We start from the raw sequence: 57282 nt of genomic DNA, 5'->3' as shown, positions 1-57282 counted from the left end.
CAGTAGGCATGTTCGCAGAAGAAAGAAAACCGCCAAGAATTCTAGCTAAAAAAAGCATCCAAAGGTGATGAGAGATAGCCATAAGGAAAAAGGACAACGCTAATCCTAATATTCCGATCATGATCACTGGTTTACGACCGATCCGATCAGAAATTCGTCCCCACATCGGTGCAAAGAGAAACTGCATAATTGAATAAACAGCCATTAATAACCCTAACTCAGTAGGGGATGCCCCGATATTTTCAGCATAAAAAGGAAGTACGGGAATAATAATGCCAAAACCGACCATCACTAGAAACATAACGATAAATAAGATAGGTAACGCTTTCTTTGATTCCAAAAATTTTCACTCCGAGCATTCTTAAATGATGTTTAGATGATACATTTTTCTACAATATTGAAATGGTGCAAACATAATTTCTAATAAATTATACCATTGTGAAGGTGGAAAAAAGAAATTCAATTATGAACACTTTTCTTGAGTAAGGAAAAGGTCATAAAGGTGCATAGGAAGAAGGTAACGTTTTCCATCCTGTTCGGTAGGATGTTAGAGCATCTGCTAACATTTTTAAGAATGTTTCTAATATGAAATAGCTCTCACTAGTTGAAGCTTGAATATCCGGAATATTCATGAAATATCCGATTTGTTTGACACTTGCTTTTCCCCTAGACTGGTTATATGCCGCCTTTTTACACTTGCTTTTCCTCAGCTTAACTTCGATCGTTGCCTTATTTAATTCTTATTGAAACAGATTCTACCAATCTAAAATATTTGAACATTCTTAGGGGGTTTGATCATTGAAGAAATTTTATACAGGAATAGTCATATGTCTTTTGATGCTGAGCGTAGTGGCTTGTTCATCAACGTCATCAGGATCTGAAGGAGATATGTCTACACTGGAAAAGGTGAAAGAAGAAGGTAAAATCACAGTGGGATTTTCTGGAGAAGTCCCGTACGCATATGAAGATGAAAACGGCAATTTAACAGGGCAATCGGTTGAAGTGGCAAGAGCGGTTTTTGAAAAGCTAGGCATTGAGGAAATGGACGGGAAGTTAACGAAGTTTGGCTCTCTCATACCAGGATTGCAGTCAGGAAACTTTGATATTATTACGGCTGGCATGTACATAACACCTGATCGTTGTAAGCAAATTGATTTTGGAGAACCTGAGTATAGTATTGGAGAGGCTCTAGCTGTTCAAAAGGGCAACCCACATAATCTACATAGCTATGAAGATATTGCTAATAATCCAGAGGTAAAAATATCTGTGATGAACGGAGCGATTGAAATTGATTATCTAAAAGCGGCAGGTGTATCAGAGGATCAAATGGAAATCGTTCAGGACATTCCTTCCAATATTGCTGCGCTTGAATCAGGACGAGTGGATGCAATCACGATGACAGGACCGACATTGGAATCAGCTCTTGAAACGGCGAATGCAAAAAATATTGATCGAGTTGAGGAGTTTTCACAACCAATAGTAGACGGTGAGAGTGTTCGTGGCTATGGTGCGGCAGGCTTTGCAATTGAAGATGATGAGCTGAGAGAAGCTTATAATGAAGCGCTTCAAGAATTAAAGGATTCAGGAGAACTACTAGATATTATAAGTGAATTCGGCTTTACAGAAGCGGACCTACCAGGAGATATGACAGCACAACAACTTTGTGAAAGCTAAGATTAGATCCATTGGCAGGCGCTCGAAGTGAGTGCCTGTTTTTGGATAACAGGCTTTTAGAGTAGATAATCGAAAGGATGTGAGGATGAATGAGTGCATATTTAGACATCGTCCCGAAAATTCTCCCCGGAGTGATTGTCACCATTGAAATTTTACTAGCTGCTTCATGCCTTGCCATTGTTGTGGCGTTTATTGCAGGGCTAGGAAGAATTTCAAGGTTTGCGTTTATTAGAAGAATCACCGCAGTATATGTGGAATTGTTTAGAGGTACATCGTTACTTGTACAACTCTTTTGGATTTTCTTTGCTTTACCAGCTTTCGGATTTCAATTTACACCATTTTTAGCAGGAGTGGTGGCCCTTGGTCTTAACTATGGTGCCTATGGATCGGAAATTGTAAGGGGAGCGATCATGGCCATTCCGCAAGGTCAAACGGAGGCATCAATCGCTCTAAATATGACCCGCTGGCAAAGACTGAGATTAGTCATCTTGCCACAGGCCATTCGAATGATGCTCCCTGGATTTGGAAATACCTTAATTGAACTTTTAAAAGGAACTTCCTTAGTGTCACTTATTACACTGACTGATTTAACCTACAAAGGGCTAATCCTACAGAATACCAACCTTAGCTATACATTCCCTGTTTTTATTGTTCTATTAGTCTTGTACTTTATTATTGCCTTACCGCTCATTATTGGCGTGCGTAAATTGGAAAAGAATGCATCGAGAGGAGTGGTTAGAGCATGACCTGGGATTGGGATTTTGCCATTCAAGTATTCCCCGAAATTGCTTCTGCGGTATGGCTTGTCATTGGCATTACATTTGGTGCCTATATCTTTTCTCTTATATTTGGCTTGGTCTTAACATTTGCGAGAAGATCAAGATTTAAGCTACTGTCGCTTACTACCTATGGATTTATTGAATTTATAAGAAGTACTCCGCCGTTAGTGCAATTATTTTTCGTATTCTTTGCTCTTCCTGCGCTTGGTATTTCCTTTGATAAATATACAGCGGGCATTCTGACTCTAGGAATCCACTATAGTACATATTTATCAGAGGTATATCGTTCAGGGATTGAGGCGGTGCCTAAGGGACAATGGGAGGCAGCAAAGGCAATGAACTTCACGAAGACGCAAACGTGGTTCAAAGTCATTCTTCCACAAGCGATCCCACCCGTTATTCCGATGATGGGGAACTATTTGCTCGTGCTCTTTAAAGAAACGCCTATTTTGATGGCGATCGGTGTTGGCGAATTTTTGCAAGAGGCACAGTTAATTGGCGCAGCCCATTTTAAATATTTAGAACCGATTACCATTGTTGGACTCTTGTTCTTATTGCTAAGTTACCCTTCTGCCTTATTAATTAATAAGCTTGAAAAGAAGGCGAAACTGGGCTTCGGTGCAAGAAAAGAATTGAAAGGATGATGGGAAATGAGTGCGATTGAAAAAGAGTTAATGATAGAGGAACCGATAAGTGAAACGGCAGAAGTGTTGGTTCAGTATGAACATGTAACGAAAAGCTTTGGAAACATAGAAGTACTAAAAGGGGTCGATTTACAAATCAGCCCTGGGGAAAAAGTGGCCCTTATTGGTCCAAGTGGGTCGGGAAAAACGACGATCATTCGAATGTTAATGACATTAGAAAAACCAACAACTGGGATCATTAAATTGAATGGTGAGCCATTATGGCATAAGGAAGGAAGCGATGGCAAGCTGATCCCTGCAGATGAAAAACATTTGCGGAAAATGCGCTCTGATATTGGAATGGTTTTTCAGCATTTTAATCTATTTCCTCATATGACGATTTTACGAAATGTAACAGAAGCGCCCATTCACGTCCTTGGTCTATCCAAAGAGGAGGCAAGAGAACGAGCCATTGATATGCTTGAAAAGGTGGGGTTAGGCGATAAACTAGATGCGTATCCGGAGCAACTCTCAGGAGGGCAAAAACAACGGGTGGCGATCGCCCGTGCAGTCGTTATGCACCCAAAGGTGATGTTATTTGATGAGGTCACATCTGCTCTTGACCCAGAATTAGTCGGCGAAGTTCTTCAGGTCATTAAAGATTTAGCACAGGAGACAGATATGGCCATGATTCTCGTAACACATGAGATGGATTTTGCGAGAGATGTAGCGGATCGGATTGTGTTTCTTCACGATGGGCAAATAGAAGAGCAAGGAAGCCCAAAAGAAATTCTTGAACATCCAAAAAGCGAAAGACTACAAGCATTCTTGCAGAGATTTCGGAGTACAGGGTTTTAACATAATAAAAGGCCGCCAGAAATAGCAGGGCGGCCCTTTATCATTTTTAGAGGGAATCTCAATCTCAATGCTCCCATATTCCTTCTTTCAAACTACACCACCTTCTGGCTATTCTGTACTTTGCGAAGCAGTTCGTCGGCGCGCTCTCCTGCAGCTTCCGCAAAGTTTTCCCAAATTTGGTCTCTTAATATATCTAATTCAACAATTTTTTTGGCTAAATCGATGACATCTTCTTTATTGACCATTTTTTATTACTCCCTTCTTTGTATTTGCTAATTTTTTATATTCAACTTCAAGCTCTGTTAATGTTAATGTTTGGACTTCCTCTTGTTTGAAAACCCCTGTATTCATCAATACTGAAATGACATGCTCCCTTCTTTTTTGTACCGCATTTCTCAGTACTGGCATGCGCTCTCACCCTTTTTTTTGTTTTTCCCCTAGACTTGATATGTTGAAAGTCAGTTTGACTTTTTTCATCCTCTTTTTCTAAGTGTTTTCTTGTATATGTAAACATTGTATGGAGGTTTGCGCATTTAATCACCTGTTTTGTTATAAAATCTTACGTTGTTTTTTATTTTGTGTAAGAAAATCTAACAAAAGACTAAAGATTTTTCGGAATTCGATATATAATTAGAATAAACAAACAACTCGTGGGGTGAAGAGATGAAAGAAGACCCTTTATATAAGAATAGAAAAGTAATCACAATTGGTGTAGTTAGTGAGTTAACAGGTTTATCAGAAAGGCAAATAAGATATTATGAAGAAAGGAAACTAATTTTTCCAGAAAGAACGGAACGAGGAAATCGAAAATACTCATTCTCAGATGTAGAACGTTTAATTGATATCGCTAACAAAAGGGATGAAGGGGTTCGGACCTATGAAATCAGGCAGGAAATGTTGAAAAATAAAAAGAAAGAGGATGATGCGAAGATTCGCAACCAGATGCTTCGAGGGCAAATCAACGCCAGATTCGGGGTGCAAAATCCGAAAGGGAAAAATTAAATACTCTATCAGAATGAAAAGGATCTAGCTAGTTTGCTAGGTGCTTTTTTTTATTGACGATGGATTTACAAATGCCCTCAACTTGTAGATGAAATATTCGTATAAGGAACGGTATGAAAAAATAACAGGAAAATTTCCGCTTAATGAGCAAGAATCATGAAAAAGAGCTGAAATAACAGGAAAAATTCCTGCTATTCCCTGAAAAAAAGCCAAAATAAACGATTTTGCCCTCCATAAGCGGAAAATCTTCCGTTATTTCTCCTAAAAGGGACTCCACCGAGGAGATAACAGGAAAAATTCCGCTTAAGGGTGAGAGATGTTTGGATACCGGAAGCTTCCTACATTTTGTAGGTACTTTTTTTATTTGAAAAAATTTAGGGAGACGAAGGGTATCGAAAATAATGAATTTTTGGTAAAATTGGTAAATCAAATATGCTAAATCGGATGCATGATTGTTGGTACGAGGGTGTCCATTACAGCAGAGATTTGCGGGGGAAGATGGATGAAATTACTGTTTAGATTTGTTCAACCATACAAATTAGCAATGTGGATTGCTTTGTTTTTTACAGTGTTGGAGCTGGCAGTCGAACTGTATCAGCCCGTAATTATGGCTACCATCATTGACGAAGGAATTGTTGCAGGCAATCTTAATGTAGTTTACGTATGGGGAAGTGTATTGTTAGGCTCCTCTCTAATTGCTTTTGCAGGCGGGATTGTCAATTCCTTTTATGCTGCTCAAGTAAGTCAAGGAGCGGGTTATGGAATACGCAAGGAGTTATTTCATAAGGTTCAAGAATTTGCGTTTCATCAATTTCAAAAGTTTCCAACCTCATCCCTTATTACGCGATTAACGAATGATGTTACGCAAATTCAAAACTTCATTTTTATGGGGTTAAGGATTGCCTTAAGAGCGCCTTTATTTATTGTTGGAGGCATCATTATGGCCTATATGGTGAACGTGAAACTTGCTCATATTCTACTCATAACAGTACCTGTTTTACTGTTAATCACCCTTTGGCTTTTAAAGAAGGGGGTCATATTGTTTCAGCGAGTTCAACAAAAATTAGATTCATTGAATCGGGTTATTCGCGAGAATTTGCTAGGGATTCGTCTAGTGAAAGCATTCACGAGAGAATCGTTTGAAGAAAAGCGCTTTACGAAGGTGAATTCTTCTTTAATGGGCGACAATAAAAAAGCGTTAAGAATTATGGAATTGACGATGCCGATTTTGATGTTGGGAATGAACGGGGCGATTATTCTTATCCTTTGGCTAGGTCATAAGGAGCTTGGAGTGGGTGCAGCCCAAGCAGGGGAAATTGTTGCTGTCATTAATTATGCCACACGGATTATGTTTTCCTTTACCGTTTTCTCCTTTTTAATGATGAATTATTCTAGAGCAAAAGCTTCTTCATCAAGGATCACGGATGTGCTTGAAGAAGAAACAGATGAATGGAAGCAACAACGTCGGATAACGGGAGAGATGGCAGGTCATATCGAGTTTGAGCAAGTCTCTTTTCGCTATAAGAATGACTACGTTTTAAAGGATCTTTCTTTTTCGATCGAAGCAGGTGAAACAGTTGGGATTTTAGGGGAGACTGGTTCAGGGAAATCGTCGTTGTTTCAATTAATTCCAAGATTGTATGAGGCGACAGCTGGAACGATCTACATAGATAAGAAGAATACGAGATCGATGGACGTAGAAAGTCTGCGTCAACAAATCGGTTTAGTTCCTCAAGAGGCCCATCTATTTTCTGGGACGATACAAGATAATATTCGTTGGGGGAAAGAGGATGCGAGTTTAGAAGAAGTAATGGAGGCGGCCAAGCAGGCGGAAATCCATGATTTTATTATGAAATTACCAAATGGTTATGATACGCTGATTGGTCAACGAGGGATTAATTTTTCCGGTGGGCAAAAACAAAGACTGTCAATTGCGAGAGCGCTTGTTAGAAAACCTAGCATACTCTTGTTAGATGATAGTACAAGTGCACTAGATGCGCGCACGGAAACGAGCATTCTTGGTACATTAAAAAAACAGTCATGTACGATTTTGTTAATTGCGCAAAAAATTAGTTCTGTGAAGGAAGCTGATTCGATTCTCCTCCTCCATGAAGGGAAGCTTGTTGCAAAAGGAACTCACCGCAACCTGCTAAAGGAAAGTAGTTATTACCAAAAAATCTACTCATCTCAGTCAGAAGAGAAGGAGGCTGGTTGTGTTGGCTAAAAAAGCTCAAAATATGAACGGTACTTTGCGAAGAATGTGGAGTTATATGGCTAAGGAAAAAGGTCTCTTTCTGCTTGTGATCGCCATGATTATCATCAGCTCTGTTCTTTCTTTAATCGGTCCGTATTTAATGGGCCTTGCTGTAGATGGAGTGCTTGCGGGGTGGGTTGGTCGTGAATTGCTACTGATGCTTATCTGGCTTATCCTTATCTATTTTCTCCAGTCAGGGGCCGTCTTTTTTCAAAATTATTGGATGATTGGAATTGCCCAAAATGTCGTCTTCTATATGAGAAATCAATTATTCTCCCATCTGCAAAAGCTACCGATTTCTTTCTTTCAAAAGCGTCAACATGGGGAACTGATGAGTCGTTTAACAAATGATATGGAAAATGTCAGCAGGACCCTTAATGGAGCGGTTATCCAAGTGGTCACAAGTACATTAACATTAATTGGAACGATCGTGATGATGTTATGGTTGAGCCCATTATTGACGGTGCTAACATTGTTAATAGTGCCGGTATTGTTTGCTGGAATGAAGTGGATTACTAATCGCACCGGGACTTACTTTAAGGAACAACAAAAAAACCTCGGAGATATGAATGGATATATTGAAGAAACGATCTCTGGTCAAAAAATCATTAAAATGTACTCGCAGGAAAAACGGGTCATTGATGAGTTTGAGATTAAAAACGAAGCGCTTCGAACCTCTAGTTATTGGGCTCAAGCTTATTCAGGCTTTATTCCGAAATTGATGAATATGTTAAATAATATTAGCTTTACGATCATTGTCGGGATAGGCGGGATTTTAGCGCTTAAGGGCGCTGTTTCGATTGGAGTGATCGTCACCTTCACCACGTATTCAAGACAGTTTACCCGTCCTTTAAATGATTTGGCGAATCAATTTAATATGATTCTTTCTGCTGTTGCCGGAGCAGAACGTGTTTTTCAAATCATAGATGAAAAAGCAGAAGGAAAGGATGAAAACGAGGCCAAAACAATTTCTTCTTTAAAAGGAGATATCGTTTTTGATCAGGTTTCGTTCTCCTATGAGGAAGAAGTGGCCACCCTCCAACAGGTTTCCTTCCATGCCCCGCCAGGAAAAACGGTCGCTCTTGTTGGTCCAACGGGTGCAGGGAAAACGACGGTGATTTCCCTCTTGTCCCGTTTTTATGATGCGGATGAGGGAGCCATTTATGTCGACGGGATCGACATCAAAAGCATTACAAGGCAAAGCTTGAGAAGACAAATGGCCTTTGTTCTTCAAGATTCCGTCCTCTTTCGAACGACAGTAAGAGAAAATATTCGCTATGGTAAACTCGAAGCAGCAAATGATGAGGTAGTGGAGGCTGCTAAAAACGCCAATGCTCATGATTTTATCATGAAACTACCAGATGGCTATGATACCGTTTTGACATCAGAAGGAAGTGATTTGAGTCAAGGGCAAAGACAGCTTCTGTCGATTGCGAGAGCGATGCTTGCTGACCCCAGTCTCCTTATTCTTGATGAAGCGACGAGTAGCATCGATACGATAACGGAAATGAAAATTTCAGAAGCATTGAATAAGCTGATGGAGGGAAGAACGACATTTGTCATTGCTCATCGCTTAAATACGATTCAGCATGCGGATTTAATCCTTGTTCTAAAGGATGGAAAGGTGATCGAAAAAGGGACGGACAAAGAACTCATGGAGCGAAAGGGCTTCTATGCTGATTTAGTGCGGACGCAGCGCCAAAAAGGTGCAGTTTAAATATAGACATATTCAATCTCCTCTCGGGAAACTATAAAGGTACCTTGTTCGAAAGGAGATTTTTTCTTGATTTATGATTGTGTCATTATCGGTGGGGGCATTGCCGGTTTACAAGCAGCGATACAATTAGGGAGATATCAGCATCAGGTACTGGTCCTTGATGCTGGAGTGGGCCGTTCAACATTGTGTAGGAGCTACCATAATGTATTAGGTTACCCAGATGGTGTGAGCGGGAAATATTTGCGAACGATTGGAAGAAAGCAAGCTGAAAAATTAGGCGTTGAGTTTTTATTCGGAAAAGTGGAGTCGGTGGAAAAACAAGGTGAAATCTTTTTTCTCCACACTCAAAGTGGTGAGTTTTATCAAGGAAAGCGACTTTTGCTGGCAACAGGAGTCATGGATCGGTTGCCTGATTTCCCTTCTCTCATACCGTGCCTTGGCTCTAGTGTATATGTGTGCCCTGACTGTGATGGGTATGAAATAAAGGACCAGAAGACCCTTGTTTTAGGTTCAGGAAATGTAGGGGCAAACATGGCCTTGACGTTGTCTTATTGGACCGAGCAATTAATCTATATTAATCATGAACAAAAGCCTGTTGACGCTGAACTTATAAAAAAGCTTCATGAAAAACAAATTGCTTACTATGCTAGCCCTATTGTTGAATGTTTAGCAAAAGGGGAACAATTTCAAGGGGTAGCTTTGCAAAATGGAGAGAAGCTTGCTGCACATCATGGATTCGTTGCTTTTGGTGCGAATGAAGTGAAGTCACAACTAGCGAAACAACTTGGTGTGGAGCTTTTGGAGAATAAGCATATTGTCGTTGATCCGCGATCGAAAATGACCAATATCAAGCATGTGTGGGCGGCAGGAGATGTAGTTGCGCATTCTGAACAAGTCACGATCGCTTTAGGAGATGGCTCTCAAGCAGCGATTTGGATTCACAAATCGTTAATCGAATAAATAGAGAAAAGAAGGTATTGTGGGTGAAGGTGAGCAAAACGAATGCCATGCGAATATTAGATAAGAAAAAGATTGGGTATGAGCTTTTGACCTATGAAAATAAAGATGGAAAGATTGATGGCCTTTCTGTTGCTGAAAAGATCGGGAAAGATCCGGCGAAGGTTTTCAAAACATTGGTTGCACAAGGGGCAAGTAAGGAACTCTATGTTTTTATTATTCCTGTAGCAGATGAGCTTGATCTGAAAAAGGGAGCAAAGGCAGCAGGGGAAAAAAAGATCGAGATGATTCCTGTGAAGGAAATTCAAAAATGGACAGGGTATATAAGAGGTGGCTGCTCACCGGTCGGCATGAAAAAAGGATACCCTACTTTTATCCACGATGGTGCTCGCCAGTTAGAAACCATTATTGTAAGTGGAGGGAAAATCGGTTTACAGATGGAGCTTAAGGTAAGTGATTTAAAAGACGTTACTGAAGCTAAGTTGGTTAATCTAAAAAAAGAATAGCGCTTTCAAATAGGCACTCACCCAAGATTTTGATTTTGCATATACATAATCTGAAGAAATCAAAAGGATGTGTTTATGTGGCTGGGAAGATCAAACATTACTTCGCAGGTGGAAATACTGCTCGAGGGTTTTTCAGCTTATATGATGAGTGCTTGGAAGGGTTAGAGCGGATATTTATTTTAAAAGGTGGACCAGGTACAGGCAAATCAACATTAATGAAAAATATTGGCTCAAAATGGGTTGAAGAGGGGTATGATTTAGAATTTTTACATTGCTCTTCTGATAACAATTCGATTGATGGAGTCATTATTCCGGCGCTTAAAGTAGGGGTTGTAGATGGAACGTCTCCGCATGTAATTGAACCTAAGGTTCCAGGAGTAGTTGAGGAGTATGTCAATCTTGGAGAAGCTTGGGATTCAGAAAAGTTAGCTTTGAAGAAAGAGAGAATTACCGACTTAAATAGTAGGGTGCTGTCGGCATTTCAATTTGCCTATGCCACTTTTGCTCAAGCGTTGGAGATCCATGATGAATGGGAGAAAATTTATATAAACAGCATGGATTTTGAAAAAGCGGATAAATTGACGGAAAAGCTTATTCATTCATTTTTTGGCAATATGACGCTAAACAAGCCCGCTGAAATAAAGCATCGTTTCTTAGGTGCGGCGACACCAGAAGGTGCAGTAGATTTTGTACCCAATCTGACTGAAGACGTTGCCCACCGGTATTTTATAAAAGGGAGACCTGGTTCTGGAAAATCAACGATGTTAAAAAAACTAGCAGCTGAAGCTGAATCCAGAGGGATAGATGTGGAAATTTATCATTGTGGATTTGATCCGCACAGCCTTGACATGCTTATCTTCCGCGAGCTTGGAGTTGCTATTTTTGATAGTACAGCACCTCATGAATATTTTCCATCCCGTGAAGGGGACGAAATTATTGATTTATATGGAACAATTATTGAAATAGGGACAGATGAAATCTTTGCAGATAAAATCGAGGTCTATGCAAAAAAGTATAAAGAAAAAATGAAAGAGGCCATTGCCTATTTAGCTCAAGCAAAAGGGTTAAGGGATGAACTAGAGAGCCTCTATATTGAAGCGATGGACTTTGCGGTAGTAGATTCCTATAAAGACATGATTGATGGAGAAATTGAAAAGCTTGCTAAATAAAAGGAATTCCTGAATGGCTATCTTGTGTGGATAGCCATTTTTGTTATGAATGTGATAGAATATGGAATAGTCTTAAAAATCAAAATTGTTCTTGAGGTGCGAAGAATGGGTCATTGGAGCAAGTATTGGACATTTACAAAAAAAGCTTTTCTCCGCTCATCTGTCTATCGTTTTGAAGTTTGGTCGCGAACGGGATCCAATATCATTTTTCTTTTAATGTGGGGTTCGATTTGGACCGCTCTTTATGCCGGACGAGATGAAGCTGGTGGAGTTACTTTTACGGCGATGCTGACTTACATAGTCGTGAGTCGCTTTTTAGATGGAGTGAATGAAGCAGGAACTCCATTATGGGAGATACAAGAGAAGGTGCGAACAGGGGATATTTCTCTTGAATTAATGAGGCCGTTTGATGTGCCATTACGCTATTTGTTTGCCGATTTTGGGAGCGTTGCCTTTTATATGATGACAGCACTTTTGCCTCTTTATATCATCCTCTTTTTCTTTTTAGACCTAGCATTGCCAAGTGATTGGGTGACATGGGTTTGCTTTATTATTTCGGCTTTTATGGGGTTTTTGATTCGCTATTGTGTCGAAATGACATTCGGATTACTGACCTTCTTCTTGGTGGAGACAGGAGGAATTGAGGATGTTTTTTACTTTGCGATGTCCTTACTTTCCGGTTCAGTCATTCCGCTCTGGTTTTTCCCAAGCTGGCTTGAAACGATCGCTGTTTATTTACCCTTTCAAGCTATCTTTTTTATGCCGATTTCGATTTTTATTGGGGAGACGACAGGGAGTCAAGTATTAGCTACATTAGGGCTTCAGTTCTTTTGGTTAGTCGTATGTTACCTCATTTTAAGAATCGTTTGGAACCGTGCATCTCATAAAGTGGTTGTACAAGGGGGATAGGAAGATGCCGATCGTAAAATACATAGGATTATATTTTACTCTTGTTGCCGCTGGAATTAGAGCGCAGCTTCAATATCGCTTTGCATTTGTAATGAGAATCATTGGCATGATGACGGCCTATACAGGAACAGCTGTGACGATGTGGGTGATGCTTTACGAGTTTCAAACTTTAGGAGATTGGAATTTTTTCGAAATGCTTTTTCTCTTTGCCTTATCGATTCTTTCATGGGGGTTTTGCATTATCCTCTTTTTCCATTTCCGAAGTCTTGATACGTATATTTTAAATGGAACATTTGACCGTTTCCTGGTCCGACCACTTAACCCGTTTTTTCACTTTATGGCCATGAAGTTTGACATCGCATCGTTCGGGCAATTTCTTTTTAGTATCATCGTGTTTGTCATTGTTAGCTTTCAATTGCAGCTCGATTGGACTTTTGGGAAAATGCTATTTCTCTTAGGGGCGATCGTTGGAGGTGTATTGATTCAAGGGGGGCTTCTTGTTATGATTTCAGCTCTTGCCTTTTGGACGACGAAATCGGAGCAATTTTACTGGGTTGCAATGTTCCCTGCTCGCAATTTAACTTACTACCCGCTTGCAATTTATCCTAAATTCATTCAATGGATTACCGCCTTTGTCATTCCATTTGGCTTTGTTAATTATTTTCCGACGACGGTTATTTTAAATAAAGAAACGCCCAATTTCCCAAATTATATAGGTTATTTTTCCCCAATTGTCGGGGTGGTGTTTTTCACCATCGCCTATTTTATTTGGATGTTAGGATTAAGCAAATATAAAAGTACCGGATCGTAAGAAGGACGTGAGAAGATGTCGATTATTGAAGTAAACAACTTACAAAAAGAATTTATGATTGCTAAGCGTGAAACAGGAATAATCGGAGCAATGAAAAGCTTGATTAAAAGGGAATTCATTAAAAAAGAAGCAGTGAAAGATATTAGCTTTTCGATTGAAAAAGGGGAAATGGTTGGCTATATCGGTCCTAATGGAGCAGGGAAATCTACAACGATAAAAATGCTCACAGGAATTTTAGTTCCGTCAGCTGGTCAAGTCATGGTCAACGGGATGGTTCCATATGAAAATCGTCAGGAAAATGCGAAAAACATCGGAGTGGTTTTTGGACAACGGACTCAGCTATGGTGGGATCTACCGACAATCGAATCATTTGAGTTATTGAAGGCAATTTACCGTGTTTCCGATCAGCGCTACAAGGAAAATATGAATACCTTTCAAGAAATTCTCGGTCTTGATGAATTTCTAAATACACCAGTAAGGCAGCTCTCTCTTGGTCAAAGGATGAGAGCCGATATTGCAGCATCTTTGCTCCATGATCCGCCGATACTGTTTTTAGATGAACCAACAATTGGCCTCGATGTGGTTGCGAAAGAGAAGATGCGGACTTTTATTCAAGAGATTAATAAAGAAAAGCAAGTGACCGTCATTTTAACGACCCATGATATGGAGGACATTGAAAAACTATGTAAACGAATGGTTCTCATTGATCACGGTCAAAAGGTCTACGATGGAGAAATTCTTGCGGTGAAGGAACGCTTTGGGAAAATGCGGACCCTCGTCGTGGATTTGGAGGATGCCGATCAATCTCTTATAGTAAGGGGGGGAGAACTTAGTAAACAAGAGGGAAATCGTTATTGGCTGCGCTTTAATCGCAATGAGGTATCTGCCTCTGACTTGATTACGCAAATCTCACAAACTCATAATATAAAAGATTTGACGGTGGAAGAACCGGATATTGAATCGATTATTAGTCGGATTTACCAAGAGGGATTTCATGAGAAACAAACTGTGCAAGTGTAGAAGATTGGTAAAGCGCCTTAACCACTTTTACTTTCCTTAAACGAGGAACCGACCGCCATAAAATTAAGCGGAAAATTTCCGGTTATATGCCTTAATGGAGTTCGTTTCAGAGAAATAAGCGGAGTTTTTCCGCTAATGAAGACCAGAATGGCTTATTTTTATGTTTTTGGAATTGATAAGCGGAATTTCTCCTGTTATTTTGGTACTTTTTACTGATATTTTCTACGTAAGCGGAAAATCTTCCGTTATTGGTCAAGGAACTAACAACCGTAAAATTATTTGCCACCTGTTTTTGAGAAGACCAAAAAAACTCCCAGCATTTAGTGTGGGAGTCGTGAATTTGGGACATCCTCATGATGATTGGTGGTTCAGTTCATTTTTGAGCTGTTGTTCTGCTAATCTTTTATACAAGCTATGCTTTTGAAGGAGCTCACGATGTGTACCAATGCCAGTTACTTCTCCGTGCTCTAATACAATGATTTGATCCGCATCCACAACGGTTGAAAGGCGATGAGCGATAACGAGAGTGGTTCTACCTTCCATCAAAAGATTCAGTGCTTTTTGCACAAGTTCTTCTGATGCACTATCAAGATTGGAAGTAGCTTCGTCAAGGAGAAGAATCTTTGGATCCTTAATTAAGGCTCGTGCAATTGCAATTCGCTGTCTTTGACCACCCGATAATTTAATTCCTCTTTCGCCAACTTCCGTCTCGAACTTTTGAGGAAGGCGTTCAATGAATTCTGCCGCATTTGCTTGTTTTGCCGCATCGAGAACCTCTTGATCAGACACTTTGCGATCAAGTCCGTACGTAATATTATCTCGTATCGTACCAGACATAATGGGACTTTCTTGAGAGACATAGCCAATTTGTCCTCGCCATGAAGATAGGTCAAATACTTCAATGGAATCGTCGCCTAATTGGATTTCCCCTGCTGTTGCTTGATAAAAACGTTCTAATAAAGCAAATAAAGTCGTTTTTCCACTTCCACTTGGCCCGACAAAGGCGGTTGTTTTCCCAGACGGAGCGACAAAAGAAACATTTTTTATAATCGGATCATGTTCTTTATAGGAAAAAGAAACATCATGGAAAATAAGAGGTTTAGTCGCATTTTTAACCGAAACACCATTGGCTGATGGTTCTTGGGGAATGGACAAAATCCCTTGAATGCGTTCGGTTGCCCCCATAGCTTTTTGGAAGGCAGTAAAAAAGGTAGCCATTTGGCTAAAGGGAACAACAATTTGAAACATGTAAATAATAATTGCCACAAGTGAACCAGCAGATAAGGCACCAGAAGCGACACGCACACCCCCGTAGCCAATAAGGACAATGAGAACAAGCATGATAATAAACGTCATAAAGGGAGAAATCACGGCGAGAATACGTGCTTCCTTTAATCCATATTGAAACAAATGGCGAATCCCTTTCGCTCCTTTTTCTTTTTCGGCATCCTCGGCATGGTAGGCTTTAACGAGCCGAATATCGGCAAGAACCCGACCTAAATTGGCAGTGAAATGGGCCATCTCGTCTTGTGTGGCCTTGGAGATTTTGTACATTTTTTGCCCGAGTGGCATAATGACAACAATAGCAATAGGGACAGAAGTAATCATGATCAGTGTCATTCTCCAGTCGATAATTAATAGAATGGCGACTGCTCCAATAATAGAAATAATCCCAGTGACAAATGTGATTAGGTGTTGGGTGATCAACGTTTTCACTGTGTTTGTATCCTGTGAGACACGACTCATTGTTTCTCCTGATTGATGCTCATCAAAATAGGGAATGGGCAAGTGGATAATATGATCCCAAAGTCGTTTTCGAATGGAAGCAACAATCGATTCGCCGATATAGGTCATGAAATAATAGGAAAATCCAGATGAAATCGTTTGGACGACAAATGCCAGCCCGAGTAAAACTATCAAAGAGATTTCAAGGGCGGATTGAGCGAGCTGATCGACTAATGATCGGGTGAACAAAGGGAGAACAAGCCCTGCAGCTGTTTCCAGTAGAGCTAATGTAATGGCAAGAACAAAAATTCCTTTTGGTGGATGGGTGCTCTTAAGTAGCGCCCAAAAAGATTTCACATGATTAGTGCTCATTTTTTCTTCCATTAATCGTAATCCCTCTTTTCTGCAAATTAATTTCCATGCCTTTGAAAATCCATTCCTCCACTTCTTTTGAAAAAGGAAGTGGAACTAGCCACTCTTCGTCATCTATTTCGACATCTTTAATCTCTTCTAGAAAATGAAGGTCACCGCCTGTTAATTCAATGATTAAGTCAACTTGCTGTTCGATTAATGATTGCACCTTACTAGATTCAGGATCAGTTCCATACAGTTCTTTCAATTCCGATAATATTCTAACTGTTTCTTTCTCAATTTCCTGTTGTTTTTGATCCGAACTACTATAAATTTGCTCAACTTTTTCCTCATCAATCAATTCGGATAGTAACTTTTTATGCTCTTTTTCCATTTGAATTCCGTTAATTAATGTAATAAAGATCGAAGCTTCGACTTCCTCATGGTGATCAACCACATATAAAGCATGATCCAATGCTTTAATGACCTGTTCAAGCTGCTTTTTTTGCTCGACCATCGCTTGTTTTTGTAAAGAAAGAGATTCCCTCAAATCCCACTTTTCTGAGCGGAGAAAGACCTTTATTTCTTCAAGTGAGTAACCAAGGAATTTTAAAGTTGTGATTTTTTGTAACGTAATAAGGTTCTCCTCTGTGTAAAATCTTCTCCCCTTGTCTGAAATAATTGTAGGTTTAAGAATGTCAATTTCATCATAATAATGCAGCGTTCTTACTGTTAATCCTGTCTTTTTTGCGAATTCCCCAATGGAATATGTAGTAGCCATCTATTATCCCTCCTATCTATTTGTATCATAAATCCTAACGTAACGTTAGCTACAAGTATGAATGTAAATTTTTTCTTAATTATTGGATTATCTCTTTCGAAACTCTTACAATGTAAAGGTAGATAGGAGGAGCGGAATTGGATTGGGTAGTGGAATTAGAGAAATTGTTTGAAAAGAATCGGAATGAAGAACATGCGGGACCGATGGAAAAATATATGCGTGACCAGTTCCCTTATCTTGGAATTAAAACGCCAGAACGTAAGGTACTCCTCAAGGGATTTTTTCAGACATCAGGGATTCTCAATAAACCTTTACAACAGAATTTTATCCTTTCTCTCTGGGAGAAAGATGCAAGAGAATACCAATATGCAGCATTATATTATCTAGAAAAGATGGTAAAAAAACTACAACGCTCAGACTTGGAGTTGTTAGAAAATCTCATTACAACAAAATCGTGGTGGGATACAGTGGATACGATTGCTCCAAAGCTTGTTGGATACATAGCAACAAAATATCCTGAAGTGATCCCAGATAAAATTGAGCAGTGGGCAATAAGTGATGATATTTGGTTAAGAAGAACAGCGATCTTGTTCCAGTTAAAATATAAGGAACGAACAAATGAAGAGCTGTTATCCCGATACATAAAGGAAAATGCTCAAGAAAAGGAGTTCTTTATTCGCAAGGCGATTGGTTGGGCTTTACGAGAATACTCGAAGACGAATCCACAGTTTGTTAGACATTTCATTGGAACCACTCCGCTATCAAACTTGAGTATTCGTGAAGGAAGCAAATATATATAACAAGCAAAGGATGGTACAACAATGATTAAATGCGTAGCGATTGATATGGATGGGACATTATTAACGAAAGAGCATGAAATTACAGAAGAAAATAGAAAAGCGATCAAAGCAGCACAGGAAAAAGGGATTGAAGTCGTCATTGCCACTGGTCGCTCTTATCCAGAAGCGATCTATATTTTAAAAGAAGCAGGAATCGTTTGTCCTGTTATTTGTGCTAATGGAGCGGAAGTCCGCTCACTTGAAGGAGACATTGTTGCCAACAGCCCTCTTGAGAAAGAAGTAGCCAAGCGGGCATTGAAGATTCTTGCTGAAAGTGATATTTATGTAGAGTTTTTTACGAATAAAGGAATTTTTACAGTCGATATGGAAAAAGGGATCAATCTGTTTAAGGAATACGCTTCAAAAAAGAATGAAGTAGTAGAGATTGAAAAAATTGAAGCGATTTTACAAGAACGATTGAATTTTATTAAAGCAGTGGAGAATGCTGATTTTATTTTTGAACAAGAAGAGTATCATATTTATAAATTATTAGCTTTCTCCTTTCAGGCAGAAGAGTTGAAAAAGGTAGAAGAGCAACTTAAAGGGATGGACGGCATTGCTTTAAGCTCTTCGGGGAAAGAAAACTTAGAAATTAACGGAATCGAAGCGCAAAAAGGGATTGCTTTAGATACCTTTACGAAGGAAAAAGGAATTTCACTTATGGATACAATGGCCATTGGCGATAATTATAATGATTTATCAATGTTCCAAAGAGTGGGAAGAGCAGTGGCAATGGGGAATGCGGATACGTACATTCAAGAGCAATGTCATTTTGTTACGACAACGAATGAGGAAAGTGGTGTCGCAAAAGCGATCTTGGATGCCATCAACTAGTTCTTCCGAATACAAGGGAGGAGTTTGATGAAAAAAGGAATCCTATTGTTATTGGTTTTGATTTTGGCTTCATGTTCAGGTGGAAATGATCATGAAAGTGAAGAGGTAGCCGTCAAAAATACGAGCGTTGAGATAGTGGCTGAGAACCTACAAATTCCATGGGCTATTAATCAAATAAATTCAACGTTTTATATTAGTGAACGAAGTGGAACGGTCATGAAAATCGAGGGTGATACTCAGTCCAGACAAAAGGTGGAGTTGAAGAAGTCATTAGCAACTGCAGCAGAAGCAGGACTTCTCGGTTTTGTTCTTGCCCCTGATTTTGCAAAAACAAAGATGGCATTTGCTTATTACACCTATAAGGACGATTCCGGGCAATATAATCGGATTGTCACGCTAACCTTAAAAGACGACGTTTGGAAGGAAGAAAAGCTACTTTTGGACCGAGTTCCAAGTGGACAGTATCATCACGGAGGACGCTTAAAGTTTGGACCTGATGACAAATTGTATGCAACAACTGGCGATGCTGCGACCGATCCTGAAATTGCACAAGATGTTCAGTCATTAGGTGGAAAAATTCTGCGTTTGAATTTAGATGGATCGATTCCTGAAGATAATCCTTTTGATGATTCCTATGTCTATAGCTATGGGCACCGTAACCCACAAGGGCTTACTTGGACGGATGATGGAATGCTCTATGCGAGTGAGCACGGTCCATCTGCCCATGATGAAATTAATCTTATCAAAGCAGCTGGCAATTATGGCTGGCCGGCGATTGTTGGAGATGAAAAGCAGGAAGGTGTGGAATCGCCCCTTTATCAATCTGGTTCAGACATGACTTGGGCACCATCGGGGATGGCCTATTATGATGGAAAGCTCTATGTGGCAACCTTGAGGGGGAACGCCGTTCGTGAGTTCGATCTTGAAACGAAAGAGACAAAAGAGGTCGTTTCAGGTGTAGGAAGAGTTCGGGATATTTATATTGAAGAAGGCATCCTTTACTTCGTATCTAATAATACAGATGGTCGAGGTAATCCTGAAGATGGCGATGATCGGTTATATAAAGTTGAATTAAATAAGATGTAAGGGAAAGGCTCTTTCCGTCAACATTTACGAAAACAGCAAATGAAAAAGAAGCTCTCTTATTCAGAGTGCTTCTTTTCCTTTATAGAGCTTAGCATATCAGTGATGGTGAAATGGTGGTACACCGTAAGCGCAATTACGACGAAGCTAAAAAGGGTTGATAAAATCGTGCTGGCGATCAGTAATCGACGTATTTGAAAGTTAAACATGTAATCACCTTTTTTTTAAAATTAGAGATTAATTCCCCTTCTTATTCTGTGCTAATTTTTCAACATCAATCGTTCCTGGTGGTTGTTCAAGCCATTTATTTTCAATCATGAAATTGGCAATATCTTTTGCATACTGTCCAATTTCAAGTGAAAGCCGTTCATAGTTCACGATTAAATCATTTCTTTGACTTGCTGCGGCTGCGGTTGCATAATTACCGCTACCTAAAGCGGTTAGCATGCATTGATGGAAAAGGATAAGTTTATCGGAAAATACTTGTGTTGTTGAATTCGTTACGGCAACATCCGATGAAAGGGGAGGCTGAGTATGATTGTCGAGTAAAATGTCTGTAAAAATTTCCACATGCTTTTCAGAAATCTCTTTCCCTCTAAACATTAATTTTTGCACTTCTTTTGTTGGAGAAGATTGGGCAAAGCTTATTGATAGTTTAGTCCCCATAATGTTCGTTTGGATATTTGTATGTAAATGAGCTAATTCTACGGCATTTAATGGTCGTTTATTCGAGAATGGATTCAGTCCACTTAAATAACTTTTACTATCAATAAAATCTTTTTCTGTGGGGTAATTGATATAAGGAGAGCGGACATATAATCCTTTTTCAAGGAGTATTTTAGAACTTTCATCAAATAAATCAGAGGTCATAAAAAGGACATCCTTGAATATTTTCCGAATGTCATTTCTCGTACTCATGCTTAAAAAACTACTATAACCGAGCATACCAGTTTTAGACATATGATTTAAATAAGTCATCATAAATGTATCCGAATATAAGCGAGGTGCATTTATGTTCACATCATGATCAGTAAACCCCGTAGGAATCGGTATATTCTCCGCCTGAAACATGTCGGTTATTTGTGCTAGATGTGTAGATGAAATGCGATATCCCTTTTCAACAATCTCTTTTCCCTCTGGATCTTCAATCGTATTTAATAAAAAGCTCAAAAATTGAATCGACATACTATTTTGCATATAGGACGTCCAAAGTGCAGCAAGTTCGGATGATGTAAGAAGAATCTTGTTAGTTGGCATGCAGTAAGTCCCCTTCTATTGCATAATTTTTTTTAATTATATTGTTTCTAGAATGAGAAATAGTATTCAGTAAAGCGAAGTTTTAAAGAAACAGATAGTATACAAAGAAATGAAAAGAACCTGTATCTATGATTACAAATATCATCTAAGATACAGGCTCTATGTTTGGGGAAATGTAATGTTCGGTGAACGCATTTTCCTTACGTCTCTGCCGAAATCCCGTGCATAATCATTTGAATCGTCCGATCGATTTCTGCTTTATCATCCCAATCTAGCTCAGGTAAAAGAAGGTTGCGAACAATAATGTATCCAAATATAGCAGACGCAGTCAGTCGAATGATACTAAAGGGAGGCAAATCGATGAGCTGACCTTTTTCTTGGTAGTGCTCAACAACTTGTGAGAAACGTGCAATGACTTTTGTTCCAATATGTTCTTTAAATAACCCCTTCAGTTCTGGCTGAAAAGGAATTTCCTGAATCAGAATTTTAAAGAGCAGCATATTTTTCGATAGGAATTTGATGCGATTTTCGATCATTGCTCTCAAGAAATCTTCAAATGTAGCATGCTTCTCGTTTAATACCTTTTCCATGTCTTTAATAACAAATGGAGCAATAAATTTTTTCACCATCGGCTCTATAATGGAATAGAGCAAATCCTTTTTCGTTTTATAATGGCGAAAGATCGTTCCTTCTGCAACACCTGCGTTTCTCGCTATTTCGCTTGTTGATGTAGAAGCATACCCCTTTTCGGCAAAAGCCTGAATAGCGGCAAGAATGATCTTTTTCTGCTTCTCCGTAAGTTCATCACTTTGTTCAAAAATTTCCTCAATAAGATTATCTGGACCGTTCATTTTAAACTCCTTTAATGCTTTATACTCTTATTCTAATGGATTATAAGTAGAGATGCTAAATCTTTCGGTATTTTCGAAGTGCAACGATATTCAAGAACATAAATAAAACTGAAAAACCAAGGAGTACAAGGATATTTATATAGATATCTCCCCATCCATATCCTCTGACCATCACATTTCGCAAAGCATCTGCTGCGTAGTAAAGAGGGGTTAATGGGCCAATCCAGTTTAACCAATCCGAAATTGTTTCTAGGTTAAAGAGACCTGAGAAAAAGACCTGCGGAACAATGACAATCGGAATAAACTGAATCATTTGCAGTTCATTATTGGCGAAAGCAGATAATAACGTTCCTAGAGTCAAAGCGGTGAAAGAAAGAGCTAACGTAATCAAAAGGACGTAAATAAAGGCCCCTTCCATGAGCATCCCTAATACATAAATAGCGTAAGAGGCAATGATCGTGGCTTGAATCATTGTAAACAGACCAAACCCCAAAATATAGCCAACAACAATTTCCCATTTTCGTAAAGGGCTCGATAATAATCGCTCAAGCGTACCAGTGGTTCGTTCTCTTAAAAAAGAGACACCGGCAATCAAAAAGACGAAAAAGAAAATAAAAAATCCTAGTAATACTGGACCAAAATAATCAAACTGATTCATATCCTCTGAACCGTGGACAAACTCCATCTCGAGATCATTTGGGCCCTCTGGTTGTACAGGTTTAAAAGCTTTCTGAAGCCATTTTATCGTAGCGCCATTGACATTTGGATCACTACCTTCTAAGACAATGGAAGGACTTGAGTTTTTAAATGAAATATAGCCATCTATCAATTGCTTCTCGATATCTTCGGTGGCAGACTCGACATCTGGATATTTTGTTATCCCAGCATCGTCTAAATCTAGTTGTTCTTCGAGAGCCTCAGGGATCTCAACCAAACCGACCTTTGGAACATAATCGTCTCCATTAAAAACAAGATGAAGCATTGTTAAAATAAGAATCGGAGCAAAAATAAGCAATCCCAGTGTTCTCTTATCACGAATGATTTGGCGTAAAATGCGGATGACTAGTGCTTTTACTCTCATGCTTTTACACCACCATATACTAAGAATGCTTCTTCTATGGAAGAGGAATTGGTTCTTTCTTTTAACTCTTCAGGAGTCCCGACAGCGATGACTCCACCGCTGCGAATCATCGCTAATCGATGACATTTTTCTGCCTCACCCATGACATGAGTGGTGACGATAATCGTCGTTCCTTTTTCATTTAAGTCATAGAACGCATCCCAAATACTTTTTCGTAAAACAGGATCGATTCCAACTGTCGGTTCATCGAGGATTAATAGTTCCGGCTCATGGAGTAAAGCGATCGCAAGTGATAATCTTCGCTTCATTCCTCCTGAATAATGGTGGACCGTTTTATGCAAATGTTCGCTGAGCTCAACAACGTCCATGACTTTGCCGATTCTATGTTGCAACGGTTTTCCTTTTAGGCCGAAAAGTGCTCCAAAAAATTCTAGATTTTCTTTAGCGGTTAATTCTCCGTATAGGGCGTCTGATTGAGCCATGTACCCCATTCGCTCAATTAGTTTTAAGGAAGGCATTTTTTCTTGAAAAAGAAAATTTTCGCCACTATTTGATACGTCTAATCCTGTCAGCATTTTCACTAATGTCGTTTTTCCCGCTCCTGAAGGTCCGAGTAAGCCGAATATTTCTCCTTTGTAAATGTCTAAGGAAATATCGTTTAACACTTCCTGCTTTCCGAACGCCTTTGAAACATGCTGGACCGATACAATTACGTCGTTTGAACACATTTTTACCACTCCTTATATAAAAGTGAGTAATCACTCACTATCATCATAAATCGGAGAGTGTTATTTGTAAAGTGAGTAATCACATTAAGTTATAAAAAAATAAACCCTGCTGAAGGACAGGGCTAAAAGATCTCGATTTCCAATGAATTGACTTGTGAAACGAGGAGTTCTTCATACTTTTTTTGAGCAAGGTAGAGAATTTCTTGATCATTGACATCGGGATTTTCTTCTCGCACTTGATTAATTAAATCATTTTGAACTTTTTGCGAGAGGACGATAAGCTCGTATTGTTGCTGCTCTTTATTCCAAAATTTCTCATCCCCATATTCTGAAATCATTTTTTGCGCAACTGGAACAGCTTCATATTGAGCACGAACATTTTTAACCTCGCCATCTATCTCCTCTTTTGACGCTTCATGCCCTTTTTCTATACTGAGCAAGGCCATGGAACGAAGGCGGATTATTTGAGTTAGAAGTTGGTTTCGATCCTGGTTTAATTTTTCTTGGCCGTCCCAATAAGCGAATGCCTCTTCAAGTTCTTCCCCTTCATATTTACTTTTGTCCTCTTCACGATTGATCGCAATATGCAGTTCATTAATAAATTGATAGAAATCTAAATCGTCATTCATAACCCATTCTCCGTTGATTTTAGCGACACCACTAGCTTCTTTCACTTCATACGTGATGACTTTTTCAATCGGTTTGCCATTATGCTCAAATGAGAAAACAATCTCCCATTTGCCTGCCATTGATAATTCGACTTCGGTTGAATAAACCCCTTCTCCTAATTCCTCGAAAGTTACTTCTACCTGCCCGTGATCCATATCGCTCATAGTGAGGTCTGCGTTGATCTCTAAACCTGTAATAGGACCATTGTCGTCGGCAACTTTAATAACAAATTCAGAAGTGTGATCTTTTTGGAAATATAACTCTTTCTCTATTTCGACGCTAATCGAATTTTGATTACAAGCTGACAGTAGAAAAAGCAAGGCGACGAAGGTGAATAATATCTTTTTCATCATTCATTCTCTCCTAATTTTTGAATTTGAAGGAACTCTTCTACGGTGTATTTCATGATTTGTTGGTTTTCTAAAAATGCCACATGGGTACATAGCTGTTTAATCTCATCTAAATGATGGGAAGATACTAGAATCGTTTTCTCCTTTAAAGACTTTAAGGTGTCTAGAACTTCTTTTCTCCCAATCGGATCAAGCCCGCTTGTCGGTTCATCTAAGACGAGGATTTGAGAATCCTGATATAGTGTTATCGCAAGTCCAAGTCTTTGAAGCATGCCCTTTGAATAAGCGTTAATGACAGTGTGGCGTTCCTCCCAAAGATTCACCGCTTTTAAAAGCTCTTCCATTTTTCCATCATCAAAGCTCCTTGAGCCAACTTTTGCAAAGAAGCGCATATTGTCCATGCCTGATAAGGAAGGATAGAGCATAAATTTTTCTGGCAGGTAGGCAATATGGTGACTGACTCGCCTTGTGACTTCCCCATTTATTTTGATCAATCCTTGTTTAACTGGAAGGATGCCAAGAAGACTATTAATAAAAGTTGATTTTCCTGCCCCGTTTCGTCCAACAAGTGCACAGATTTCATTTTTCTCCATTTTCAAATGCACATCATGAAGGACTCGCTTTTTTCCAAACGATTGATAGAGATTCGAAACTTCAATCACTGTGACCCCTCCTTCCGCTGAAAAGCAACTCCAATTCCAAATGAGACTAGTAATCCGAGTAACACATTGCTGCTCAAGAATAGAGCTGGCTTTATCCACATAAATGATTGAAGAAGCTTTGACATATGATCAAAGGAGTATACACCAAGTGCTGATTCAAGGAAAATCCTCGCAGCTTGTAATGGATTCAAAAAGTAAAAGCTAGAGAATAGTTTCACATTTTCGTAGGTAACCTCGCTTAATAAGGACAGTAAAAGAAAATCATGCAAGAAAAAATAGTAGAACCAGATTCCGATCACAAATCCGACAATTTGCATTCGTGAGCGACTCATACTTCCTATGAAGATCCCGATTTGGGTAAATACGAGAACAAGACTTGCGATAGCAAGCACAAATGCAAGGTAGGACATTCCGTTAGTCTGAAAGAAGAACTTTAAAGGAATGAAGTAAAGAAAGAACCATAAAAGAATCGGTCCAATTAAAACCGTTTGGATGGCGATGCTCTTTTTAAAGAGAAAGCTTGTATAATGATCGCCCCTCGTTAATAGCATGATTAAGGTCTTTTGTTCTTTTTCTTGAAATAAGGAAAAGGCGCCTAAAAATAGGCATAGTATCGGGATAAAATAGACAAATGCATCAAATAAATTAATCAAAAGAATATAGAACCCTTGATCAAAGGAAAGAGCAGAGGAGCGGAATAATAAACCAATTGAAACAAGAACAATCATGGCAAATGAAAGCCAAAGCCCTTTTCCTTTTATGTTTTCCTTCCATTCCTTCCAAATATAATGCATAGCTGTTGTCTCCCTTATAATAGTTTCTTTTTTTGATAGAGATAGGCTGCAATCAACAGAGCCCCGACAAGAATGACCCATGACATTTTCGATTCATGCTCCTGTACAATCGGATAAGGGTCGGTGAACATCGTTTTCTCTTTATGAAAAAACTGATTCATTTCCTCGTAGATCGCAATAGCTGGACTTTTCAAAAACAGATAGACCAGTTCCTGATCTTCAATGAGCTCGTGGAGTGAAGATTGATAGACAATGCTCTCGTCTCCAATCCCGTCCTGATTCAAATCAAGCATCGGAAATGATTTCCCCCAATGATTTCCAATCCCGTTTTCACTCCAGCTATTTCTTCCCTCTCCACCAAGGCTCGCAACTGGAATGGTATTTTCTTCGATTTCATTTAAAGAGAAGATTTGCTCATTCGAACTCGCCCATAGCTCAATCCCGACTTGGTTTTTTAAAATTTGATTATGTTTGATAACACTTCCTGTTGCTTGATCAATATATAACCCTCTTTGGTTGAGGGAGAACGTATTGTCTAAAATGGTCGTATCTCTTGATGATAAAAGGAGGAGACCAAACGATTTATGGCCAAAGTTGAAAATAAAACGATTTTTCTCAAGGCGAATCCCGTTGGAATGCATAATTGCAGCTCCACCTGTATTCATCGTAAACGTATTCCCTTTGAAAAAATTATCATCTGAATACATATAGTGGAGTCCATAGCGGGTGTTGCTGATCGTATTATCGACAATCTCATTTTCATTGGCATAATCAAAAAACATTCCGTCTCTAGAACCTTTAACGATATTATTTTTCAAAAGATTATCATTGGAATAGTAAATATGGAGTCCGTTCCCTTGACCGGCAATTTCTCCTTTACCAACGCCAGTGACTTGACTATTTTCAATGATATTATGATGGGATTGACTAAGGTAAATACCGTGAAAAGAGTGTTTAATAATTACACCATCAATCACATTATGATCAGAGTACAGCTTTATTCCTGCATATTCCTCAGAGCTATTTCGATTCATGCTGCCGCCAGTCACAGCTATATTCCGGATGGTTACATTTGGAGCATGGATGGAAATGACATTTCCTGTTCCATTCCCTTTAATAACCGTGTTCTTCTGTCCAATGACTTCAATTGATTTATCGATCGTAATATTGCCTTCATACGTCTTATTTTCCAGTTGTAATCTGTCGCCATCCTCTAGTAAGTCGATCATTTGTTGAAGATCGTTTGCAGCTGAGCCTACCTGAGGCGCAGCCATAAGACTCATAGTGATGATGAAAAATAAGAACGTCAGCTTTTTCATTGTTTTCGATCCTTCCATAAAGGAATGAGTAGCAAAATAAAGGCCGCAATGACCAAGTAAGTCCCGATTCCTAACAGGCTATAGGTGGTAAAATTAGCAATCACATTTTCTCCGATAATCGGCGGAACGAAGGGTTCCATTTCAATGGGAGCCATCGGATCTAAGTTGGTTCCATAGTCTTTGAGTGCTGACCATAAATCCCATACTCCAACTGCACCGCCAATGATAAAAAGGCCAATAAGGCTTACTAAATAGCCCCTTTTACGGAGAACCGCACCTAGTAAGACGAGTACAGAAAGTCCACCAATTACATAAGGAAGGTACTGTAATTCGGGAAAGCTTGCTTCGCTAAATTGCGCCATCCCAATATAATGATTCAGTCCATTAATTTGGTCTAATTCCCCTTCTAAATGATCAGGGTAGACGATAATATTTAGCCCCTCTGGATATTGAGGAGCAAAAAATTCCATTCGCCACCATGGGAAGAAGAGCGATAAAATGACTAATATCGCTGAGACAACCATGAGCATGGATGAAAAAAGAGAAAGGCGTTGTCTATTCATCGTAAACACTTCTTTCTTTTCGCTTTAAAGGGGGAATCATATGTAAATGCTCCCCCTATTTTTCCTTAATTCTTCGGTTTAACAAGGAAATAGCCTGACATTTCTTGGTGTAAGGCAGAACAGAAGTTTGTACAGTAAAGTGGGTACGTTCCAGCCTTGTTTGCTGTGAATTCAATCGTATTCGTTTGTCCAGGCTGAACTTCCATATTTAAATCATATTGATTAATGGCAAATCCGTGGGTGATATCTTGGTCGAAATCAATATTGGTTAAGTGAATGATGACTTTATCTCCTTCATTTACTTCAATGACGTCAGGACGTTCGGCATTGGCATCAAAAATAAATTTCGAACGCATCGCAATTCCGTAGACGTGAACTTCATTTCCGTTGCGGACAATTTTTGCATCCTCTTGGTTGTAAACGGCGTCAGGGTTGCTTTCATCTTTTTCATAGACCGTGATGGTATTGATTTTGTCTGCTTTAATCATTTGTGCATAATGTGGTTCAGGATTGACGGGTGCAGACTGGATGATTTCCATCTTGTCTCCTGCTAAATCGATAAGCTGCATCGATTCTGGATGGGAAGGTCCAACTGATAAATAACTATCCTTGGCAATTTTGTTTAGGGCAATAATGTATTTTCCATCTGGTGCTACTGTATCTCCCTCTGCGGCAACAGCATGACCAGGAGAGTATTGAACAGGAACGCGGTCTAATGTTTCACCAGTAGACGGGTCCCATTTGACAATTTCGGATGAAATAAACATGGTTGTGTAGGCCATTCCTTCATCATCAAATTGAGTGTGAAGTGGTCCAAGAGCATTTTCAGGGTTTACTTCTCTTTCCATGACAGATTCATAATTTAGAATAGGGATTCCGTTTCGCTCTCCATCGAATTCTCCATTTTCAATCGCTGCAAAAGCCTTTTCAAAAGAGAACACTGTCATTGCAGGGGCAAGCTTACCAGAGGCAATAAAGTGCTCCCCATCTGGTGTAACATCAACCCCGTGTGGAGATTTGGCGACAGGAACTAAATAAATTCCGCCTTTGTGCTTTTCAGGAAAAATCATTTTTTGACCTGTTACTTCGTCATATTCGCCGTCGGCAATTTTTTGCTCAAGCTCTTTCCAGTTGAATAATACAATATAGTCACGATCTGCTTGAGACGCATTGATTTCTAAGTTTGTTGTCGCTTCTTCCGTATTGTAAGTCGTCATAACGGCCCAATCAGCTGACAGTTTCTTACCAGCGTCAGAAAGGTCATAAGACCAAGGCGGTAAGGCTACTTGATACGCAACATTTAACTTTTCCTTTTCTTCATCAAACGTAACAGCTGACATCACTCCGCGATATTGCTCACTATAGTTGTCAAGTTCAGCATATTCACTTCCGATAGGGACAGAGAAACGCGTTGGCAGGAACATATACTCTGTGTTTTCTGTGACAAATGCGGCACAGTGTGGACCAGAGGTGTTTGGAACATTCAAAATATCTTTAACTGTAAATGTTTCTAAATCCATGACTGCGGCCCGACTATTCGCTACATCCGTAGCAAACATATATTTCCCGTCATAATCTCCCTCTGTTTCAGAGAAAGCGGGATGGTGGAGGTCTCCCCATGAATAGTCACCCATTAACTCTTTTGTATGGTTGTCAAACCCATATCCAGTTGCTGAATCGGGTGAAAAGACAGGGACTGTGCGAATATGACGCATGGATGGAACTCCATAAATGAACATTTGTCCAGAATGACCGCCAGAGGCGAATAAGTAATATTCATCTTTTTCCCCAAATGGAACATAAACCTTTTCAGCATTTGTTTTATTCGCCGAATCAGACGTGGCATTGCCAGTCGGTCCTGCTGAAAAATCTGCGAAAAATACCGTCGCTGCTAAGAAACCAGCAGCTAAACCAGACGCGGCAGGTATCCATTTTTTCATGTGTATAAACACCTTCCTTTATTATGAAATTTGCATGTATTACTGTTCAGAAGCTTTCTTTAATTCCGCAACAATTTGCTCGACTTCCTCATCAGATAAAGGATTACCACCGATAACCGTTGACATGACGGCAGATGTAGGTTCCTTTAGGAATTCTTGAAGTGGCTTTCCATGTTTGCCTTCTACATTGTTATAGGCTTGAGACAAGTCTGGGCCAGTCGCTCCACCTTCGAGATTTAACCCTTCAGCTGCATGACAACCGAGACAACCCTTTGTTTGCAAAATGCTTTCTCCTTCAGAAGCATTTGAAGTTTCAGTCGGTTCGACCGTTTCCTCTTTTTTATTTCCCTCAGAGGCAGTTTCTTTCGCTTCTTCTTGCGTCATGTTGGTACTGGTATCACCGCCGTTATCAGCAATAACCTCAAAAACAAGATAGCCTAAACCAAGACCAACTATGGCACTAATAACAAAATGGATAATGGACTTCTTCAAAATTCTCCCCCCTTGCAAAATGGTGATTTAATTACATTTTCATCCTATCCATTCAAACTAGGCCCAGGTGTGATTCTCTTCACATGGGGGGAGGTGCTTTGTGAAAATTGTGTGAATAGCTTTATGAATCCCCTTTATTTTAGGTTTGGGAAATAACGTAAATAATGTGATTTTTTGCACATTCTTACACTGTTAAATTTTCTAGAATAGAGTAAACCATATAGGGGGGTTATGAGATGGAAGACAGTGGGATCGAAGCTGCCCCGTTCCATGAATTTCTAAGTAAAGTAGATGTATTTAAAGATCTGCCTCCACAATCTTTGCACATAATTGATAAACGAATTAAAAAATTGACTTTTCAAAAGGGTGAAATGATTATATCTGAATACGAAAGAGCCAAGGGGGTATTTTTCGTTCATTCAGGAATGGTGAAACTTACTAAACAGAATGAGCAAGGGGATGAACTGATCGTCTGTATGAAGAAAAAAGGGGATATTTTTGCCGAGGCATGTTTGTTTAATTACGGTGAACAAACGTACCCAGCTACAGGTACGATGATTAAAGCCGGAGAAATTTATTTCCTTGATACAGATGACTTTGAACAAGAGCTTTTGATGAATCCAGATCTGGCAGTACAGATGATACGGTATATGGGAGAAGCGCTTCGTGACTTGACCTCCGTTATGAGAGATATTGCCCTCCTTGATGTGTATACAAAAACGATGAAAACGCTCAATCGGTTAGCAGAAAAATTTGGTGCAAATCGATGTAATCGAATGCATATTGAGATCCCTTTAACGATTCAGGAATTTTCAACCTTAATTGGTACCTCACGAGAGAGTGTGAGTCGTGTATTCTCAAAATTAAGGAATGATGGCCTGATCGATATTAGACAAAAGCATATTATTATCACAGATTGGTGTAAATTTTGTGCGGTGTACAAAAATAAATTAATGTAGAAGACTCACTTGACGACGACAAACATTCTTTGAGACGATAATCTTATCAATATTGAAAGATGAGGTTGCAGGATGGCGGATTTTCAATCAAGCATTATAATTCGTAAGCCAGTTGAGGAAGTTTTTGAGTATCTTTTAACTTTGGAAAACATTCCGGCGATCATGCCAAATGTGGTCAAGTTAGAGAAAATAACAGATGGACCGATTGAAAAAGGTACGAAGTTAGTTGAAACAAGGAATGTACGAGGGAGAGAGACGAAAGCGGAAATTGACATCACAGAATTTGTACCCAAGCAAATCTATCAAACGAAAAGTGTTGCAGGTGGAATCACGATTATCTATACATATTTCTTTGATGCGATTGAGGAAGGTACTCAAGTTCAATTTGAAGCCGATGTTAAAATCAGAGGATTATTCAGCTTCTTCTCAAGGCGTGCGCTTGTGAAAATTTTAAAGCAAGAAGATGGTTATTTGCTTCAATATTTGCAGGAAGAATTGGAAGGGAAAAAAGAAGAGAATGGTGAATAAGGTCGTAACATTTGACCTTGTTCATCATTCTCTTTTGAATTTAGTCTATCGTATACGTCCAGAAGCGCTCGTTTTGTAGCCATGCGATGATTTGTGGATCATTTTGTTTGAGCTTTTCTTCTGCATCAGCAACCATGAGCTGGGTTTGCGAACGATGAGCTTTAATTGTGGCGAGCTTTGTTGTTATAAATTCATGAACATCATGAACAATATCTGGTTCGCCTAATTCATCGATACAATTTTTAGAAAAGGCTACTAAATTTAATTTCGGTCTGTTTTCTTTTGGCATCCTTTTTACAGCCTCGACAACTGCTGCTCCTGTTGCATCATGATCTGGGTGAACAGAATATCCGGGATAAAAACTAATAATCAACGACGGGTTAACCTCGTCTATAATGGAAGCAAAATGACTGACCAACTTTTCTTGATCCTCAAATTCAACTGTTTTATCACGATATCCTAACATTCTTAAATCAGTAATGCCTAACACGTTGGCAGCATCTTGTAGCTCTTGCTTTCTTATATATGGGAGTGATTCTCGATTACAGAAAGGAGGGTTCCCCATATTTCTTCCCATTTCTCCTAATGTTAGACATGCATATGTGACCGGTGTTCCATTGCTAATATGAGAGGCAATCGTACCGGAAACACCAAATGCCTCATCATCAGGATGAGGGAAAATAACTAATAATTGCCGTTCTTTTTCCATAAAAATTGTCTCCTTCCTTATGTATTCCTTCCTTATGACTATTCAAATGGGGTTTGACTGATCTCTAAGGCTACAGCGAGCTTGCCTTGAAAGTCGTGACCGGCTAAAAGTAATCTTCCTTTATCGTCCACTTCAAAGTGTGTAATTCCTTCCGCGTACACCCAACCAATATCTAATTTCAAGCCGACACGATATGGGTTCGGGCCCGTTATTTTCCCAAGTGTATACGTTAACTTTGCATTGCGGATGTAAGCCCCTGATGAAAAAAACGATTCATCATGATGGGATGCATAGGCTCCATTTGTCGTTTCAAGATGGATATATACCTCTTGATTAGCCAAACGATTTAGTTCATTTTGTACGGATTCCATCTTTACAGGTTCCAATGTAGAATACCTCCTTTAAAACATCCTAACGTACATTTATTCTACTAAAATAAACGCAAAAAAAGAAATAGTTGGCTTACAGTGATGTTTAAAACATGAAAAAACAGAGCCTCTCAGCTCTGTTTCATCAAATTATTTTGCCTCTACACCATAAGTTCGGTAGGCACCGTGCATGGTTGGACCAACATATTCATTTAATTTAAAGCCGTGGCGAATAGCCGCTGTAACAAACTCTTTTGCAAGTTCAATTGCTTCTAAAACCGATTTTCCTTTTGCTAATTCAGCCGTAATGGCAGCAGAATATGAGCATCCCGCTCCATGTACATACGTTGTGTTAATTTTTTCACTTTCATAAAGCTTGTACTCTTCCCCATCAAACAGCAAGTCTACAGCTTTGTCATAGTCTAGTTTATTTCCACCTTTAATAAGGACATATTTCGCTCCAAGAGCATGAATTTTAGCAGCAGCTTCTTTCATATCATCGATCGTTTTGATCGGAGCAGTTCCCGCAAGTTGGGATGCCTCAAATAAATTCGGTGTTACAACTAAAGCACGTGGCACAAGGACGTCACGAAGCGCAGTCGCATTCTCAGGATTTAATACTTCATCCTCACCTTTACAGACCATCACTGGATCAATCACTACATTTTTTACTCCGTGTTCATCAATAGCCTTTGCGATTCGATCAATGACTTCCACATTGGCGAGCATTCCCGTTTTCAAAGCATCAAGGTTCACTGAAAACACAGTTTCCAGCTGAGCTTCAAAGGATTCGATCGAAAGAGGAAAAACGCTGTGGCGCCAGTTATTTTTAGGATCCATTGTCGCGATAACATTGATGGCAGACATGCCAAAAACATCAAGTTCTTGGAATGTTTTTAAATCGGCTTGAATTCCAGCACCGCCGCTTGTGTCCGAACCTGCGATGGTTAAAGCTTTTTTCATTGACATTGTAGTTGCCCCCTAATGAAGTCTTTTTGTTTTCCATTTTATATCAAAGAAAGAGGTTAATCAATTTTGTTACGGACCTAGTGGGCAAGAAACTATGAAAATTTAAAAAATGGCAAAAATTACACACTGCAAAAATTTAATGTTTTGAACATTTTGTGAAGACGCAGGAATGTCACATTTACAACATTAACAAGGTCGTCAGGTGGTTTATTATTGGGGTGTAAGGAAGTTATTTTCCACTATGTAGGTGTGAGGAAAGTTACAGAATAAATAACCGATAAGTTTTAAGCTACGATCGTAACATTCTTTAATAGCACTATTAAAACAATGGTTATATTAAAACATTGTCCGCAACACTTTCGTTTTATACGGTTGTTAACATTCTAGACACATAAACGAAACATTAAATTTTGCTAGGAAAGAAAATGTCACTAAATCGACATATTTTATTTTCACAATTGAGTCGTTTTTATGATTTTAAAAGTTAAGCATAAGGCGAACGATGGAACTATTCAATCTAGTAACATTCGTATAATTACCTTTATTTTTAATAGTTTAATGAAATCATGTTCGTATTTCTCGTTAAAAATGAAGGTGAAATGGAATGAAAACCATTTAATGAAATGATGCGTCTTCAACTTCATCTTTATGTAAACAGGAGTAGAGAACTTGTGATATTTGTCGCAGAAATCGAAGGACCTGTTTTTTTAAAATAAACAAGTGAACCAAGAGGGTTTGCTGGCGAGGTGATTAGTAATGAATCAGAAAGGCTGCCCAGAAGAATATCCTATTACGCTTATAGTCAATGGTTTCGAGGTTGCCATTTTTCAATTAACTAAACAGGATTTAGAGGATTGGGTTTATGGATATCTTTTTTCTGAAGGATTGATTGAGCGAGCTAGTGATATCAAAAAGGTGCTTATTAATGAAGAAGCGGGAATCATCGATGTCACGTTAGCAACCGATTTTGATACTGAGAAAATGTTTTCGAAGAAGAAGCATTACACCGCTGGATGTGGAAGAGGGGTAACATTCTTCTCCATGACAGATGTGAAAACGTTTAACAAGGTTGAGGTAGGAAAAACATACCAACTTACTTATCTATTAAAAAAGCGAAGCGAGTTTGCTAGAAATTCTCCGCTTTACCTTGAATCAGGTGGGATGCATGGAGCTTGCATTGTCGAGGAAAATGGCGATATGACGATTCGTGAGGATATCGGACGACATAATGCAGTCGACAAAATTATCGGATATGCCATTCGAAATGAACTAGAACCTTCTTCTTTATTGCTGTTAACAACAGGAAGAATCTCATACGAAATGCTATCAAAAGCAGCGAAGTTTGGATTCGCTGTCGTTGCATCTAGAACTGCAGCTACAAAACAAGCCATTCAACTTGCTAAATATTTAAATGTTGAAGTTGTTGGTTATTTAAGAGGAAGAATGGCGATTCAATATACGTCATTTGGAAGAGTCATATACGACTTGGAAGAAAGAGCTGTGGGGGTTAATCCTAACTAAGCCGTTCTCTACTGAAATTTTCTAATCAGGTGATAGTAGGATTTTCTATACTTCATGAAAAAGGGAATAAAAACAACGGAGGGGGAAGAGTTATGGAAGTGAATGTAACAAGAAGACAGTTTCTTAAACTGTCAGGTGCAGTAGCTGCTACATTGGCTGTTGTGGAACTGGGCTTTGATGAAAAGTCTGCCAAAGCACAGTCAGAAGAATTTAAGATTGCTAAGCTTACGCCAACACCTACCATCTGTCCTTATTGTTCTGTAGGTTGCGGAATTTTGGTTTATGCAAATGAAAATGATGTCGTGTATACAGAGGGTGATCCAGATCATCCAATAAACGAAGGTACTTTATGTAGTAAAGGAACAACAGTACGTCAAGTGTACACATCAGAAAAACGTGTGACAAAGCCCATGTATCGTGCTCCAGGAAGTGCAAAATGGGAAGAAGTAGATTGGGATTTTGCCCTTGATAAAGTAGCGAAAAACATCAAGGAAACAAGAGATAAAACATTTATGGAGAAAGAAAATGGAATCACTGTTAATAGAACAGATGCCATTGCTTATCTAGGCGGTGCAGCATTAGATAACGAAGAATGCCATTTACTACAAAAATTATTCCGTGCAGGTCTAGGGTTATCCTATATCGAGCACCAGGCCCGAATATGACATAGTTCAACGGTTGCCGGTCTGGCACCTACATTCGGTCGTGGAGCAATGACAAATCACTGGAACGATCTTCAATTTGCAGATGTCCTCATGGTCATTGGGGCAAATCCTGCAGAAAACCATCCAATTAGTTTTAGATGGATCTCAAAAGCAATTGAAAAGGGTGGAAAACTGATTTCCGTAGACCCTCGTTATACAAGAACATCACAAATGGCTAGCGTGTATGGTCAGCTTCGTTCAGGAACGGATATCGCCTTCATTGGCGGGATGATTAATTACATCTTAGAAAATGAGCTTTACCATAAAGAATATGTAGCGAATTATACGAATGCAGCTTACATTGTTTCTGATACGTTTAAATTTGAGGATGGTATGTTTAGCGGTTATGACGAAGCAAAACGTAGCTACGACCAATCCCAATGGGCATTCAAAACAGATGAAGAGGGTAATGTTGTAACAGACCCTACGCTAAAAGACCCTAATTGTGTATACCAACTAATGAAGAAGCATTATGCACGTTATGATGTCGATACAGTTGTTGGTGTAACAGGTACTGACAAAGAAACTTATATTGATATTTGTAAAACATATGGCTCTACTGGAAAAGTAGGTAAAGCAGGAACGATTCTTTATGCAATGGGTGGTACTCAACATACAGTTGGTACTCAAAACATCCGTTCATATGCAATTCTACAGCTTCTATTAGGTAATATCGGAATCGCTGGCGGTGGAGTAAATGCGCTACGCGGAGAGTCTAATGTTCAAGGTTCAACGGATTTCGGTCTTCTTTATCACAATGTACCAGGTTATATGGAAGTACCAACAGGCTCTGAAGAAGATTCAACATATCAAGGCTTCTTAGATCGCATTACACCTAAATCAGGCTATTGGGTTAATAAACCAAAGTTTTACACAAGCATGTTGAAGTCATTCTATGGAGACAATGCAACAGCTGATAATGAATTTGGTTATCACTTTATGCCAAAGATCGCTCCTGGTAAAAACTATTCGTTCTTACGCTTATTCGATGCGATGCACCGTAAAGAGCTAGAAGGATTAATCTTATTCGGTTCAAACCCAGTTGTCGGTGGTCCGAATAGCTTTAAGGAACAGGCAGCTATGTCTAACTTGAAGTGGATGGTGGCAGTAGATCTATTTGAAACTGAAACATCATCATTCTGGCAAAAAGAAGCAGGTTCAGATCCTGCATCCATCCAAACAGAAGTGATTTTCTTACCAGCTTGTGGTTCCTTCGAAAAAGAAGGTTCTGTTACAAACTCAGGTCGTTGGATGCAATATCGTTGGGCTGGAATTGAACCTAAGGGAGAATCCCGAGCTGACTTAGAGATTACTCATATGATCGCTCGTCGCCTGAAAGAGCTTTATAAAAATGAATCAACACCTGCTGCAAAACAAATCAATGCCCTATATTGGAATTACGGCGATCATGACCATCCAGATATTGACCTCGTATGTAGAGATATCAATGGTTATGATTGGAAGACGAAGAAGCAAATTAAATCCTTCGGAGACCTTCTTGACGATGGTTCAACGACTGCAGGATGTTGGATTTACACAGGATTCTATCCTGAAAATGATAACCTTGCAAAACGTCGTGATAATACAAACGAAGGCATGAGCAACTTCTTGAATTGGTCCTTTGCATGGCCAGCAAACCGACGTATTCTTTATAACCGCGCAAGTGCTGACCTTAACGGTAAGGCATGGAGCAAGGACCGCGTTGGAATTGAATGGAATGCACTAGAAGGCAAGTGGACGGGATATGACATTCCAGACTTTGTGGCAACAAAAGGTCCAGACGATCCAACCTTCAATGATCCATTTATTATGATGGCAGGTGGAAAAGGTGCTGTTTACGCAGCAACAAAATTAAATGAGGGACCATTCCCTGAACATTATGAACCATATGAAAATCCAATTTCCAATGCGTTCTCCAGTATTCAACTAAACCCTGCTGTACAGTTTGGTGAAGAAGAGATGAATGCGAAAGGGGAAGCATCCAAATACCCAATTGTTGCAACCACTTATCGTCTATCCGAGCATTGGCAATCTGGTGCAATGACAAGAAATGTCCCTTGGTTAGCAGAACTCGTTAATCATATGTTCATTGAGATTAGTGAAGAGCTCGCAAAAGAAAAGGGAATTAAAGAGAAAGATAAGGTAATCGTATCAACGGCACGTGGCGAAATCGAAGCATATGCGATGATAACAAAACGTTTCAAACCGTATAAATTAAAGGAAAAAACTGTACATCATATCGGTATGCCATGGCATTTCGGGTACAAGGGAATTGCAACGGGTGCTACAGCAAACCGCTTAACACCGCATATTGGATGTGCAAACTCAACAATACCAGAATATAAAGCATTCCTATGCGATGTAAGGAGGGTGTAAGGGATGGCCGATTATATTAAATTTGTTGACGTTACGAAATGTGATGGTTGTCGTGCATGTATGGTTGCTTGTAAAAACTGGAATGACCTTCCTACCGTGACGGAAGATTATTCTGGCTCAATTCAGTCGCATGCCAAAGTAAATGCTCATACATGGAATGTCATTACCTATGATGAGCACGAAACAGCAAATGGTGGTTTTGAGTGGTTATTTAGACATCAATCATGTTTACATTGTGTAGAAGCGGCTTGTGAAAAAGCTTGTCCTGAGGATGCTATCAGTCATACGGAATTTGGTTCTGTTGTCATTGACCACGACAAATGTGTTGGTTGTGGCTATTGCACTCAAAACTGTACATTTGATGTAGTTGAATTGGCAACATATAAAGATAAACACGGGAAAGAATACCGCAAAGCACAGAAATGTACCCTTTGTACTGATCGACTTGAGCAAGGCTTAGAACCAGCATGTGTAACAGCGTGTCATACGGATTGTCTTGTTTATGATGAGAAGGAAAAAGTATTATCTGAAGCAGAAGTGCGTTTAGCGAAAATTAAGGAACGCTTCCCGAATGCTAATATTTATAATCCACAAGGAATTAAAGGTACTACAACCGTTTACCTCCTTGCGGATAAGCCATCTGTATATGGACTTCCTGAAAATCCAAAAGTACCTTTATCCCAAATCGTCTGGAAAGACTATGCTCAACCACTTGGGAAAGCAATGTTTGGAGTAACGACTATGGCAGTAGTGGGCTCAGTCATTGCCCATGCTATGAATAGAGAGAAAGGGGAGCATAAAGGAGGCGAAGATCATGAGTAAGCAGGGGAATCAAAAGATGGTCAAACGATTTAATTTAGGTTTTATCATATCCCACTGGGTTAATGCTGGTGCATTCTTTGTTCTTTACATCTCTGCTCTACCAATGTATACAGATTTCTTTAATTGGCTCTACCCTATTCTCGGTGGTCCAGAAGGGGCTCGTTTAATTCACAGAATTGCAGCAGTAGCTTTCATGTTGCCACTGCCAATCTTAGTTCTCTTTGATCGTCATGGGCTAAGAAGATGGAGCAAAAATATTTTCTCTTGGAAGAAACATGATTTTCAGTTCTTTCCACAATTTGCGAAGGAATTCTTCGGTTTGAAATCTAAAACACCGAAGCAGGACTTCTTTAACGCAGGGGAAAAAATCAACTCTTGGCTTATGATCGTAACAGCGATGATGCTAATTGCCTCAGGTCTTGTTATGTGGTTTCCACAATTCTTTGCACAAGGCATAGTCATGTGGGCGTACCCAATTCATAATATTGGGCTTGGACTTTCAGCGGCTGTGGCGATTGCTCATATTTATATGTCCATTGCGTTGGCAAAACCATCTTTACGAGGTATTTTCAAGGGAGATGTAACCGAGGATTATGCGGAGCATCACCACGGTCGTTGGTATGATGAACTGAAGGAAGAAGAAAAACAGCAAAAACCGAAAAAACACGCGTAAGCTAGATAATGCGAAATTTGATAAAAATATAGATGTTAGATGATGATAACAATGTGGAAAGTGCTACCCAGCTTTTGGGTAGCTTTTCCTCTATTTAACGAAGAGGTGAATAAAATGAATGTGATAAATAAAGATTATCAACAATTACAAGAGCAGATCCAGCTATTAAGCGATAAATGGAATCAACAATTGCAAGAAGACAAATTGACGGATTCAGAACAGGTGGCGGCAATTACCAAGTATCCTGCTCTATCCCAATTACAACTGTCAGTAGATCTCGAGCAATATCATCGTTTTATCGAAGAACTGCTTCTGTTATTAGGGGAGACACAACCTTCGCTTGAATCTGACATTAAGGCATTAAAGAAGAATATGACAACCGAAGTTTTAGGGCAGTGGTTTCCAGAAGCAATAACCGTGAATCAAGCTTTTTTTGAAACGTTTGCTGAAAATCATCAAATTGCAAGCTGGCTTCCTTATTTTGTTGCTGAGCATGCTATTCGTCCATATCTTCAAAAGGCGGCATCAGAAATAAAAGAGGAATTAAGGGATGTCGATGTAAGTGGTGGATGTCCTGCTTGTGGTGAGGCGCCAAGACTTGCTATCATAAACAAAAAAGGAAAAAAGGAAGTAACTTGTCCTCGTTGCCTGCATGCTTGGGAAGTGAAGAAGATTAAATGCGCACATTGCGGTAGTGAAGAGCCTGGAAAATTAGAGATTATCAAAGTTGAGAAGGATGATAGTGCAGAAGTGCATGTATGCCATGAGTGTAATGGCTACACGAAAGTAATTGATGTGCGTAAAAAGATAAAAAAAGAATCTATCGCTCTTATTGATATTAAATCGATTCATTTAGACTTTATCGCACAAGAAAATGGATATGGGGTATCTGAGCATTCAGATGTAAATTAAACGTTGAGCCCTTGTTTTTAATGAGGTGAAGAGATGGAAACGACAGGAATTATATTAGCCGGCGGTAAATCTAGTCGGATGGGCACCAACAAAGCATTGTTAATGATAGAAGGAAAAACAATTATTGAACAGGCTGTTGAAGAATTGAGATCGATAGTTAACAACATTATCATTGTAACTAACTCGTTCGAAGATTACGCCTTCTTAAATCTTCCTATGGTGAAGGATGAGTGGAAGGATATGGGGCCATTAGCAGGTATTCATGCCGGTTTGAGCTTTTCCAAAACAGAGCGAAACTTAATTGTCGCCTGTGATATGCCTTTTATTTCTGCAAAGCTTGGAGATGTTTTACTTAAGCAATTAGAAGATTACGAAGCAGCTATTCCTGAAATTTCTGGTCAATTGCATCCTTTATTTGCAGCTTATCGTAAAGTGGTGAAAGAAGAGGCGGAAAAAGCATTACAACAAAAACAACTGCGAATAAGAGGGATTTTTCGGAATATTCATGTTAAAATAATGGAAGAAACGGAATTGAATAAATATGGTGTTGTCCTAGATGACTCTGATCTTTTTAACATGAATCATCCAGAGGAATACGAGCAGGCCAAAAAGATGAGAACGAAAAATGGGACAAGCAAAGGGTAGAGATGAAGATGAAATTTTTTCAAGTCAAATCAGTGGAAGAAACACACAGATTCATTCACGAGATGGTTAAACCACTTCATGAGGTTGTTACAAAACCTCTTGTAGATGCACTTCATTTCGTTTTAGCTGAAGATATAATGGTTAGGGAGAATGTACCTAATTTCCGTCGTTCGTCTGTTGACGGGTATGCGGTGCGGGCGAAGGATACTTTTGGATCGCAAGAGAGCATGCCTGGATTTTTAACTGTCATTGGAGAAGTGAAAATGGGGCAAGAGCCAGCAAAGCCAATATTAAACGGAGAAGCGATGTATGTTCCAACAGGCGGAATGCTCCCTGATGGAAGTGATGCCGTTATGATGATTGAGCATTGTGAAGAAATTAGTGCCCTTTTAAACTTATATCGGCAAGTAGCGCCAGGGGAGAATCTGATTTCTGTCGGGGAAGATTTAAAGGAAGGATCGATTCTTCTTGCAAAAGGGACGAAGCTTCGTGCACAAGAAATTGGAGCACTCGCCTCTCAAGGAATTACAGAGGTGCCTGTATGGAGAAGGCCTGTAATTGGATATTTGTCCTCAGGAGATGAAATCGTTCCCATGGATTCAATTGAATTGAAGATGGGAGAAGTCCGTGATATGAATGGGGCAACCATTGGTGCTTTAGTCAAACAATGGGGGCTTGATTTTGTTTATGGCGGTATTGTCGAGGATAGCCGAGAAGAATTGGAAAAAAGAGCGAGAGAAATGCTCGAAAAAACCGATTGCCTTATCCTTACAGGTGGAAGTTCGGTTGGAACGAAGGATTATTCGGTTGAAGTAATTGAAGCGTTAGGAGAACCTGGTGTCTATGTCCATGGAATATCGATTAAGCCGGGAAAACCGACGATTCTTTCACAGGCTGGGACAAAGCCAATTATCGGACTTCCAGGACATCCAGCTTCGGCCATGATCATCTTTTCTCTATTTGGGAAAGCGATCCTCGACATTCTTGGTGGCGGAGAAGTGAAAGAATCAAGGCTCAATTTTGCTAAGGTGACAAAGAATATCCCTTCTGCTCCAGGGCGTACCGATTATATTCGTATCCGACTTTTTGAAGAAAATAATGAATGGTATGCCGAGCCTATCTTGGGGAAATCAGGGTTGATCTCTACTCTTGTAAAAAGCGATGGCATGATTGAAATTGCCGCCGAGAGTGAAGGAGTCCATAAAGGAGATCGAGTACCTGTTATATTATTTCAATAAGGTGTGGGACAATGAAAAAATACAAACGGAAAATATACCTACAAGATAAACCTCGAAAAGTGGCAGTAGAGGAAATTCTCAACCATTTTCATCCACAAAGGGAGACGGAGTGGATTGATAGTAGTGAGGCACTTGGGAGAATAACAGCTGAACCTGTTTTTGCATTACATTCAATGCCTCATTATCATGCCTCTGCAATGGATGGCATTGCTGTAAGAGCTGAAGATACTTTTTCAGCTCATGAGCAGAATCCAGTTCAGCTAAAACGAAATGAAGATTTTGTCTATGTGGACACAGGGAATATCATTCCTTCCCCATTTAATGCGGTCATCATGATTGAAAATGTCGACGAGTTATCAGACGAGATTGTCGAGATTATTGAACCAACTTCACCGTGGTCACATATTCGCCCAATTGGGGAAGATATCGTTCAGGAAGAGATGCTTTTCCCACAAGGACACAGAATTAGGCCAGTTGATATCGGTGTATTATTAGCTTCACAAACAACAAAGATTCAAGTGATGCGACCGCCAACAGTGACGATCATTCCAACAGGAAATGAATTAATTGCTCCAAATGAAGGGGCTCAACCAGGGAAATTAATTGAATTTAATGGCACAGTCATTTCCAATTATATTACAGAGTGGGGCGGAGAGCCTACATTACATAGCATTGTAAAAGATGATCCAGAAGAAATTAAGAAAGCTTTAGTAAATGCTGCTACTACTTCTGACGTAGTCGTCATTAACGCAGGTTCGTCAGCAGGCTCAAAAGATTACACGGTCCATTTAATCGCAGAGCTTGGTGAAGTGTTCACACATGGAGTAGCAACAAGACCAGGTAAGCCAGTTATTCTTGGGAAAATCAACGATACCATTGTTGTTGGAATTCCAGGCTATCCAGTATCGGCTTATCTAGCCCTTGAGTGGTTTGTTCATCCATTAGTTTGTACGTATTTAGGAATAACAGAACCAAAAAGGCATACGTTAAAGGTAAAGCTTGGCCGTAGAATTGTCTCAACGATGGGAGCGGAGGATTTTGTTCGCATGACGATTGGGTTTGTGGATGGTGAATACATTGCCAATCCTTTAACAAGAGCAGCAGGAGTGACCATGTCCCTCGTAAAAGCAGATGGGTTATTAGTGGTACCCTCTGAACAATTAGGCTATGAGCAAGGGGAAAATGTAGACGTAGAACTCCTTCGCTCAGAAGAAGAAATCAGGTCAGCAGTCGTCTTTAATGGTAGTCACGATTTGACCATTGATATTCTCTCTTCTTTCCTACGCAATCAATCAAAGGAAGCAAAGATTATATCTTCACACGTCGGAAGCATGGCAGGGATTATGGCTATCAGAAAAGGAGAAGCCCATATAGCTGGTGTTCATTTATTAGATCCGGAAACAAAAGAATATAATGTATCCTACGTGAAGAAGTTTCTGGCTGATCAAGAAGTAGTACTATATCCTTTCTTGAAACGGAAACAAGGATGGCTTCTTCCACAAGGTAATCCCTTAAACATTAAAAATGTAAAAGATATTGCGGAAAAAGATGCATTGTTCGTAAATCGTCAAAAAGGAGCCGGTACAAGAATCTTATTTGATTTATTATTAAGAGAGTACGGGCTCGAGCCAGAACAAATCAACGGATATGAGCGGGAAATGTTTTCCCATCTAAGTGTAGCAGCTGAAGTTAAGAGCAGTCCGAAAGCGGTGGGTCTAGGAATTTATCCAGCGGCGAAGGCAATGGGACTAGATTTTATTTCACTAGCAGATGAAGAGTATGATTTACTCATGACGAAAACATTTTTCGAAAGTATTCAAGGACAACAATTAATTCGCATCATTCAATCGAAAGAATTTCATGCAAGAGTCGAAGCGATTGGTGGATATTCTGTTGTGGCAAATGCTGAGCCGAAAAAAATACAATGATGTATAAGAGGTGCCAGGCCATGAATTTTGAAATTGCAAAGGATCCAATTGATATACAAGCAGTCATTGATAAGGTCGTACAACGTAATGCAGGGGCTATCACAACTTTTATCGGGACTGTCCGGGAACTAACGAAGGGCAAAAAGACCCTTTATTTGGTTTATGAAGCATATGAATCGATGGCGGTTAAAAAGCTTGAGCAAATCGGCGCTGAAATTAAAGAAAGATGGCCAGGCTCAGAGGTCGCTATCACCCATCGTGTTGGAAGACTAGACATTACAGATATAGCCGTAGTCATTGCTGTGTCAACTCCACACCGTGCTGATGCTTATGAAGCAAATCGCCATGCGATTGAACGAATTAAGGAAATTGTCCCGATTTGGAAGAAGGAGCATTGGGAAGATGGGGAAGAGTGGATCGGTGATCAGCTTGAAAAGGTAGCTTATCCTACAGGCAAACCAGAGGAGAAGGATCTACATGAATAAAATTTTATTTTTTGCGCATTTAAAAGACGAAGCCGGCGAAGATAATATTCGCATTGATGTCTCCGGAAAAACAGTTGCTGAAGTAAAAGAACTGCTTGCAGCAGAATATAAGCTTCAGAAATTGGATTCTGCGATGACAGCAATAAATGAAGAATTTGCCTCTAACGAAGATGTGATCCAACCGGGAGATGAGGTTGCTTTTATTCCTCCAGTGAGCGGAGGTTAACGATGTAACTGTCCATGAAATTGGGCAGTTTTTTCAACTATCGAGAAAGGAGGGATCACGATGTACGAGCGCTATTCAAGACAGATGTTGTTTGCTCCGATTGGGCAAAATGGTCAAGAGAAGATACGTTCGAAGCATGTCCTCATGATTGGTGCAGGAGCATTAGGTTCGAGTAATGGGGAGATTTTGACGCGAGCTGGGATAGGGAAATTAACGATTGTCGATCGAGATTATGTAGAAGCAAGCAATCTCCAAAGGCAGCAACTCTATACTGAAGAAGATGTCGCACAGAAACTACCAAAGGCTGTGGCAGCTAAGAAGAGACTTAAAGCGATTAACTCCGATGTAGAGATTCGTGCCGTAGTCGGAGATGCCACGCCAGAAATGCTCGAGGAACTTATCAAAGATGTGGACCTTATTTTGGACGCCACCGACAATTTTGAAACGAGAATGGCGATTAATGATATTTCACAAAAACATCAAATCCCTTGGATTTATGGGGCTTGTGTAGGAAGCTTTGGGATGAGCTTCACGATTATTCCTGGGAAAACTCCATGTCTTAACTGTCTGTTAAAGTCCTTACCAGTACAAGGGATGACCTGCGATACAGTTGGGATCATTGCACCAACCGTGCAGATGGTTGTCGCCCATCAAACGGCGGAAGCACTAAAAATTCTCGTTGAGGATTGGGAGGCAATTCGCCACTCCTTCGTTAGCTTTGACCTATGGAGAAACCAATATAGCAGTATCAAAATGGCGAAAGCAAAAGATGATAGCTGCCTTTCATGTGGGAGTGAGCGAACCTACCCCTATTTAATGAAAGAGAATCTTATGAAATCAGAAGTACTATGTGGTCGCGATACGGTTCAAATTCGTCCATCAAAACAAGGTGAAGTCGATTTAAATGAGCTTTCCGTCCACTTGAGTGGTAGTCATTTTGAAGTAAAAGGGAACCCATATTTACTATCCATCGAAATGGAAGACAACCGCATCGTTATTTTTAAAGATGGACGAGCCCTTATTCATGGTACAAAAGATTTAGCGCATGCCCGCTCCATTTATCAAAGATTGCTCGGATAATGTAACCTCCTTGTCATTAATAGGACAAGGAGGTTTTTTGAAGTTCTAGAACCTTTCCAATATGAACTGGAAATCTATTATTCTTATCGATTCATGCTTTTTCCTTTATAATAGGTAGAAGGACATATGAATAGGATGGTGATGAATGTGGAGAAAAGAGATGAAGAAAAAATAGTAGCTCAACTTGATGCGATTATGAATGAATTAAAGGAAGGCAAAGAGCAGACGGCAACTACAGCCGCTTTAGATATAAATAAAAGAACGCCATCTTTTAAAGGCTTTTTAAAGATAGGTCTTCGGAAGTGGTATTTGAAAATCATCGTCATATTAGTGGCTTTATTATTGGTAGGAACGTTGATTGGAATAGGAACTTTTAAACTCTTTTCTGGGGCAGAAGCGAAGGTAGAAAAAGGTAGTTTCATAGAGCAAATGAGAGAACTCTCCTCACTTGCTTCTTCCCAAGCATTTGTAAAGGCTGTTATTGAAAAAGAAGATAACCAGCTCTTTGGGAAGGAAATTTCGACGAATATCCCTGGGACGAAGCGAAAGCTCCTGTTAGTTGTACCGGGAACAGTGACGGCAGGAGTAGATTTAGAAGGTGTGAATGGTGAGGATCTAATTCTCGATGAAGAAGAAAAAACGCTAGAGATTACGTTACCCTCAGCTACAATCATTCAAGAACCATCTCTCGATTTTGACCATGTACAGGCCTTTTCTGTAGAAGGGATTTTTCGTGCTGAAGTCAATTGGGAAGAAGCTTTTGAGTTAGCAGCAGAAGCGAAGGAACTTGTAAAAGAAGAAGCAATGGCTCAAGGACTGCTGCAAATGGCAGAAACAAACGCAGAGAAAACATTACAGAAGTTTTTTGAACAAATGGGCTACGAGGTGACCGTTCATTATGAACAAGAATAGTCTTTTGCACCGTGATTGGCAGGAAAAATTGGCAGCAGAGATGGAAAAACAATATTTTCAGGAGTTAATGGACTTTTTGCAATCGGAGTATGAGCGTCATACTGTTTATCCGAGAAAAGAGAATATTTTTCAGGCGCTTAATTTGACCCCTTTTCATAATGTGAAGGTAGTGATCTTAGGTCAGGACCCGTATCACGGTCCAAACCAGGCTCACGGATTGAGCTTTTCCGTAATGCCGGAAGTTGCCATTCCACCCTCACTTAAAAATATCTATAAAGAACTTGAAGCAGATCTAAACTGTAAAACCCCTAATCATGGCTATTTAAAAAAATGGGCAGAGCAAGGGGTTCTCCTTTTAAATACGGTATTAACGGTCCGAGCAGGGGAAGCGAATTCCCATCAAGGAAAGGGCTGGGAGAAATTTACCGATAAGATTATCAAGAGTCTACACGATCGAGATGTTCCAGTAATTTTTGTGCTATGGGGCAAGCCTGCTCAAAAAAAAGCTAGCTTCATCGATGAGAAAAAGCATTTTATTATTTCCTCTTCCCATCCAAGTCCACTTTCGGCTTATAGAGGATTTTTTGGGAGTAAGCCTTTCTCCCAAATCAACCAAGTATTAAAAGCGTGGAATATGGGAGAAATTGATTGGAATTTAAGCACGGTTTCTGAGATTAGAGCATGTGATGAGTTAAAATGAAAAGGAATGACGAAATTGAAAGAGGAACGAATTAATTGTTTTGCATGCCGGCATTTCTACGTCACTTGGGATAAGAAGTTTCCGAAAGGTTGTCGAGCTTTCCAATTTAAAACGACGAGACTTCCATCTCAAGAGGTTTTGCGCGCATCAGGGCAAAACTGCCTGAAGTTTGAAAAAAAGTAAGGAGTAGAACCTATTTCTTTTTTTAGAGATCGTCATGTAAGATAATAAAAGGAATAGCGAGAAATGTGAGGTGGTAGAATTGAATATCTCGATGCAAGCGTTACTTGGTAAAATAGAGGAAGAATTAAAGCAGGCGAAACAAAGTAACTCGGAAAGTCTGATTAGAGAAAAGATTTATGCAGTTAAAACTTTGTGTGAGTTGGTATTGGAGCAAGAGACGAGCGGGCAACGACCAGTGTCATCATCGATTGCATCACCACCCCCGGTGCAGCCTCAGGTTATCACCCAATATCAACAGCCACAAAAAATGAAAGTCGACGAGGATTCAAATGGAGACTCGCTCTTTGATTTTTAAACGAGGGAAGGGGAACCAAGATGAAAATATTCATTATTTTAGGGGCAATTAATGCCTTTTTATCTGTAGCCTTAGGTGCCTTTGGAGCACATGGATTAGAAGGGAAGCTCGAACCAAAATATATTAATATATGGGAAAAAGCAGTTAAATATCAAATGTTCCATGCAACCGGACTCTTTATCGTAGGAATCCTCCTTGGTAAATACCCAGCAAGTGCGCTATTAAGTTGGTCAGGCTGGCTTATGTTGGTTGGGATCATCCTTTTTGCAGGAAGCTTGTACATATTAGCAGTGACCCAAATATCCGTTTTAGGAGCGATTACTCCATTAGGCGGTCTGTCCTTTTTAGCGGCGTGGTTATTGCTGGTGATTGCGGCTGTTAAATTTATGTAATCAAAAGGCTCTTTTCGCAAATATTGTTGCTTTTGGATAATAATAAGAGTCCAATTATCCTACACTTCCTCTTACAGAATGATAAAGAGGAAGTGAAAAGTGCCGTAGCAAACTTAATGTATGGCACTGCCCATGATATATGGGTAAAAACCGGATTCTGGGTTTTTACAAAAAAACCACAATCTATACGAAAACAGCGAAAAAAACAGGAGCCATCATTAGGATGGCTCCTGTTTTGCTTATCTCGGCGGATAAGCAGATACGCCAGGTGCGACTCCATATGGATAGTCGTACTCTAGTTCCTCATCAAATGTCGCATACCCAAAGTAAACCATAGGAATCAGATAGCGCGTTCCAGTTTCCGGATCACTGATGATAAGGTGATCTCTTCCAGCAGCCTCGATGATTCCTCTAAAAGTTTGTGTAGATGGGCCAGCTTCAGAAACAGTATCAAACATCGCATACACGGTTGCTAACTTTCCTCTGTTTAAGCGCAGAATGTTTTCAATATAAGATTGCTCCAGTGGCAATTGTCCTGGAACTTGCTGGGACGGTTGTTGTGCTCCAGCTGTTGGAAACATCGTTCCTGTCTGTACTGGAAGTGGTGATGGTGCCTGCCCTGTTGGAGCGCCATACCCATAAGTAGGTTGGTATCCATAGTAGGGTGATTTCGAATAAGAATTGGGATTGTACGTCAAACGACTCCCCTCCTGAAATGTAAATTTAATTTCTAACAGTCCCTTGATTTTTGCACGCAAAATCTCCTATAAAAACAGATCCTAATGGATAGTTATGTTCCTTCAACTCCTTTTATGACAATAGACAGGCTATGAAAAATTTGTAAATTTCAGCAACAAAAAATGCCCTCAGCAATAAAACTGAGAGCATTTAAAAGGTCGATATTATACATGTAAAAAAGATTCGATGCGGCCTTCTTCGAGAATATTTCCAACAAAGAATTGACCGAATTCTCCGTAGCGTGCACTTACTTCATCAAAACGCATTTCATAAACGAGTTTTTTGAATTGAAGAACGTCGTCAGAGAAAAGGGTTACACCCCATTCGTAGTCATCAAAACCAACAGAACCAGTAATGATCTGCTTCACTTTTCCAGCATAGCTGCGTCCAATCATCCCATGGCTGCGCATTAAGCTACGTCTGTCTTCCATAGGAAGCATGTACCAGTTATCGTCACCTTGGCGACGCTTGTCCATCGGGTAAAAACAAATATATTTTGATTTTGGCAGAGTTGGGTATAGGCGTGCCAAAATTTCTGGATTTTGATAAGGGTCTTGATCAGATGGTAAATAATTGCTTAACTCTACCACTGAAACATATGACTGTGTTGGAACGGTAAAATCAGCAAGCTTTGTTTTGTTGAATTCAGTTTCAATCTCATTCAATTCTTCCATTGTTGGGCGCAAAATCATCATCATGAAATCTGCTTTTTGACCAACGATTGTATATAATGCGTGACTTCCCTTTTTATCTAATTGAGTACTGTTCCATTTTTCAACTAGACCTAAAAATTCGTGAATGGCAGCTTGTCTTTCTTCTGGTGATACCATCTTCCAAGTGGTCCAATCAATTGCGCGGAAATCATGCAGGCAATACCAACCATCGAGCGTTTTAACAGCTTCACTCATATTAATCACTCCTAATTATGTACTAAAATGTGTCGATTTCAATCGAAACCGAATCCATGATTAAAATTACTATAACATAGTTTTACCTTTTAAAATATGAATAAACCTTGAAGTTTTAAGCGTTTTCCAAATTAGGGAAAAAGAGACAAATTCATTGGCTAATTCTAATGATTTTCGTAAATAGTAAAAGGGTAACCCACTCGTCAAACTGTTCCATTTTTAAGAATATATAAACTTTTTAAGAGTAAACGCTCTCATTTCTTCGCTTTCTTGAAATTTTATATAGGAAGGGTATGCTAGTGTAGATAGATACTCTATTAATGATGAATAAATGATTTTTAATGATATAAAGGAGGATACATATGAGTGATTTATTTTCAGCTTTAAAAGAAAAAGTAAGCAACAAGCAAGTAAAGATTGTATTTCCAGAAGGATTAGATGAAAGAATTATTACTGCGACAGCTAGATTAGCAGAAGAAAACGTATTAACACCGATTCTCATTGGAAATGTGCAACAAATTCAAGAGAAGGCATCAAGTTTAAACGTTTCTCTTAATGGGATAGAAATTCACGATCCAAAAGCATACGAGCAAATGGACGAACTAGTGGCTTCTTTTGTTGAGAGAAGAAAAGGGAAAGCAACTGAAGAGGATGCTCGTAAAATTCTTTTAGATGAAAATTATTTCGGAACAATGCTTGTCCACACAAATAAGGCAGATGGACTTGTGAGTGGTGCTGCTCATTCAACGGCAGATACGGTTCGCCCTGCACTTCAAATCATCAAAACAAAAGCAGGTGTGAAGAAAACTTCTGGAGTGTTCATCATGGTTCGTGGTGACGAGAAATATGTTTTTGCTGACTGTGCGATTAACATCTCTCCAGACAGCCAAGATTTAGCAGAAATTGCTCTTGAAAGTGCCGCTACAGCGAAAATGTTCAATATTGAACCACGCGTGGCTATGCTCAGCTTTTCTACAAAGGGTTCAGCGAAATCTCCTGAAACGGAAAAAGTATCTGAAGCAGTTAAGATCGCCAAAGAAATAAACGCTGACCTTGTACTAGATGGGGAATTCCAATTTGATGCAGCATTCGTTCCATCTGTTGCAGAGAAGAAAGCACCAGATTCACCTATTAAAGGGGACGCAAACGTATTTGTTTTCCCAAGTCTAGAAGCTGGAAATATTGGCTATAAAATTGCCCAACGATTAGGCAACTTTGAAGCAGTAGGACCAATCCTTCAGGGATTAAACCGCCCAGTAAATGACTTATCAAGAGGTTGTAACGAAGAAGATGTATATAAGCTTTCTCTTATTACAGCAGCTCAGAGTTTAGAGCAATAAGCAGCTTAATAGCTAGAAGAAAAGACGTATGCAAAGGGCATGCGTCTTTTTTAGGGGAAATCTTTCTGCCGTTTAGATTTATCAGTTTTGGAAATCAATCGGTTACTGAATAACAGGAAGAATTCCGCTTAATTAGCCAATAGCATGAAAATTAACCGAAATAGCAGGAGAAATTCCGCTTATTGACTTGAAAATCGTCTTATTAAGCAATTTTCGTCTTCGTAAGCGGAAAATCTTCCCTTATTTTCCTCGAAGTGAGCTACATAGAAGAGATAACAGGAAAATCTCCGCTTATCTCCAACGTATAACGTTGACGGCCGCATTGTAAGAACCCTATATTGTCAAAGGCTGGCTTTTTTTATTCAAAATGATAAAATAAATGGACGAATAAACGTAAGTAGAAGGAGAAACAAAGGATGCAAGTAAATCAAGACCTTTTAAGTCAAAAAACATGGAGAGTAATAGACCAATCGGTCGTTGGTTTGCATGTCAATGCTCTTCAATCCTTTGGAATGGATGACACCTTATGTGCTTCTGTTGGTGCAGGTGTATCTCCAGCAACAGCGAGATCCTGGGTTCATCACAAAACAGTTGTTCTTGGGATACAAGACACAAAACTCCCCTTTTTAAAAGATGGTTTAAAGCATTTGGAGGAAAAGGGGTATCGTTATATCGTGCGGAATTCTGGGGGACTGGCAGTAGTTCTTGATGAAGGAGTTCTCAATCTTTCTCTTATTCTTGCGGAGACAGAAAAAGGAATTGATATAAATCGCGGTTATGATGCGATGCTCGCTTTAGTAGAAGAGATGTTTGCAGACTACAATGTCAATATAGAGGCAAAAGAAATTGTCGGTTCGTACTGTCCAGGGAGCTATGATTTAAGCATCGGTGGGAAAAAATTTGCTGGTATTTCACAGAGACGCTTGCGTCGCGGGGTGGCCGTGCAAATTTATTTATGCGTGAATGGTAGTGGAAGTGAGAGGGCGGAACTGATCAAAACGTTCTATCACTTAGGAAAAAGAAAGAGTGAGACGAAGTTCGAATATCCAGAAATTAATCCAGAGGTAATGGCTTCTCTATCTGAATTAATCCGCCAACCGTTAACAATAGAAGATGTGATGCTGCGGTTTTTGCAAGTGTTAAAAAGACGAAGTGAACAACTCTATGCTGGCACATTAACAGAAGAAGAATTACCCATTTTCCAGGGATATCATCAAAGGGTCATGGATCGTAATGATAAAATTTTTTCTGAGTTTAGTTGAACGAAGTAAAAAAGCCGTAGCTTTTACTTACTGCTACGGCTTTCTAATTAGGCTCATTCCTATGAACATTGCGTAAATTTAATAATGAATGATGTCCAATTTGATGGATGTTAGCGTCTGGACATTTACAAAACAATATTCATAGCGAAAAGAACCTATAAGGAAGATATTGCTACCAACCTTTCTCCTCTTTTTTGCAAATCTCTATCTCATGAGAAAAATTTCCCCACGGTCTGATTACTCAGCTACTTTTTCTAAATTTCCATTGCGGTCCATTTTAAACGTGGAGGCTGGACGCTCTTCCTCTTCAAATAGAACAAGCTTTCTTGCCCGATTCATAATCTTCATGAGGGTCTCGTAATCTTCTTGGATAGTGACCGTATTTTGCTCCAAATGGTCAATTTTTGCTTGAAGCTCTTGATTCGTTTTCCGCATTTCCGCATTTTCACGCTTCAATCTTTCATTCTCACTTTTTAGTATATCGACTTGGAAATTAGAGCTATCTAGATTTTGTAAATAAGAGATCACAGTATCTAGATTGAGTTGCCCAGTCGTTGCAACAGCTGGTGCAGTCACATGGTTCGCTTCATTCGTAACGGGCATTTCCGGTTCCACATTTTGAGGTATATACGTCATCTCATCCATGGAAGGTGTTGGTGGTGAGTATAATAGTTTCTTTTTCCCACCTTGTTCTTTACCTAGCATTCTTTGTCGTTGTTTACGTTGTTTCTTTGCTAGCTGAAGCGCTTTTTCATAGCGATGTCTTACAACCGCATTCCAGCGGAATCCACATGCAGCTGATGTGCGATTGAGCTTATCCCCAACCTCTTCAAAAGCGTTTAGCTGTGTGCTTCCTTCACGTACATGTCTAAGCACTGTTTCTGCTAGCAATAAATCATTTTCATCTGTCCATGCGTCTTGTCTTACTTTCATATTTTTCATCCCCTTATGCTTTTAATCAACATTTTCTGATTTTTTTCTTGCTTACTCACAGGATGACCATTTTTTCAAGATTTATACAAAAGTGATTAAAAGGATAGTAGATTTTTTAAAATTTTTCCAAATATATAGAGAAATACTGGATTTTGAGGGAACTTGCAATCGCACGCTAGAAAAGGTAAAATGTCGAATGTATGAATTTATTTTGTGCTCTCTAATAATTTCTAAAGAATATAAATATATCCGTATAAGTTAACGATTGATAGAAAGGGTTGTAAAACTATGGCAAACGAATTTCGGGTTTGCGATGATTGTCAGGCTGTGAATTTAAAAACATTAATTCCAAAATTAAAAGCAATTGACCCAGATGCAACGATTGATATTGGCTGTCAATCTTATTGTGGTCCTGGTCGAAAAAAGACTTTTGCTTTTGTCAATAACCGTCCGTTAGCAGCATTAACTGAAGAAGAATTGTTGGAAAAAGTAAATAATAAGTTGAAAAAATAGTATGTTTTCTCCACATCTAAATCACCTTTCTCCCATCCAATTTGAAGGTGATTTTTTCATTGTTTCAGGAAATTATAGATTTCGCGGTTGTGTATAACTTTGTTATTGAGTGCATCTACGTCTAGCGCAAGCAGCAATCGCCTAGCAAACTTCAGGTCCCCTCCCTACGATAAGTCAACCAAGAATTGCTATCGCAATTCAGGTTTCCTATATCGAAAGAACAGGCCCTTCCAGTTATGTACGGCGATGATCAAGGCGCTTGCGATTTTGTTCTTCTCTCATCTAGGACTTTTGTCGAATCTTCACTCTTTTTTTCTCATTTTGTAATGATTTGTAAATGAAACAAGGATATAATAAATAACAAGAAACCGGAATATGCAAAGGAAAGGAGGTAGAAAATGAGTTACGCTGAGCAAAAACTGAAAGAGGAAAAGGTTTTTAAGGATCCTGTTCACCGCTATGTTCATGTACGTGATCAGGTGATTTGGGATTTAATCGGAACAAAGGAGTTTCAAAGGCTTAGAAGAATCAAGCAGCTGGGGACGAGCTTTTTAACCTTCCATGGAGCGGAGCATAGTCGTTTTAACCATTCACTTGGAGTATATGAAATTATCCGTCGAATCGTTGATGATGTGTTTGTGGACAGGCCTAAATGGAACAAAGACGATCGCTTGCTTTCACTATGCGCAGGGTTACTTCATGATTTAGGACATGGTCCTTTTTCTCACTCCTTTGAAAAAGTATTTGAGCTTGATCACGAGCAGTTCACACAAGCAATTATTCTAGGAAATACAGAGGTAAATGCTGTTCTTTCTAAAGTTGAACCTGAATTTCCGAAGCGTGTTGCAGAAGTGATTGGAAAAACATCTGACAACAAAATCGTGATCAGTTTAATTTCAAGTCAAATTGATGCGGACCGCATGGACTATTTACAACGAGATGCCTATTTTACCGGAGTAAGCTACGGTCATTTTGATATGGAAAGAATCCTCCGCGTGATGCGCCCTCATGAAGATCAAGTAGTCATTAAAAAAACGGGTATGCATGCTGTAGAAGATTACATCATGAGCCGTTATCAAATGTATTGGCAAGTCTACTTCCATCCTGTAACTCGAAGTGCAGAAGTGATTTTAACAAAAATTTTGCATCGAGCAAAGGAGCTTTTTTACGACTCGTATGTTTTCCAGCAAGAGCCTCTTCATTTTATTTCAATCTTTGAAGACACTCTTACGTTAGAAGACTATTTAAAGCTAGATGAATCCATTATTCTCTACTATTTTCAAGTCTGGCAGGATGAAGAGGATGAAGTGTTAAGCGATTTGTGCAAAAGATTTGTAAACCGAAATCTTTTTAAATATGTAGAATTTGATCCGGCAAAGGAATATAAAAAGCTAGCTGAGCTTTCAAAGCTATTTATAAAGGCAGGAATGGACCCAGAGTATTATTTGGTCGTTGATTCCTCATCAGACCTCCCGTATGACTTCTATCGACCAGGAGAAGAGGAAGAGAGGCTTCCCATTCATTTGCTTATGGGCAATGGTGAAATTCGTGAACTTTCCCGTGAATCGGAGATTGTTGATGCGATTTCTGGTAAAAGAAGAACCGACCATAAGCTCTATTATCCTGAAGACTTTTTAAACGACGATACTGTAAAGAAAAATATAAAGAAGCAAATTCGAACGCTTTTAGAAATGAGTTGAATTTACCATGAACGAAGGTGAATTCATATTTAAAGTGATGAGATTGTTTAAATTATAAGGAGTTGACCTTGTCTTGTTAAAAGATCATGCCAAGCTGATGCAAGCTCTTGCTGTTTCAGGTGAAATTACCGGTCGTAAGAAGCTGCAAAAGATGATATATATTGCAAAAAAAGTAACCTTTCCTTTTCAGGAACGATTTCAATTTCATTTTTACGGTCCTTATTCAGAAGAACTAACGTTAAGAGTAGAAGAACTATGCAATATGGGATTTGTTGAAGAGGTCAAAGAGAATAAGGGCGGCTACTCGCAATATCGCTATACGTTAACGGAAACTGGAAAAGAGTTTCTTAGTTTAAATGAAACCGATATGCCCCATCTCGAGGATTGCATGACGGACATGAATGAACAAAGTGCTAGATTCCTTGAGCTCGTATCAACTGTTCTTTATTTTGACAACCTTGAGAAAAACGAAGTCGTTGAGAAAGTCCACACTCTTAAAAAGAAACAAAACTATTCAGAAGAAGAAATCGAACAAGCGTATGCATACATCGAACAACTACAACAAAAAGCTAAGCCTCTTACATAAGGGGCTTAGCTTTTTTGTT

Annotated in this window: 61 protein-coding genes (1 of these 61 only partly in view); 38 read left to right on the top strand and 23 right to left on the bottom strand. The window is 39.4% G+C overall.

All coding sequences use genetic code 11. The annotated features are described in order from the left end of the window. A protein-coding gene (locus tag BMSHG_RS08840; RefSeq protein ID WP_019154087.1) for a tetracycline resistance MFS efflux pump crosses the window boundary here: on the bottom strand, positions 1-340 show its 5' end (the start). It extends 836 nt beyond the left edge of the window; the window shows 340 of its 1176 coding nt (coding positions 1-340); its start codon is at positions 338-340; its stop codon lies beyond the left edge, outside the window. A gap of 458 nt (positions 341-798) precedes the next feature. Between BMSHG_RS08840 and ehuB the strand changes: the two genes are divergently transcribed. The 4 genes from ehuB (at position 799) to ehuA (ending at position 3934) form a co-directional block, all read left to right on the top strand. Beyond that, complete coding sequence (gene ehuB / locus BMSHG_RS08830) at positions 799-1674, top strand: ectoine/hydroxyectoine ABC transporter substrate-binding protein EhuB (RefSeq protein WP_019154085.1); 876 nt, start codon at positions 799-801, stop codon at positions 1672-1674. An 89-nt stretch (positions 1675-1763) separates the two neighbouring features. Beyond that, positions 1764-2420, top strand: a complete 657-nt coding sequence (gene ehuC / locus BMSHG_RS08825; protein ID WP_019154084.1) for an ectoine/hydroxyectoine ABC transporter permease subunit EhuC — start codon at positions 1764-1766, stop codon at positions 2418-2420. Then, on the top strand, positions 2417-3097 hold the full coding sequence (ehuD, locus tag BMSHG_RS08820) for an ectoine/hydroxyectoine ABC transporter permease subunit EhuD (protein WP_019154083.1): 681 nt from the start codon (positions 2417-2419) through the stop codon (positions 3095-3097). Before ehuC ends, ehuD begins: the two co-directional genes overlap by 4 nt. Positions 3098-3103: 6 nt before the next feature. Beyond that, entirely contained in the window at positions 3104-3934 is an 831-nt protein-coding gene (ehuA, locus tag BMSHG_RS08815) for an ectoine/hydroxyectoine ABC transporter ATP-binding protein EhuA (protein ID WP_019154082.1), read from the top strand. A 92-nt stretch (positions 3935-4026) separates the two neighbouring features. On the opposite strand, the gene BMSHG_RS28670 is transcribed toward ehuA, so the two are convergent. Next, the gene (locus BMSHG_RS28670; RefSeq protein WP_019154081.1) at positions 4027-4179 is read right to left on the bottom strand and encodes a hypothetical protein; all 153 of its coding nucleotides are present in this window, start codon (positions 4177-4179) and stop codon (positions 4027-4029) included. After that, positions 4169-4342 carry a Fur-regulated basic protein FbpA gene (locus tag BMSHG_RS27460; protein ID WP_019154080.1) on the bottom strand — a complete coding sequence of 58 codons (174 nt, stop codon included), beginning with the start codon at positions 4340-4342 and terminating at the stop codon, positions 4169-4171. Before BMSHG_RS27460 ends, BMSHG_RS28670 begins: the two co-directional genes overlap by 11 nt. 255 nt (positions 4343-4597) lie before the next feature. On the opposite strand from BMSHG_RS27460, the gene BMSHG_RS08800 reads away from it, so the two are divergent. The 9 genes from BMSHG_RS08800 to BMSHG_RS08760 all read left to right on the top strand — a co-directional run bounded on the left by BMSHG_RS08800 (position 4598) and on the right by BMSHG_RS08760 (position 14279). After that, entirely contained in the window at positions 4598-4936 is a 339-nt protein-coding gene (locus BMSHG_RS08800) for a MerR family transcriptional regulator (RefSeq protein WP_019154079.1), read from the top strand. 502 nt (positions 4937-5438) lie between these two features. Next, a complete protein-coding gene (locus tag BMSHG_RS08795; protein WP_019154078.1) occupies positions 5439-7160 on the top strand; it encodes an ABC transporter ATP-binding protein in 1722 nt (573 codons plus the stop codon). Between the two features lie 13 nt (positions 7161-7173). Then, the gene (locus tag BMSHG_RS08790) at positions 7174-8907 is read left to right on the top strand and encodes an ABC transporter ATP-binding protein (RefSeq protein ID WP_083879330.1); all 1734 of its coding nucleotides are present in this window, start codon (positions 7174-7176) and stop codon (positions 8905-8907) included. Between the two features lie 66 nt (positions 8908-8973). Next, positions 8974-9867 carry an NAD(P)/FAD-dependent oxidoreductase gene (locus BMSHG_RS08785; protein ID WP_019154076.1) on the top strand — a complete coding sequence of 298 codons (894 nt, stop codon included), beginning with the start codon at positions 8974-8976 and terminating at the stop codon, positions 9865-9867. 23 nt (positions 9868-9890) lie between these two features. Further along, positions 9891-10370, top strand: coding sequence for a Cys-tRNA(Pro) deacylase (gene ybaK / locus BMSHG_RS08780; RefSeq protein ID WP_213083597.1), 480 nt, complete (start codon positions 9891-9893; stop codon positions 10368-10370). 77 nt (positions 10371-10447) lie between these two features. Beyond that, positions 10448-11539 (top strand): PRK06851 family protein, encoded by a 1092-nt coding sequence (locus BMSHG_RS08775; protein WP_019154074.1) that lies wholly within the window; start codon positions 10448-10450, stop codon positions 11537-11539. A 105-nt stretch (positions 11540-11644) separates the two neighbouring features. Next, on the top strand, positions 11645-12448 hold the full coding sequence (locus BMSHG_RS08770) for an ABC transporter permease (protein ID WP_026073379.1): 804 nt from the start codon (positions 11645-11647) through the stop codon (positions 12446-12448). Positions 12449-12452: 4 nt separating this feature from the next. Next, entirely contained in the window at positions 12453-13259 is an 807-nt protein-coding gene (locus tag BMSHG_RS08765) for an ABC transporter permease (RefSeq protein WP_019154072.1), read from the top strand. 15 nt (positions 13260-13274) lie between these two features. Continuing rightward, positions 13275-14279 (top strand): ABC transporter ATP-binding protein, encoded by a 1005-nt coding sequence (locus tag BMSHG_RS08760; RefSeq protein WP_019154071.1) that lies wholly within the window; start codon positions 13275-13277, stop codon positions 14277-14279. Between the two features lie 351 nt (positions 14280-14630). Here the strand turns inward: BMSHG_RS08760 and BMSHG_RS08755 are convergent, their stop codons facing one another. Both BMSHG_RS08755 and BMSHG_RS08750 read right to left on the bottom strand, forming a co-directional pair. Further along, positions 14631-16388 (bottom strand): ABC transporter ATP-binding protein, encoded by a 1758-nt coding sequence (locus BMSHG_RS08755; RefSeq protein ID WP_019154070.1) that lies wholly within the window; start codon positions 16386-16388, stop codon positions 14631-14633. After that, positions 16366-17136, bottom strand: a complete 771-nt coding sequence (locus BMSHG_RS08750; RefSeq protein WP_019154069.1) for a MerR family transcriptional regulator — start codon at positions 17134-17136, stop codon at positions 16366-16368. The genes BMSHG_RS08755 and BMSHG_RS08750 overlap by 23 nt, the downstream gene beginning before the upstream one ends. Positions 17137-17273: 137 nt before the next feature. On the opposite strand from BMSHG_RS08750, the gene BMSHG_RS08745 reads away from it, so the two are divergent. From BMSHG_RS08745 to BMSHG_RS08735, 3 genes are read left to right on the top strand one after another with little or no spacing between them, the layout of a single operon-like run. After that, positions 17274-17936 (top strand): DNA alkylation repair protein, encoded by a 663-nt coding sequence (locus tag BMSHG_RS08745; RefSeq protein WP_019154068.1) that lies wholly within the window; start codon positions 17274-17276, stop codon positions 17934-17936. A gap of 21 nt (positions 17937-17957) precedes the next feature. Continuing rightward, entirely contained in the window at positions 17958-18809 is an 852-nt protein-coding gene (locus tag BMSHG_RS08740) for a Cof-type HAD-IIB family hydrolase (RefSeq protein WP_019154067.1), read from the top strand. Between the two features lie 27 nt (positions 18810-18836). After that, positions 18837-19895: a PQQ-dependent sugar dehydrogenase gene (locus tag BMSHG_RS08735; protein WP_019154066.1), complete on the top strand. Its 1059-nt coding sequence runs from the start codon at positions 18837-18839 to the stop codon at positions 19893-19895. Positions 19896-19951: 56 nt separating this feature from the next. On the opposite strand, the gene BMSHG_RS28195 is transcribed toward BMSHG_RS08735, so the two are convergent. The 12 genes from BMSHG_RS28195 to BMSHG_RS08680 form a co-directional block, all read right to left on the bottom strand. Next, on the bottom strand, positions 19952-20101 hold the full coding sequence (locus BMSHG_RS28195; protein ID WP_154651048.1) for a hypothetical protein: 150 nt from the start codon (positions 20099-20101) through the stop codon (positions 19952-19954). Between the two features lie 28 nt (positions 20102-20129). Then, positions 20130-21149 (bottom strand): DUF3231 family protein, encoded by a 1020-nt coding sequence (locus BMSHG_RS08730; RefSeq protein ID WP_019154065.1) that lies wholly within the window; start codon positions 21147-21149, stop codon positions 20130-20132. Positions 21150-21349: 200 nt separating this feature from the next. Further along, positions 21350-22000, bottom strand: coding sequence for a TetR/AcrR family transcriptional regulator (locus BMSHG_RS08725; RefSeq protein ID WP_019154064.1), 651 nt, complete (start codon positions 21998-22000; stop codon positions 21350-21352). 55 nt (positions 22001-22055) lie between these two features. Continuing rightward, a complete protein-coding gene (locus BMSHG_RS08720; protein ID WP_019154063.1) occupies positions 22056-23081 on the bottom strand; it encodes an ABC transporter permease in 1026 nt (341 codons plus the stop codon). Next, the gene (locus tag BMSHG_RS08715; protein WP_019154062.1) at positions 23078-23809 is read right to left on the bottom strand and encodes an ABC transporter ATP-binding protein; all 732 of its coding nucleotides are present in this window, start codon (positions 23807-23809) and stop codon (positions 23078-23080) included. Before BMSHG_RS08715 ends, BMSHG_RS08720 begins: the two co-directional genes overlap by 4 nt. Before the next feature lie 122 nt (positions 23810-23931). Then, positions 23932-24831, bottom strand: coding sequence for a FixH family protein (locus tag BMSHG_RS08710; protein WP_019154061.1), 900 nt, complete (start codon positions 24829-24831; stop codon positions 23932-23934). Then, positions 24828-25490, bottom strand: coding sequence for an ABC transporter ATP-binding protein (locus tag BMSHG_RS08705; RefSeq protein WP_019154060.1), 663 nt, complete (start codon positions 25488-25490; stop codon positions 24828-24830). Before BMSHG_RS08705 ends, BMSHG_RS08710 begins: the two co-directional genes overlap by 4 nt. Continuing rightward, entirely contained in the window at positions 25487-26284 is a 798-nt protein-coding gene (locus tag BMSHG_RS08700) for an ABC transporter permease (RefSeq protein ID WP_019154059.1), read from the bottom strand. Before BMSHG_RS08700 ends, BMSHG_RS08705 begins: the two co-directional genes overlap by 4 nt. A gap of 14 nt (positions 26285-26298) precedes the next feature. Continuing rightward, entirely contained in the window at positions 26299-27603 is a 1305-nt protein-coding gene (nosD, locus tag BMSHG_RS08695; protein WP_019154058.1) for a nitrous oxide reductase family maturation protein NosD, read from the bottom strand. Then, positions 27600-28166, bottom strand: coding sequence for a hypothetical protein (locus BMSHG_RS08690; RefSeq protein WP_019154057.1), 567 nt, complete (start codon positions 28164-28166; stop codon positions 27600-27602). Before BMSHG_RS08690 ends, nosD begins: the two co-directional genes overlap by 4 nt. 65 nt (positions 28167-28231) lie before the next feature. Further along, positions 28232-30106 (bottom strand): Sec-dependent nitrous-oxide reductase, encoded by a 1875-nt coding sequence (gene nosZ / locus BMSHG_RS08685; protein ID WP_019154056.1) that lies wholly within the window; start codon positions 30104-30106, stop codon positions 28232-28234. A 39-nt stretch (positions 30107-30145) separates the two neighbouring features. Continuing rightward, positions 30146-30598 carry a c-type cytochrome gene (locus tag BMSHG_RS08680; RefSeq protein WP_019154055.1) on the bottom strand — a complete coding sequence of 151 codons (453 nt, stop codon included), beginning with the start codon at positions 30596-30598 and terminating at the stop codon, positions 30146-30148. Between the two features lie 236 nt (positions 30599-30834). Between BMSHG_RS08680 and BMSHG_RS08675 the strand changes: the two genes are divergently transcribed. Further along, positions 30835-31557, top strand: a complete 723-nt coding sequence (locus BMSHG_RS08675; protein WP_019154054.1) for a Crp/Fnr family transcriptional regulator — start codon at positions 30835-30837, stop codon at positions 31555-31557. A gap of 72 nt (positions 31558-31629) precedes the next feature. Beyond that, positions 31630-32085, top strand: a complete 456-nt coding sequence (locus BMSHG_RS08670; RefSeq protein ID WP_019154053.1) for an SRPBCC family protein — start codon at positions 31630-31632, stop codon at positions 32083-32085. Positions 32086-32125: 40 nt separating this feature from the next. On the opposite strand, the gene bshB2 is transcribed toward BMSHG_RS08670, so the two are convergent. The 3 genes from bshB2 to pdxK form a co-directional block, all read right to left on the bottom strand. Beyond that, positions 32126-32794, bottom strand: a complete 669-nt coding sequence (gene bshB2, locus BMSHG_RS08665; protein ID WP_019154052.1) for a bacillithiol biosynthesis deacetylase BshB2 — start codon at positions 32792-32794, stop codon at positions 32126-32128. 38 nt (positions 32795-32832) lie between these two features. Beyond that, the gene (locus BMSHG_RS08660) at positions 32833-33180 is read right to left on the bottom strand and encodes a YojF family protein (RefSeq protein ID WP_019154051.1); all 348 of its coding nucleotides are present in this window, start codon (positions 33178-33180) and stop codon (positions 32833-32835) included. Positions 33181-33312: 132 nt separating this feature from the next. Then, positions 33313-34131: a pyridoxine/pyridoxal/pyridoxamine kinase gene (gene pdxK / locus BMSHG_RS08655; protein ID WP_019154050.1), complete on the bottom strand. Its 819-nt coding sequence runs from the start codon at positions 34129-34131 to the stop codon at positions 33313-33315. Between the two features lie 756 nt (positions 34132-34887). Between pdxK and fdhD the strand changes: the two genes are divergently transcribed. The 15 genes from fdhD (at position 34888) to BMSHG_RS08575 (ending at position 49283) form a co-directional block, all read left to right on the top strand. Beyond that, positions 34888-35652 carry a formate dehydrogenase accessory sulfurtransferase FdhD gene (fdhD, locus tag BMSHG_RS08650; RefSeq protein ID WP_019154049.1) on the top strand — a complete coding sequence of 255 codons (765 nt, stop codon included), beginning with the start codon at positions 34888-34890 and terminating at the stop codon, positions 35650-35652. A gap of 98 nt (positions 35653-35750) precedes the next feature. Continuing rightward, entirely contained in the window at positions 35751-38732 is a 2982-nt protein-coding gene (gene fdnG / locus BMSHG_RS08640; protein WP_083879326.1) for a formate dehydrogenase-N subunit alpha, read from the top strand. Positions 38733-38735: 3 nt separating this feature from the next. Further along, entirely contained in the window at positions 38736-39554 is an 819-nt protein-coding gene (locus BMSHG_RS08635; RefSeq protein ID WP_019154046.1) for a 4Fe-4S dicluster domain-containing protein, read from the top strand. After that, positions 39547-40227 (top strand): formate dehydrogenase subunit gamma, encoded by a 681-nt coding sequence (locus tag BMSHG_RS08630; RefSeq protein ID WP_019154045.1) that lies wholly within the window; start codon positions 39547-39549, stop codon positions 40225-40227. Before BMSHG_RS08635 ends, BMSHG_RS08630 begins: the two co-directional genes overlap by 8 nt. Positions 40228-40341: 114 nt before the next feature. Further along, the gene (locus BMSHG_RS08625; RefSeq protein ID WP_019154044.1) at positions 40342-41139 is read left to right on the top strand and encodes a formate dehydrogenase accessory protein FdhE; all 798 of its coding nucleotides are present in this window, start codon (positions 40342-40344) and stop codon (positions 41137-41139) included. 33 nt (positions 41140-41172) lie between these two features. Continuing rightward, positions 41173-41784, top strand: a complete 612-nt coding sequence (mobA, locus tag BMSHG_RS08620; RefSeq protein WP_019154043.1) for a molybdenum cofactor guanylyltransferase — start codon at positions 41173-41175, stop codon at positions 41782-41784. An 8-nt stretch (positions 41785-41792) separates the two neighbouring features. Further along, positions 41793-43022: a molybdopterin molybdotransferase MoeA gene (locus BMSHG_RS08615; protein ID WP_019154042.1), complete on the top strand. Its 1230-nt coding sequence runs from the start codon at positions 41793-41795 to the stop codon at positions 43020-43022. An 11-nt stretch (positions 43023-43033) separates the two neighbouring features. Then, entirely contained in the window at positions 43034-44950 is a 1917-nt protein-coding gene (locus BMSHG_RS08610) for a molybdopterin biosynthesis protein (RefSeq protein ID WP_019154041.1), read from the top strand. A gap of 20 nt (positions 44951-44970) precedes the next feature. Beyond that, on the top strand, positions 44971-45435 hold the full coding sequence (locus tag BMSHG_RS08605) for a molybdenum cofactor biosynthesis protein MoaE (protein WP_019154040.1): 465 nt from the start codon (positions 44971-44973) through the stop codon (positions 45433-45435). Then, complete coding sequence (gene moaD / locus BMSHG_RS08600; protein ID WP_019154039.1) at positions 45428-45661, top strand: molybdopterin converting factor subunit 1; 234 nt, start codon at positions 45428-45430, stop codon at positions 45659-45661. Before BMSHG_RS08605 ends, moaD begins: the two co-directional genes overlap by 8 nt. A gap of 60 nt (positions 45662-45721) precedes the next feature. Next, on the top strand, positions 45722-46741 hold the full coding sequence (locus BMSHG_RS08595) for a thiazole biosynthesis adenylyltransferase ThiF (RefSeq protein ID WP_019154038.1): 1020 nt from the start codon (positions 45722-45724) through the stop codon (positions 46739-46741). 126 nt (positions 46742-46867) lie between these two features. Next, positions 46868-47653, top strand: a complete 786-nt coding sequence (locus BMSHG_RS08590) for a DUF4230 domain-containing protein (RefSeq protein WP_019154037.1) — start codon at positions 46868-46870, stop codon at positions 47651-47653. Next, positions 47640-48353, top strand: a complete 714-nt coding sequence (locus tag BMSHG_RS08585; RefSeq protein ID WP_019154036.1) for a uracil-DNA glycosylase — start codon at positions 47640-47642, stop codon at positions 48351-48353. Before BMSHG_RS08590 ends, BMSHG_RS08585 begins: the two co-directional genes overlap by 14 nt. 262 nt (positions 48354-48615) lie before the next feature. After that, entirely contained in the window at positions 48616-48891 is a 276-nt protein-coding gene (locus BMSHG_RS08580; protein WP_019154035.1) for a YwdI family protein, read from the top strand. A gap of 20 nt (positions 48892-48911) precedes the next feature. Then, positions 48912-49283, top strand: coding sequence for a DUF423 domain-containing protein (locus tag BMSHG_RS08575; RefSeq protein ID WP_019154034.1), 372 nt, complete (start codon positions 48912-48914; stop codon positions 49281-49283). 239 nt (positions 49284-49522) lie between these two features. Here the strand turns inward: BMSHG_RS08575 and gerQ are convergent, their stop codons facing one another. Both gerQ and hemQ read right to left on the bottom strand, forming a co-directional pair. Then, complete coding sequence (gene gerQ, locus BMSHG_RS08570) at positions 49523-49981, bottom strand: spore coat protein GerQ (RefSeq protein ID WP_019154033.1); 459 nt, start codon at positions 49979-49981, stop codon at positions 49523-49525. 204 nt (positions 49982-50185) lie between these two features. Further along, entirely contained in the window at positions 50186-50929 is a 744-nt protein-coding gene (gene hemQ, locus BMSHG_RS08565) for a hydrogen peroxide-dependent heme synthase (protein ID WP_019154032.1), read from the bottom strand. A gap of 362 nt (positions 50930-51291) precedes the next feature. Here hemQ and pta point away from each other — a divergent pair, with 362 nt between their 5' ends. After that, on the top strand, positions 51292-52269 hold the full coding sequence (gene pta, locus BMSHG_RS08560) for a phosphate acetyltransferase (RefSeq protein WP_019154031.1): 978 nt from the start codon (positions 51292-51294) through the stop codon (positions 52267-52269). A 416-nt stretch (positions 52270-52685) separates the two neighbouring features. Then, positions 52686-53531 (top strand): lipoate--protein ligase family protein, encoded by an 846-nt coding sequence (locus BMSHG_RS08555; protein WP_019154030.1) that lies wholly within the window; start codon positions 52686-52688, stop codon positions 53529-53531. A 237-nt stretch (positions 53532-53768) separates the two neighbouring features. Here BMSHG_RS08555 and BMSHG_RS08550 read toward each other — a convergent pair whose 3' ends face one another. Continuing rightward, a complete protein-coding gene (locus BMSHG_RS08550; protein ID WP_019154029.1) occupies positions 53769-54464 on the bottom strand; it encodes an RsfA family transcriptional regulator in 696 nt (231 codons plus the stop codon). A gap of 288 nt (positions 54465-54752) precedes the next feature. Between BMSHG_RS08550 and BMSHG_RS08545 the strand changes: the two genes are divergently transcribed. The 3 genes from BMSHG_RS08545 to BMSHG_RS08535 all read left to right on the top strand — a co-directional run bounded on the left by BMSHG_RS08545 (position 54753) and on the right by BMSHG_RS08535 (position 57263). Continuing rightward, positions 54753-54977 carry a DUF1450 domain-containing protein gene (locus BMSHG_RS08545; protein ID WP_019154028.1) on the top strand — a complete coding sequence of 75 codons (225 nt, stop codon included), beginning with the start codon at positions 54753-54755 and terminating at the stop codon, positions 54975-54977. A gap of 398 nt (positions 54978-55375) precedes the next feature. Further along, complete coding sequence (locus BMSHG_RS08540; RefSeq protein WP_019154027.1) at positions 55376-56677, top strand: HD domain-containing protein; 1302 nt, start codon at positions 55376-55378, stop codon at positions 56675-56677. Between the two features lie 73 nt (positions 56678-56750). Beyond that, positions 56751-57263 carry a YwgA family protein gene (locus BMSHG_RS08535; RefSeq protein WP_019154026.1) on the top strand — a complete coding sequence of 171 codons (513 nt, stop codon included), beginning with the start codon at positions 56751-56753 and terminating at the stop codon, positions 57261-57263. Positions 57264-57282: the final 19 nt, after the last annotated feature.

The sequence above is a fragment of the Robertmurraya massiliosenegalensis JC6 genome (assembly GCF_000311725.1).
In the GTDB taxonomy this organism is placed as follows: domain Bacteria; phylum Bacillota; class Bacilli; order Bacillales; family Cytobacillaceae; genus Robertmurraya; species Robertmurraya massiliosenegalensis.
This window is presented reverse-complemented; position numbering and strand designations above follow the sequence as displayed.

What these genes read in the sequence shown, in the direction of transcription:
- ehuA (WP_019154082.1), top strand. Translation starts at nt 3,104, where the DNA reads ATGAGTGCGATTGAAAAAGAGTTAATGATAGAGGAACCGATAAGTGAA.
- BMSHG_RS08755 (WP_019154070.1), bottom strand. Translation starts at nt 16,388, where the DNA reads ATGGAAGAAAAAATGAGCACTAATCATGTGAAATCTTTTTGGGCGCTA.
- BMSHG_RS08630 (WP_019154045.1), top strand. Translation starts at nt 39,547, where the DNA reads ATGAGTAAGCAGGGGAATCAAAAGATGGTCAAACGATTTAATTTAGGT.
- BMSHG_RS08735 (WP_019154066.1), top strand. Translation starts at nt 18,837, where the DNA reads ATGAAAAAAGGAATCCTATTGTTATTGGTTTTGATTTTGGCTTCATGT.
- BMSHG_RS08585 (WP_019154036.1), top strand. Translation starts at nt 47,640, where the DNA reads ATGAACAAGAATAGTCTTTTGCACCGTGATTGGCAGGAAAAATTGGCA.
- BMSHG_RS08555 (WP_019154030.1), top strand. Translation starts at nt 52,686, where the DNA reads ATGCAAGTAAATCAAGACCTTTTAAGTCAAAAAACATGGAGAGTAATA.
- BMSHG_RS08765 (WP_019154072.1), top strand. Translation starts at nt 12,453, where the DNA reads ATGCCGATCGTAAAATACATAGGATTATATTTTACTCTTGTTGCCGCT.
- pdxK (WP_019154050.1), bottom strand. Translation starts at nt 34,131, where the DNA reads ATGTCAATGAAAAAAGCTTTAACCATCGCAGGTTCGGACACAAGCGGC.
- BMSHG_RS08790 (WP_083879330.1), top strand. Translation starts at nt 7,174, where the DNA reads ATGAACGGTACTTTGCGAAGAATGTGGAGTTATATGGCTAAGGAAAAA.
- BMSHG_RS27460 (WP_019154080.1), bottom strand. Translation starts at nt 4,342, where the DNA reads ATGCCAGTACTGAGAAATGCGGTACAAAAAAGAAGGGAGCATGTCATT.
- BMSHG_RS08690 (WP_019154057.1), bottom strand. Translation starts at nt 28,166, where the DNA reads ATGAATAGACAACGCCTTTCTCTTTTTTCATCCATGCTCATGGTTGTC.
- BMSHG_RS08725 (WP_019154064.1), bottom strand. Translation starts at nt 22,000, where the DNA reads ATGAACGGTCCAGATAATCTTATTGAGGAAATTTTTGAACAAAGTGAT.
- BMSHG_RS08720 (WP_019154063.1), bottom strand. Translation starts at nt 23,081, where the DNA reads ATGAGAGTAAAAGCACTAGTCATCCGCATTTTACGCCAAATCATTCGT.
- BMSHG_RS08605 (WP_019154040.1), top strand. Translation starts at nt 44,971, where the DNA reads ATGAATTTTGAAATTGCAAAGGATCCAATTGATATACAAGCAGTCATT.
- BMSHG_RS08575 (WP_019154034.1), top strand. Translation starts at nt 48,912, where the DNA reads ATGAAAATATTCATTATTTTAGGGGCAATTAATGCCTTTTTATCTGTA.
- BMSHG_RS28195 (WP_154651048.1), bottom strand. Translation starts at nt 20,101, where the DNA reads ATGTTTAACTTTCAAATACGTCGATTACTGATCGCCAGCACGATTTTA.
- BMSHG_RS08770 (WP_026073379.1), top strand. Translation starts at nt 11,645, where the DNA reads ATGGGTCATTGGAGCAAGTATTGGACATTTACAAAAAAAGCTTTTCTC.
- hemQ (WP_019154032.1), bottom strand. Translation starts at nt 50,929, where the DNA reads ATGAGTGAAGCTGTTAAAACGCTCGATGGTTGGTATTGCCTGCATGAT.
- BMSHG_RS08715 (WP_019154062.1), bottom strand. Translation starts at nt 23,809, where the DNA reads ATGTGTTCAAACGACGTAATTGTATCGGTCCAGCATGTTTCAAAGGCG.
- BMSHG_RS08610 (WP_019154041.1), top strand. Translation starts at nt 43,034, where the DNA reads ATGAAAAAATACAAACGGAAAATATACCTACAAGATAAACCTCGAAAA.
- nosD (WP_019154058.1), bottom strand. Translation starts at nt 27,603, where the DNA reads ATGAAAAAGCTGACGTTCTTATTTTTCATCATCACTATGAGTCTTATG.
- BMSHG_RS08595 (WP_019154038.1), top strand. Translation starts at nt 45,722, where the DNA reads ATGTACGAGCGCTATTCAAGACAGATGTTGTTTGCTCCGATTGGGCAA.
- BMSHG_RS08760 (WP_019154071.1), top strand. Translation starts at nt 13,275, where the DNA reads ATGTCGATTATTGAAGTAAACAACTTACAAAAAGAATTTATGATTGCT.
- BMSHG_RS08540 (WP_019154027.1), top strand. Translation starts at nt 55,376, where the DNA reads ATGAGTTACGCTGAGCAAAAACTGAAAGAGGAAAAGGTTTTTAAGGAT.
- fdhD (WP_019154049.1), top strand. Translation starts at nt 34,888, where the DNA reads ATGAATCAGAAAGGCTGCCCAGAAGAATATCCTATTACGCTTATAGTC.
- BMSHG_RS08615 (WP_019154042.1), top strand. Translation starts at nt 41,793, where the DNA reads ATGAAATTTTTTCAAGTCAAATCAGTGGAAGAAACACACAGATTCATT.
- pta (WP_019154031.1), top strand. Translation starts at nt 51,292, where the DNA reads ATGAGTGATTTATTTTCAGCTTTAAAAGAAAAAGTAAGCAACAAGCAA.
- ehuC (WP_019154084.1), top strand. Translation starts at nt 1,764, where the DNA reads ATGAGTGCATATTTAGACATCGTCCCGAAAATTCTCCCCGGAGTGATT.
- BMSHG_RS08625 (WP_019154044.1), top strand. Translation starts at nt 40,342, where the DNA reads ATGAATGTGATAAATAAAGATTATCAACAATTACAAGAGCAGATCCAG.
- BMSHG_RS08800 (WP_019154079.1), top strand. Translation starts at nt 4,598, where the DNA reads ATGAAAGAAGACCCTTTATATAAGAATAGAAAAGTAATCACAATTGGT.
- ehuD (WP_019154083.1), top strand. Translation starts at nt 2,417, where the DNA reads ATGACCTGGGATTGGGATTTTGCCATTCAAGTATTCCCCGAAATTGCT.
- BMSHG_RS08590 (WP_019154037.1), top strand. Translation starts at nt 46,868, where the DNA reads ATGAATAGGATGGTGATGAATGTGGAGAAAAGAGATGAAGAAAAAATA.
- moaD (WP_019154039.1), top strand. Translation starts at nt 45,428, where the DNA reads ATGAATAAAATTTTATTTTTTGCGCATTTAAAAGACGAAGCCGGCGAA.
- BMSHG_RS08550 (WP_019154029.1), bottom strand. Translation starts at nt 54,464, where the DNA reads ATGAAAGTAAGACAAGACGCATGGACAGATGAAAATGATTTATTGCTA.
- BMSHG_RS08750 (WP_019154069.1), bottom strand. Translation starts at nt 17,136, where the DNA reads ATGGCTACTACATATTCCATTGGGGAATTCGCAAAAAAGACAGGATTA.
- BMSHG_RS08710 (WP_019154061.1), bottom strand. Translation starts at nt 24,831, where the DNA reads ATGATGAAAAAGATATTATTCACCTTCGTCGCCTTGCTTTTTCTACTG.
- mobA (WP_019154043.1), top strand. Translation starts at nt 41,173, where the DNA reads ATGGAAACGACAGGAATTATATTAGCCGGCGGTAAATCTAGTCGGATG.
- BMSHG_RS08740 (WP_019154067.1), top strand. Translation starts at nt 17,958, where the DNA reads ATGATTAAATGCGTAGCGATTGATATGGATGGGACATTATTAACGAAA.
- BMSHG_RS08675 (WP_019154054.1), top strand. Translation starts at nt 30,835, where the DNA reads ATGGAAGACAGTGGGATCGAAGCTGCCCCGTTCCATGAATTTCTAAGT.
- BMSHG_RS08635 (WP_019154046.1), top strand. Translation starts at nt 38,736, where the DNA reads ATGGCCGATTATATTAAATTTGTTGACGTTACGAAATGTGATGGTTGT.
- nosZ (WP_019154056.1), bottom strand. Translation starts at nt 30,106, where the DNA reads ATGAAAAAATGGATACCTGCCGCGTCTGGTTTAGCTGCTGGTTTCTTA.
- BMSHG_RS08795 (WP_019154078.1), top strand. Translation starts at nt 5,439, where the DNA reads ATGAAATTACTGTTTAGATTTGTTCAACCATACAAATTAGCAATGTGG.
- bshB2 (WP_019154052.1), bottom strand. Translation starts at nt 32,794, where the DNA reads ATGGAAAAAGAACGGCAATTATTAGTTATTTTCCCTCATCCTGATGAT.
- BMSHG_RS08670 (WP_019154053.1), top strand. Translation starts at nt 31,630, where the DNA reads ATGGCGGATTTTCAATCAAGCATTATAATTCGTAAGCCAGTTGAGGAA.
- BMSHG_RS08730 (WP_019154065.1), bottom strand. Translation starts at nt 21,149, where the DNA reads ATGCCAACTAACAAGATTCTTCTTACATCATCCGAACTTGCTGCACTT.
- BMSHG_RS08700 (WP_019154059.1), bottom strand. Translation starts at nt 26,284, where the DNA reads ATGCATTATATTTGGAAGGAATGGAAGGAAAACATAAAAGGAAAAGGG.
- BMSHG_RS08545 (WP_019154028.1), top strand. Translation starts at nt 54,753, where the DNA reads ATGGCAAACGAATTTCGGGTTTGCGATGATTGTCAGGCTGTGAATTTA.
- BMSHG_RS28670 (WP_019154081.1), bottom strand. Translation starts at nt 4,179, where the DNA reads ATGGTCAATAAAGAAGATGTCATCGATTTAGCCAAAAAAATTGTTGAA.